This window comes from Streptosporangium sp. NBC_01469 (assembly GCF_036227305.1).
GTDB lineage: Bacteria > Actinomycetota > Actinomycetes > Streptosporangiales > Streptosporangiaceae > Streptosporangium.
Window position 1 is genome coordinate 9019380 of the sequence record NZ_CP109465.1, and the last position, 57041, is coordinate 9076420.

A 57041-nucleotide genomic window follows, 5' to 3' on the forward strand; every position below is an offset into this window, starting at 1 on the left:
AGCTCGCGGACGGCCGAGGGCAGATCGGCGACGGCCCCGGCGGGCCCGCCGTCCACGCGCAGAACGCCCCCGCCCCCGGGAGCCGCCGCGACCGACACGTGCATACGCCAACACTGCCACGCCGGTACGACATTCTCGATCAGACGAGCGGTATGGCGATCTCGTCCTCGATCGGGGGTTCGATCTCCTGCTGCAGGCAGCCGGTGGCGGCGAAGCAGCGGATCGTCAGGACCTCGGCGGTCACCGAGACGTGCAGGAAGCTCTTGAAGAACGGCGGGGTGTCCCAGTCCGACAGCTCCGACAGGTAGCGGTGGAAGGTCCTGCCCACGGGCAGCCGCAGCGGCATCGGCCAGCCGCCGAGGATCCGGGCCGCCCACCTCATCCGCCGGGTGATCGGCACGGCCGGGGTGTCCCGTACCGGGGTGTTGCCGATCTGGCGGGACATCAGCGCCGCGCTCTCGTCGGGCGTGAGGTAGAGCCAGCGCATGCGCAGCCGGTCGCTGTAGAGCCTGCTGTAGAACGACAGCGAGTCGCCGCGCAGCGGGTAGCAGCGGTAGTCGTCCTCGTCCACGCCGCCCACGGTGACCCTCGGGGTGGTGTGGGTGGCGTGCATGAAGGCCCCGGAGCCGCCCGCCACGAGGTACTGGATGGTCCGTTCCCCGACCTTGACCGGGAAGCGCTGGTAGTTGTGCACGTCGCCGCCTATCGCCGCGACGTAGTTGTGCGCGGGGTCGGTGACGATGTCGTCGATGGTGCCGCCGCCGACCAGCTTCGACGGCTTGTGGTCGTTGCGGGTGTAGATGGGCTTCCCGGTGATCAGCACCTTGGGCCGGGGGTCGCGGGAGACCGTGCGCAGCCAGTCGGCCTGCTCCCTGTCGATGTCGCCGCGGATGCCGGTGTCCACGCCGACGATGAGCAGCCCCGGGGTCTCCATCGCCCAGTAGGGGGCGGGCTGCACGACCCGCTGCTCCGGCCTCGCCCGCCGCTCGCGCGCCCTGGCCAGCCGGGCCTCGTCGATCTTCTCCGGCCTGCGCCAGAGCAGGCCGCGCAGCCCCGAGGGCGACAGCTTGAACCCCTCGCTCTCGGCCGCCAGCGCCGGGGCGTCACAGAAGACGCGCATGAAGCCGCCGAGCCCGTCGTACCAGTCGTGGTTGCCGGGGATCGCGTAGATCGGCGCCCGGTAGTCCTGGTACGGGCGGAAGAACTTGTCCTCGTACTCGTTGCCCGAGCCGGTGGGGTAGATCACGTCACTGGCGACGACCGCGAACGCGGTGTCCTCGCCGACCTTGAGCATGCCCGGCACCACGGCGTACTGCGAGGCGTCGCCCTCCCCCGTGTCGCCGAGGACCAGGAAGGAGAACTCGGGGCCGACGTCCATCGGAATGCGGAAGGAGGGGTCGACGCCACGGTCCCGCTGGGAGCCCACCCAGCGCGCCCGCACCTGCCCCGAGGGGTCTCCGAACAGGATCGCGAGGACCTCGTTGCGCGACCGCCATATGGTGCGCGGGTTCAGCCAGGAGAAGGTCTCCTGGCTGGGAAGCAGGTCCTTGAAGGTGCCGGTCTGGGCGCAGGACCAGCCCGCGCCCTCCTTCGACACCCGGGAGGAGGCCTCACGCCCGTGCTCCGCCGCCTGTCCTATGTCAGCCATGACCATATCTTGGCAATGATCTTAAGGAGGCGCACCCGGATCCCCAGGACGCGCGCCGTGACCGCGATTCCGGCCGGCTCCCCGGTTGGGCCCCGTACCCGTCACCTCCCCGGCGGGACGAGGACGCCGGGGTTGAGGATGCCCTCGGGGTCGAGCCGGTCCTTGATCCCGCGCAGGATCTCCACGCCCAGGTCGCCGATCTCGGTCGCGTAGGCCTCCCGGTGGTCGCGGCCGACGCCGTGGTGGTGCGAGACGGTGCCTCCGGCCGCGACGATCGCCTCGTTGACCGACCGCTTGGCCGCCTCCCACCGCCCGACGGGGTCGTCGCCCTGCGCCGTGACGACCGTGAAGTACAGGGAGGCGCCGGTGCCGTACACGTGGGAGATGTGGCACATGACCAGCGGCGAGCCGAGCGAGGCGTGCAGCGAGAGCCGTACGGCGTCGTAGAGGCGGGGCAGGTTGGACCAGAACCCGGCCGTCTCCAGCGTCTCGACGGTCGCCCCGGCGGCGAGCAGCGAGTCGCGCAGGTAGGGCGCGGAGTAGCGCCCGCGGACCCATGACTCCCCCGGATCCGTACCGAGGTGGACGCCACCGAGCCCGGACAGCACGGCGGCGGCCCGCTCGCGCAGGGCGGGCACCTCGGAGAAGCCCTCGTACCCGGCGATCGCCAGGCAGCCCGCGCCGGTCGGCGAGGCGCCGATCTCGCCGGGGCGGGCCAGGCCGACCATCGTCTCGGTCTCGTCGGACAGGCGCAGCACGGTGGGCACGACGCCCTCCTGGACGAGGTGTCGCAGCGCGGCCGACCCCTCCGTGAACGACGCGAACCGCCACCCCTCGTAGACCCGTTCGGCGGGCGCGCGCCGGACGCGGAGCCTCAGGGAGGTGATCACGCCGAAGGCCCCCTCGGAGCCGAGGATCACCTGGCGCAGGTCGGGCCCGGCCGCCGACTTGGGCGCCCGGCCCAGCTCGAGGGTGCCGCGCGGGGTGGCCACGGTCATGCCGACCACCATGTCGTCGAAGCGCCCGTACCCGGCCGAGGCCTGCCCGCTGGAGCGGGCGGCGGCGAAACCCCCCAGCGTGGCGTACTCGAACGACTGCGGAAAGTGACCTAGGGTGAACCCGTGCCCGGCCAGAAGCCGCTCGGCCCCCGGTGCCCGGAGCCCCGGTTCCATCTCCGCGACCATCGACTCGGCGTCGACGGCGATCAGCCGGTCCAGGCGGGCCAGGTCCAGCGCGACGACACCGGCGAACCCGCCCCGGGTCGCGACCAGGCCACCGACCACGGAGGTTCCGCCGCCGAACGGGACCACCGCGACCCGGTGGGCGGCACAGGCGGCCAGCACCTCCAGCACCTCGCGGTGCGAGCCGGGCAGCACCACGGCGTCGGGCGCGTCGGAGCCGTCCCCGGCGCGCATGCGCATCAGGTCAGTGGTGGACTTGCCCCGGGTGTGCCGGACGCGGGCCTCGTCGCCGGAGCACACGTGATCGGCGCCGACGACGCCGCACAGCTCCGCCAGCACGAGCGGGGAGAGGGCCACGGCGGGCAGCCGCACCTCACCGAGCTTCGCGGCCCGATCCTGCCCCGGGCGTACGCCCAGCACGTCGTGGAGCAGCTTTCTGACCGGTTCCGGCAGGTCTACGGCCTTGCCGGGGTCACCCCAGCCGGACCAGAGCATGGGGTCGGCGGTACTCGTCGGATTTTCCACCTTTACACTGTGACACATGACGTCTATTCGTCACAATGTGGACATAGAAAGCGGAGGTCATGTGCTGGACGCCGCCCGCGAGGTGATCCTCGCGGTGGGGGTGCGGCGCACCACCCTCAGCGACGTGGCGCGCCGGGCCGGGCTCTCCCGCATGACGATCTACCGCCACTGGCCCGACGTACGCACCCTCGTCGCCGACCTGATGACCCGCGAGTGGGTGCGCGTCGCGGACCGGTTCGCGACCGGGGACCCGGTCACCTCGACGGTGGCGGTGGTACGGGCGCTGCGCGACCAACCGCTCTGGCGGAAGATCGTCGAGGTGGACCCGGAGCTGCTCCTGCCCTACCTGCTGGACCGCAGGGGGGCCAGCCACGAGGCCATGCTCACGATCGTCGAGGCGGCGATCACCCGGGGGCAGGAGGGGGGCACCGTGCGGCCCGGTGACCCGACGAGGATGGCCAGGGCCGTGCTGCTGACCGCCCAGTCGTTCCTGCTCTCCGGCCCGACCATGCTCGACCCCGTCGGTCTGGACGACCTGGACGCCGAGCTCGCCACGCTCCTGGAAAGGTACCTGCGACCGTGAACTCCTCTCTCAACGCCGCCCGCCGGGCACGCGAACTGGCCGAGGTTCGCGACCTCGTGGTGGACGTGCTGGTGGTGGGGTTGGGTGCCACCGGCGCCGGGGCGGCACTCGACGCGGCCTCCCGAGGCCTCTCCGTCGCCGCGATCGACGCCCACGACCTCGCCTTCGGAACCTCCAGGTGGAGTTCCAAGATGATCCACGGCGGGCTTCGCTACCTGGCCAAGGGGCAGGTCGGGGTGGCGTACGAGAGCGCGGTGGAGCGCGGTCACCTGCTCGGGCGCACCGCGCCGCACCTGGTCAGGGCCCACCCCTACCTGCTGCCGCTGGTCCCGGAGATCTCCCGCCGCCACGCGGCGCTGCTGATGACCGGATACCGCCTCGGTGAGGGGCTGCGGGTCGCGGCGCGCACGCCCCGTCACCTCCTGCCAGGTCCCTCGCGGATCTCCGCCGCGCAGGCCCTCGCCCTCGCCTCGCCACTGAGCTCGCGCGGGCTGCGCGGCGCCCTGCTGTCGTGGGACGGGCGCCTGACCGACGACGCCCGCCTGGTGGTCGCCGTGGCCAGGACGGCCGCGGCCCACGGGGCGAGGATACTGACGCGCTGCCGGGCGCTGGAGCTGTCCGGCGACGGCGCGCTGGTCCGCGACGAGCTCGACGGGGACACCTTCACGATCCGGGCCAGGACGGTGGTCAACGCCACCGGCGTCTGGGCCGCCGGGCTGCACCCGGGCATCCGGCTGCGCCCCTCGCGCGGCACCCACCTGGTGCTGCGGTCCGAGACGCTGCCCGGCCTGGCCGCGGGACTGCACGTGCCGATTCCCGGGGAGAGCAATCGCTTCGCCCTGATCCTCCCCCAGCCCGACGGGCGGGTCCACGTCGGCCTCACCGACGAACCGGTGGACGGCCCCGTCCCGGACGTCCCGAGGGTGCCGGAGAAGGACGTGACCTTCCTGCTGTCCATCCTGAACTCCGTACTGGAGGAACCGGTCCGGCGCGAGGACGTCGCCGGGACCTACGCGGGGCTGCGGCCACTGCTCGCCGCCGACGGCCGCCCGGCCGACCTGTCCAGGAGGCACGCGCTGCTGAGCAGGCCGGACGGACTGGTGACGATCGTGGGCGGCAAGCTGACCACATACCGGCGGATGGCCGAGGACGCGGTCGACCGGGCCGTGTCACTGGGCCGGCTCGGCGCGGGACGGAGCCGCACGGCGGAGCTTCCCCTCGTCGGGGCCGTCCCCGACGGCGCGAACGGCGCCGGCCCGGGGAGGGGCGCGGACGGCCGCAAGAGCGGGGAGGGCGGGGAGGTCCGGGGGGCGGACCGGCTGCTGGAGCGGTACGGGAACGAGGCGGGCGCCGTACGGGCCCTGATGGCGGAGGCCTCCTGGCTGGCCGAGCCCGGACCGGCCGGGGTCACCGGGGCCGAGCTCGTCTGGGCGGTCAGGCACGAGGGCGCCCTGGACGTGGACGACCTCCTCGACCGGCGGACCAGGGTCGGCCTCGTCCCTCGAGACCGCGACGCGGCCCTGCCCCTGGCGCGCGCCGCACTGGCCTACTGACGCCCGCCCCCGTGCCGGCCCACTGACGCCCGCGCCCGTCCGCCGGAGCCGGAAAGACCGCCGTGGCCGGAAGACCGTCAGGGCCGGGAAGTCCGCCGTGGCCGGGAAGGCCGCCCGGCCGCTCGCGCATCGCCTTCACACGCCTATGATCGTTTTACCCGTCACCACCTCGATCCTCCTGTTAGGTTAGTCTTACCTAAGTTCGAGCAAGGAGAGAGCGTGAGCACGGGGAGCGTCGTGGGCAGGGCGGATATGGCGGGTAAAGGGTGCACGCACCCGCCGGGCTGTCACACCGGCGAACTGCCGGTCCACGCCAGCGCGACCGTCGGAGCCCGTTTCTGGCTACTCATCGAGCACCCCGGCCCCTGGGCCTCCCATCTGGAGGACTGCAGCCTTCCCGCGGATGTGCACACCCTTATCAAACGGGCCACGCGGCTCGGCATCCGCCCCCAGCTGATCCGCCGACCAGGGCGCAGAAACCTCGTGGAAACCGGCATTCACGTCATGGTCGCCGACTCCGGGGCAGCCGAACCATGGATCGCCGAAGGCGTCATCGCAGGTCCAGACGATCTTAACCTTGACAGCGTGGTGGCCGGAGTGGTCCCGGAGTCCTGCATACTTGTGAGTGAGCCGGTTTTTCTGGTCTGCACGCATGCCAAGCGCAACGCGTGCTGCGCCCGCATTGGACTACCCCTAGCTCGGTCCTTGGCAAAAACATTGCCGGACACAGTATGGGAAACATCACATGTTGGCGGCGATCGATACGCCGCCAACCTCGTGTGCTTGCCACACGGGCTTTACTACGGCAGCATGTCTCAGGCTGCTGCGATCGCGGCAGCCAACGCGTACCGGTCCGGCGAGGTCATCCTCGACCGTTTCCGGGGACGCGCAGGCATCCCTGAGCCACTGCAGGCCGCCGAGCATTTCATCCGCATTCATACGGGTGATCTCTCGGTTGGCGGAGTGGCCGTGGAATCCTCCAGGTTGGACGGCGCCGTCACCGAGGCATTTGTGCGCGGTAGTGGCGCTCGTTTTCGGGTAGTGGTTGAACCCATGACGCTGACAACGCCATGCGGTACGGCTTGCGCCGATACGATCACTACCTACCGGCTGGTCACGCTGGACAGGGTAACCCCTGTGCGGTATGCCACGTCCGCGCTGACCTGACCTGAGGGAACATCACGGCCAATCCAGGCGTTGGACCCAGGGACGTCACAAGCGTCCAATGCGGCATCAACCAGAAATACCTCTCACTATAAGGTGGTTTTCTCATGTCTCAGGTACGTCGGCAGACCGCCCGGCCTCGGCCCAGCTGGGGCTGGCAGGATGACGCCGCGTGCCGGGGCGAGGACCTCGTGCTCTTCTTCGGTCCCGACGGCGAGCGTCAGCCCGAGCGTGACATCCGCGAGCGTAAGGCCAAGGCGATCTGTGCCCAGTGCCCCGTTCGCGCCGAGTGCCTGGACTACGCGCTGTCCCGTCCGGAGAAGTACGGCACCTGGGGCGGTCTGAACGAGGACGAGCGCGCCTCCGAGCGTCGCCGTCGTATGCGCCGCGCCGCCAGCGCCGGCATCAGTGCCGTCGCCTGAGCAGTACCTCCACCCGGCTTCCCCCGCACGTGTGATCTCGCGAACCCCCTGCGAGATCACACGTCGTCGTGTCGGGCCCCGCTCGTGCGGCCCCCGGGACGGGCGACCGCACGGCGGGTTTCCCCCACGGGTCAGGGCCTGCTGCGGCCCGGCTTCCGCATCTCCTTGGTGATGCTCTTCCACTTGCCCTGAAGCTCCTTGCGGAGCCGCGCGTCACTCCTGGACGCCATCCACGCAGCCTCCCTCTGGAGCTTGTTCCAGCTTTCCAGCCGCCGCTCCGGAAGTGTGCCGTCCTCGATCGCGGCGATCACCGCGCAGCCCGGCTCGCTGTCGTGGCGGCAGTCGCCGAACCGGCACCGCGCGGCGAGCTCCTCCAGGTCCGAGAAGACCATGTCCACGCCCTCGCCCATGTCGTACAGGCCGACGCGGCGGATACCGGGCGTGTCGATGATGAGCCCGCCCCCCGGGAGCGGGATGAGCTCACGGTGCACGGTGGTGTGACGGCCCCGGCCGTCACCGGCCCTGACCTGCTGGGTCTCCATGACCCCCTCCCCCGCCAGGGCGTTGACGAGCGTCGACTTGCCCGCGCCCGAGGCGCCGAGCACCACCGCGGTGCGCGTGCCCTCGAGGTAGCCGCGGACGATGTCGACGCCCTCGCCCGTGACGGAGCAGACCGGGTGCACGTCCACCCCCGGTGCCGCCGAGGCGACCTCGTCCATCAGGAAGCCGAGGCTCTCGCCGATCAGGTCGGACTTGGTGACGAGCACCACGGGACGGCCCCCGCTCTCCCAGGCGAGCGCGAGCAGCCGCTCGATCCTGCCCAGGTCGGCGGTGTCGGTGGCGTGCAGGGCGGGTTCGGCGACGAAGACGACGTCGACGTTGGCGGCGAGCACCTGGCCCTGGGAGTCGCCGGAGAGCCCGCCCCTGGAGACCCTGCCGACGCCGCCGCGTACGAACGCGGTGCGCCGGGGCAGGAGCGCCTCCAGCTCGAAGCGGCCCTCGGCCAGGCGGCGGAGCCCGGCCCAGTCACCGACGCAGGGCAGGTCCACGGGGTCGGCGGCGGCGGCGCGCCGCACCCTGGCGGCGTAGCCGGCCCGGAGATGACCGGAGGCCGTCAGCACCTCGGCGGCACCGCGGTCGACGCGGGACACGCGGGCGGGTATCAGGCCCGCGGGGAGCTCGGCGGCGAGGGAGTCGTTCCAGCCGAGCGCGGTGAGAACAGATGAAGAGGAGACGATTGGCGAAGACAACGTAAGCACCCTTGTGGAAGGCCGGGTGCCCTGTCGCGAATCGGCTAGGCGGGCACCCGGAGGTTGACGGACGGCAGGCTCACCAGAACAACCCGCATGCCCCCACCTCCTGTCACCTCGTGGCCGCACGTCTCTCGAACGGCGTCTTGGGGAGGACTTTAGCGCACCGTCTCCCGTCCGGCGCAAACACATTTACGGTGTTTCCCACGGCCGAAGCCGGGGATTCCAGCCGGCCCCGGGCGCCGCCGCCGCCCGGCGCCCCCGGTCCGCGCGGGAGGTCCCGGTTCCGAGGTGAATCTCCCGCGCGGCACGAGAACGCCCGGCCGGGGTGTCCCGGCCGGGCGTCTCGTCCTGCCCTGTACGTGGTCGATCGGTCGCCGATCAGCGTGTCGCGGCGCCCCGGAGACCTCGCGGACCGGCGCGCCGCGAACCCGAGGAGATCACCCGGACGGCGGCCAAATCTCGAGGGGCACGGTCACAGACCGGGCGCCGGGAAGTGGGAGGTGAGCTCCCTGACCTCGCCGTGGACGCGGGTGATGACGTGCTTGGCCTCGTCCTCGTCCTTGGCCAGGGCGGTGACGACCTGGTCGATCCAGGCGCCGATCTGCCGCATCTCGGCGACCCCCATGCCCCGGCTGGTCACGCCCGCGGTGCCGATGCGGATGCCCGAGGGGTCGAACGGCTTGCGCGTGTCGAAGGGCACGCTGTTGTAGTTGGTCTCCAGCCCGGCCCTGTCGAGGGCCTGGGCGGCGGGCTTGCCACCGATGCCCTTGGGGGTCAGGTCGAACAGGATGAGGTGGTTGTCGGTGCCGCCGGAGACCAGGTCGAAGCCCCTGCCCAGCAGCTCCTCGGCCAGCGCCTGCGCGTTCAGGACGACCTGTCGGGCGTAGTCCCTGAACTCGTCGGTCGACGCCTCCTTGAGCGCCACCGCGATGGCCGCGGTGGTGTGGTTGTGCGGCCCGCCCTGCAGGCCGGGGAAGACGGCCTTGTTGAGGGCGGTGGCGTGCTCGTCGGAGGTGGCCATGAGCATGGCGCCCCGAGGACCGCGCAGGGTCTTGTGGGTGGTGGTGGAGATGACGTCCGCGTGGCCGACCGGCGACGGATGGGCGCCACCGGCCACCAGGCCCGCGATGTGCGCGATGTCGGCGGCGAGCACGGCCCCGACCTCGCGGGCGATCTCGGCGAAGGCCGGGAAGTCGATCGTCCGCGGGACCGCGGTGCCACCGCAGAAGATCAGCTTGGGGCGCTCGCGGAGGGCGATCTCGCGCACCTCGTCCATGTCGACGCGGCCGGTGTCCTGCCGCACGCCGTAGCGGACCGGGTTGAACCACTTGCCGGTGGCCGAGACCGACCAGCCGTGGGTCAGGTGGCCGCCGAACGGCAGGCCCATGCCCATGACCGTCTCGCCCGGCTTCAGGAAGGCCAGGTAGATGGCGAGGTTGGCGGGTGAGCCCGAGTAGGGCTGCACGTTGGCGTGGTTCACGCCGAACAGGGCCTTGGCCCTGTCGATGGCGAGGGTCTCGACCTGGTCGATGATCTGCTGGCCCTCGTAGTAACGCTTGCCGGCGTAGCCCTCGGAATACTTGTTGGTCAGGACGCTGCCGGTGGCCTCGAGGACGGCCTTGGAGACGTAGTTCTCCGAGGCGATCAGCTTGACGGTGTCGGACTGCCGCCGCTCCTCGGCTTTGACGAGCTCGGCGATCTGCGGATCCACGCTGGAAAGAGCGCTCATGCGCCTTCACTCCCCTGTCATCGTCGACATCGCGCGAAGACCCAGGCGCTCGGCCTTCTCGCCCTTCCGCTCCCCGGTGGTCTCTCCCACCTTATGCGCCAGTCGCGGCTTAGACGATAGCGGACTAAGCCGCGCGCCCGGCGCGACCTGCGCCCTCGACAGGCCAGAGCCGGTCGACCTCGGCGTTGAGCGTGGCGCCGATGAGCACGGCCAGCGCGGTGATGTAGAGCCACAGCAGCACGGCGATGGGCGCGGCGAGCGAGCCGTAGATGGAGACCGGCGAGAACCAGGCGGCGAGGACCGCGCGCAGCACGGCGGCGCAGACGATCCAGATGACGAGCGCGAGCAACGCCCCCGGCAGCTCGCGCCACCAGCGCGTGCGTACGGGCACGCTCACGTGGTAGAGCAGGGTGAGGAAGATCACCGAACCGATGATCACCACCGGCCAGTAGAGGATGTCGACCAGCACGGTGTAGTCGGCCGGCAGGGCCCCGCGCAGCGCGCCCGGACCGAGGACGAGCACCGGCATCACCACCAGCCCGATCAGCAGGCCCGCGAGATAGAACCCGAAGGACATCAGGCGGGTGCGGATGATGCCGCGCTCCTCGCCGAGGCCGTAGGAGACCGAGATCAGGTCGACGTAGACGAACAGCGCCCGCGAGCCCGACCAGAGCGCGAGCAGGAAGCCCAGGGAGATCAGCGAGACCTGGTTCTCGGGCTTCAGCACGTCCTGGAGAAGGGGGGTGACTACGGTGTCCACGGCGCTGTCGGTGAACAGCAGGTGAGCCTGCTGGTCGATCCAGACGCTGACGTTCTTGACCGTCTCGGGGCCGAACACCCAGGTCAGCTGGCCGAGCACGCCGATCAGGCCGAGCATGAACGGCGGCAGCGACAGCAGCGCGAAGAAGGCCGCCTCGCCCGCCAGGCCGGTGACGCGGTAGGTGACGCCCGCGTTCGTGGTGGCGACGATCAGGGTCCACGCGTCGGTGCCGCGGATCCACGAGAGCAGCGCCCGCAGCCTGGCCCAGACGTCCGTATCGCGGATCCACGAGAGACCGGCGCGCAACCGCACCCCGGGCCCGCGCGGAGGGCGCCGCTCGGGCCCGGGCCGATGGGCCGGAGCATCAGTGGACGTCATGCCACACAACGGTATTCCTAGCCGCGCTTGATCACGAGTCGGGCGGGCAACGATCGAATCTCACCCAGCTACCCGGACCACCTGCGGCAAAACCTACCTGCGGTAGAACGCCTCGGCGTCATCGGCGTCGACGATGCGCGCGCCCAGCGGCAGCAGGGAGATCGGGATCAGCTTGAGGTTGGCCAGGCCCAGCGGGATGCCGATGATCGACAGGAAGAGCGGAATCGAGGTCAGCAGGTGCCCGATCGCCAGCCAGATCCCGGCCACGACGAACCAGATCACGTTGCCGATGGTCGACAGCGCGCCCGCCTCGGGGTCGCGCACCACCGTCCGTCCGAAGGGCCACAGCGCGTAGGCGGCGATCCGGAACGACGCGATGCCGAACGGGATCGTGATGATCAGGACACAGCACACGATTCCCGCGAGGACATAGCCGATCGCCAGCCAGATTCCCGCGAAGACCAGCCAGATGACGTTCAACAGCGTCCGCATATTTACGAGCATGTCAGGCCAGATAAGGCCGGTTCCATCCGGCGTCCCCCTGGAACACCCCTGATCCGGACCCCGGCCCGAGCGGGGCCCACCCCTTACCCCGGCCCGAGCGGGACCCGTTCCCTGCCCGGCCGTCTCCGGCCCGAGCGGGGCAGGTCCCCTACCCCTGCCCGAGCGGAGCCCGTTCCCTGCCCGGCGGTCCGGCGAAGGCCTGGGCGATCGCGGTCCACGTCCGGGCGGTCTCGCCGCGCACCAGCAGGGACGTGTCGGCGAGGTGGCGGCGCCGGACCACCAGGAGACAGAAGTCGAGCATGGTGCCGCGGACCACGTCGGCGGCGTCCGGGGGTCCGGCCTCCCACGGCGACCCGCCGGGCATGGTCAGCTCCACCCGCACCGGGCGCGCCGGCGGCTCCAGGCCGCGCACCGCGAAGCCGTAGGGCATGGCGCGCACCCCGAGCGTCGCCACGTGCCTGAGCCTGGCGGTCGGCACGCGCGCGACGCCGAGCGCGTCCGCCACGTCCTGCCCGTGGGCCCAGGTCTCCATCAGGCGCGCGGTGACGAAGGACGCGGCCGACATCTCCGGCCCGTACCAGGGCAGCCTGGCACCGGCGTCCAGCCGGGCGAAGGCCTCCAGGGCGCGGGTCCTCGCCTCGCGGAACCACTCGTGGAGCTGGGCGGCGGTCAGCCCCCGCGAGGCGGCGGCGAGCTCGTCCACGGCGGAGTCCCCGCGGGCGAGGAACGCGGGCAGGGCGGCGCGGAACGCCCCGGGGTCGGCGGCGGAGACGGTGGCGGCGTCGTCGAACCAGGCGAGGTGGCCGACCTGGTCCCGTACCGCCCAGCCCTCGGCCGGGGTGGACAGTTCCCACTCGTCCGGGCCGAGCCCTCCGATCATGGCGTCGAACTCGGCCGTCTCGGCGCGCAGGTCCGCCAGCAGCTCGTCCATCAGGCTCATGGCGCCTCCCTGTCGCAGCCCAGACAAGGGTAACCGAGTAATATTCTAGAAGGAACAGCGCAGAATGGACCCATGATTTGCGAGGAGTGCAAGGAGCGGCGGCACGAGAAGTGCCGGGGAGGCTCGTGGTGCGACTGCCAGCATCAGCCCGCCCCCGAGCCCCGGGAGTCGGCACTGGACTGGCCCCGCCAGGGCTGACCGAAATCCCGCCGCCCCGGCCTCTCCGGCGTCCCGGCGCGGGCCCGGATACCACGTCCGCGTCCAGATGGTGGACCCGGCATTGGACATCCACGAAGCCCGAGGTATCGTCGTAGACATGCCAGCGGACCCATTGCTCGTCGTGCGACGCCACGTCGACCTTCTGCGTGTCCGCAGTGCCATCTGTTGTGACGTCCGTTAACCGTCGCCCCCTGCTGATTTCACCCAGCTCGGCCGCGTAACAGGCGTCCTCTTCTGAGTAATCGACCCCCGCACTCGACGATGAGGCGGGAGGTGCCCCCTGTGCGCGTCCGGAAATCATTCCATCGAGCCACAATAAGGACGCGCACATGACGACCCCTGCCCGGTCGGCGAACCGCCATCACAAGCGCCCGCGCGGCGAAGGTCAGTGGGCTCTCGGTTACCGTGAGCCACTGAACAAGAACGAGGAGAACAAGAAGAACGACGACGGGCTCAACGTCCGTCAGCGGATCATCGACGTCTACTCCAAGCGCGGCTTCGACTCCATCGACCCCGCCGACCTGCGCGGCCGGATGCGCTGGTTCGGGCTCTACACCCAGCGCAAGCCCGGGATCGACGGCGGCAAGACCGCGATCCTGGAGCCGGAGGAGCTCGACGACCGCTACTTCATGCTCCGCGTCAGGATCGACGGCGGCCGGCTCAACCTGGCCCAGCTGCGCGTCATCGCCGACATCTCCAACCTCTACGGCCGGGGCACCGCCGACGTCACCGACCGGCAGAACATCCAGCTGCACTGGATCGAGATCGAGGCCGTTCCCGACATCTGGGAGCGCCTGGAGTCGGTGGGCCTGTCCACCACCGAGGCCTGTGGCGACACCCCGCGCGTCATCCTGGGCTGCCCGCTGGCCGGGATCGACACCGACGAGGTCCTCGACGGCTCCGCGCAGATCCAGGAGATCTACGACACCTACATCGGCGACCCGGCCTTCTCCAACCTGCCGCGCAAGTTCAAGTCCGCGGTGAGCGGGTGCCCGGCGCACTGCACCGTGCACGAGATCAACGACGTGGCGTTCGTGGGCGTCGTGAACGAGAACGGCGAGCGCGGCTTCGACCTGTGGGTGGGCGGCGGCCTGTCCACCAACCCGATGCTGGGCAAGCGGCTGGGCGTCTTCCTCACCCCCGACCAGGTCGCCCCCGCCTACGGCGGCGTGATCGGCGTCTTCCGCGACTACGGCTACCGTCGCCTGCGCCACCGGGCCAGGATCAAGTTCCTGATCAACGACTGGGGTCCCGAGAAGTTCCGCGACGTCCTGGAGAAGGAATACCTGGGCTACACCCTGCCCGACGGCCCCGCGCCCGAGCAGCCGCGCGGCGGCCGCAGGGACCACGTGGGCGTCTTCCCGCAGAAGGACGGCAACTTCTACGTCGGCTTCGCCCCGAAGGTCGGCCGCCTCGACGGCGACAAGCTGCACCTGATCGCCGACATCGCCGAGCGGCACGGCTCCGACCGGGTGCACACCACGGTCGAGCAGAAGATGGTCATCCTCGACGTGGCGCCCGACAGGGTCGACAGCCTCGTCGCCGAGCTGGAGGCGGCCGACCTGCGGGTCAAGCCCTCCACCTTCCGCCGCCAGACCATGGCGTGCACCGGGATCGAGTTCTGCAAGCTGGCCATCGTCGAGACCAAGGTCACCGCGGCCAACCTGATCGACGAGCTGGAGCAGCGGCTGCCCGACTTCAAGAGCCCGCTGACCATCAACGTCAACGGCTGCCCCAACTCCTGCGCCCGCATCCAGGTCGCCGACATCGGCCTCAAGGGCCAGCTCGTCGTCAACGACAAGGGCGAGCAGGTCGAGGGCTTCCAGATCCACCTGGGCGGCTCGCTGGGCGTCAACCCCGGCTTCGGCCGCAAGGTCCGCGGCCTGAAGGCCACCTCCGAGGAGCTTCCCGACTACGTGGAGCGCGTGCTCCGCAACTTCGAGAAGCTGAAGAACGAGGACGAGACCTTCTCCGACTGGGTGCAGCGCGCCGACGACGCGGACCTGAAGTGAACGGCCGGTACACCGGTCCTTCGCACACGGGCCGGACGAGCGGGACGAGGAGGGGCGGATGAGCGAGCGAGCCGTTCCCTTCCACTGCCCGTACTGCGGCGAGGAAGACCTGGAGCCCTACGAGGGCGACGGCGGCTGGTACTGCCGGTCGTGCGTGCGCGCCTTCAAGCTGAAGTTTCTCGGAATCGGGGTGCGCTCGTGACGCGCGGCGAATCCGACGCGGCGAACGAAACGGCCGCGGCGACCGGCGAGGTCACCGCGGCCCGAACGGCCCGCACGGTGAATTCCGGCACGACGACGAGCGCAGATGTCCGCGAGGCACGACCTGCCCGCGCGGCGAATCAGGATTGGGTGAACGAGCGATGACACTGGTGGACATCGAAGTCGGATTACGTCAGCAGCGGGGGACGCTCGACCTTCAGGAGATCGTCGAGTCGGCCGCGCGCTTCCTTGAGGACGCCTCGGCCCTTGAGATCATCCGCTGGGCGGCGGCGACCTTCGGCGACCGGCTCTGCCTGACCGCCTCCATGAGCGACGCCCTGCTGATCGACCTGGTCAGCAGGGTCAAGCCCGGCGTGGACGTGCTTTTCATCGACACCGGATACCACTTCGCCGAGACGATCGGCACCCGTGACGCCGTCCAGCAGGTCTACGACGTGAACGTGATCGACGTGAAGCCGTCCCGCACGGTGGCCGAGCAGGAGCGCGACCTCGGCCCGCGCCTGTTCGGCCGCAACCCCGACCTGTGCTGCTACCTGCGCAAGGTCGAGCCGCTCAACCGTGCCCTCGAGCCGTACCTCGCCTGGGTCTCCGGCATCCGCCGCGACGAGGCCGTCACCCGCGCCGGCGTCAAGGTCGTCGAGTGGGACGCCAAGCGCCAGATGGTCAAGATCAACCCGATCGCCCGGTGGACGCAGGAGGACGTCGACAACTACATGGCCGACAACGGGGTGCTGATCAACCCGCTGCACTACGACAACTACCCCTCGATCGGCTGCGCCCCCTGCACCCGCCAGGTCGCCCCGGGAGAGGACCCGCGCAGCGGTCGCTGGGCGGGCATGGGCAAGACCGAGTGCGGGCTCCATATATGACGTGGCGTTCCCCCGGTACCGCCCCCGGGACACCGCTGGTCGCCGTGGCGCACGGGTCCCGTGACCCGCGCGCCGCCGCGACGGTGGAGGACCTGCTCGACCTGGTACGCGACGCGCGGCCCGAGCTCCTCGTACGCACCGCCTATCTCGACCACGCCTCCCCGACGCTTCCCATGGCGCTGTCGGGGCTGGCCGAGGCGGCGGTGCTGCCGCTGCTGCTCACCGAGGCCTACCACAGCCGGGTCGACATCCCCGGCGCGCTGGCCGAGGCGACGGCCCGCAGGCCCCTGCTGCGCGTGCACGCGGGCGCCACGCTGGGCCCGCACCCGCTGCTGGTCACCGCGCTGGAGCGGCGCCTGGCCGAGGCGGGCGTGCGGCCCGGCGAGCCCGGCACCGCCGTGGTGCTGGTCTCGGCCGGTTCCAGCGACCCGCGGGCCAACGCGACGGTCGCCGGGATCGCCGGGGACTGGGCGAGGCTGCGCGGCTGGCGGTCGGTGACCGCCGCCTACGCCTCGGCCGCCGGCCCCACCCCCGAGGAGGCCGTGCTGCGCCTGCGGCGCTCGGGAGCCTCCCGGATCGTGGTCGCCCCCTACCTGCTCGCCCCCGGCCACTTCGCCGACAGGATCCGCCGCGAGACCCTGGCCGCGGGCGCCGACGCCGTCGCCGACGTGCTGGGCGCCGCCCCCGAGGTCGCGGCGGTGCTGCTCGAACGCTACGAGCGGGCCGCGCACCGGTGGGAGGCTCTGGCCACCGCCTGAACCCTCGTGGGCACGGAGCCGCCCAGGGCGTTCAGGGGCGGTTCAGGGGGTCGAGGGGCGTGGCCACATCGTTGACCGCGCAGTCCAGCTCGACCACCTTCCCGGTGTGCCGGTCCACCTGGCGCAGGCCGTCCCGGCAGGGCGGAGGGAGCATCTGCCGCACGGTCACCGACCAGTCGAGGGGGAACGATTCGGCTTTGGCGAGCCGCTCCTCCCAGCCGTCGAAGAGATCGTCCACGTTCAGGAGGAGCTCGTCGATATCCCTGCCGCCCGCGTCGAGCTCACCGGGCAGTATGGCCGCGAACACCGTCTCCTTCCCCTTCCCGCTCGCCGGGATGCTCCACTCCGACATGAACATGTCCATCTGGTATCCCCTGGGACCGGCTCCGCAGAACCGCTTCTGCGGAGCCTCTCCGTCGATCCAGACGATCACCCGCCGCATCGGCCCCGAGCAGGAGACGCCCACCGCGTACGAGCCGCTCACCGGCCCGAACCTGAGCTCCTCGCGTGTCCCGCCCGCGTCGTAGTCACGGCCCGCGATCTTGCTCCCGGCAAATGGGGCTCCCTGGGGTTGCGACGTGATCGGCATGGTGGGGGATGGCCTGGCCATCACGCCGGTCCAGACGTCCAGGTCGTCGGTGACGCCGCCCGCGGGCGTGTTGAGGGCCACCGCGACGGTGAGGGCCGCCGCGACCGCGCCGCCCACCGTCCAGCGGCGGCGGCGCCTGATCGCGCGGACGCGCCGATGGACACCGGCGATGGCCACGCCCCTGCTGTGGCCTTCGTCCTCGTCCCCGTTCAGGATCTCGCGCAACTCGGATTCGGTGATCGTCATCTCAGCTCCCCATGGTGATCGCGGCGACGGCCGCCGAATCGACGCGCAGCTTGCGCAGTGCCCGGCTGGCCTGGCTGCGTACGGTCGCCACCGAGCAGTCGAGGATCTCGGCGATCTGCTGGTCGGGCAGGTCCGCGAAATAGCGCAGGACGATCACGGCCCGCTGCCTGCCGGGAAGCCCGGACAGGGCCTGCCGGACCGCCTCCCGCGTGGCCACCGCGTCCATCGCGTCGCCGTCCGGCGCCTCGGGGAGGACCTCGCTCGGCACCTCTCCGCGCCACCTGCGCCGCCACCAGGTGGCGTGGGTGTTGACCAGGATGCGGTAGACGTACGGGTCCGGATCGTCGCCCACCCTCCGCCAGGCGAGCCACGCCTTGGCCAGGGCCGTCTGCAACAGGTCCTCCGCCGTGCCCCAGTCGCGACACAGCAGGTAGGCGGCCCGTAACAGTCGGGCCGAGCGCTGCTCCACGTAGTGCTCGAAGTCAGCCCGATCGCGCATCGGGGGATCCTCACTGTTCGGTGTATGTCACCGATCACTACGCCCCGGAGATCCCGGAATGTTGCACGTGCCCGGAAGCTCACCCGCCGGGGGGCGGGAGGTGGAAGGCGCCCACCGCGCGGGCAGCGGCGCGTCGCCGGAGCGGGGCGGGGCTGGGTGGGAGGGGGATGAGGCGGAGCGACCGCGCGTCCGGGGCTGTGAAGAGAACGGCCCTCGGTAGCGGGGCGGGAGCCGGGAGGGGATGAGGCCGGGGCGACCGCGCGGCCTGCTCAGCGGGGAACAGCCCTCCCTCAGTGGCGGGGGGAGCCGAGAGGGAGACGGGGTGACCGCGACCGGCTCAGGTGATGAACGACAGCGGGCGCGGGTGTGCGGCGTGCCGGTGTCCGGGGGCGACGGCCGACCGTCAGTAGCGGGGTGGCTGGGGCGGCTGAGGAGGGTGGGGAGGCTGGGGCGGCGCCGGGGGCCACGGGTGCGGGTGCTCCTGGTGGGAGGGGTGGATCCGGTGGGGACCCGGCCCGGCCTGGTAGTGGCCGTACTCGCCGGTGAGCTCGCCGCGCAGCTCGTCCCACTGCTTCCGCCAGGCGGCGATGGCCTTCTTGAGGGGCTTGGTCCTGGAGTCCCCGACCACCTTGACGTCTCCCATGAGGACGTAGGCGGTGACCCGGACGAGCGGCGCGTTCGTGCCCGGCGGCGCCTCGATGACCTGGACCTTCTTGTCCCCCATGACGGCGATGCCGTCGAGTTCGACTTCCACCCCGTCCGGAACGATGATCTTCACGTTCCCCATGACCGCGGTGGCCATGATGTCGACCACTCCCCCGGTGCGGACCTCGGCCTGGCGCAGGTCCAGCAGGACGTCGCCCATCACGGCGACGGCGCCGAGCGGCTTGTCGATCCGCCAGCTGCCGCGTCGCTTGGAGCTGCTCATCACCGCCACGAACCAGCGCCGCACCTGGCCGCCCGGCGCCGCCGGGGGTGGGGAGTAGGCGGGTGCGGGCACCGGGCGACCGCCGGGCAGGTCGAAGGTGACCACCGCCAGCTCGGCCTGGGTGATCGCGGTGTAGGCCGCCTCGGTGCGCTCGGTCAGCTCCCCGAGGGTCAGACGGCCCTCGACGGAGGCGACCCGCAACCACTCGACGGCGGCTTCCCGCTCTGCGTCCGAGACCCGCATTTCCCCGGGATCATTCATAACTCACAACATATCGCGAGTTGTTCGAATAGAGGATCCCTCAGAGGGAGGAAGCCTGATAAACAAATCGGATGACGCCTCCTCGCCGGGGCACGGGGCCGCGTACGGCCGAGCCGGGGAGGCACGCCATATGATCCGGAGGCATGTACCAAGAACTCCTGGACGCGGTGGCGGCCAACGACGCCGAGCGGGCCGAGCGGCTGCTACAGAGCGGCACGAGCGCCGACCCCGACGGCGCGGAAGAGCCCACCGCCCTTTACCTGGCATCGACCCGGGGCCGCGTGACCGTCGTGCGCGCGCTGCTGGCCCACGGAGCCGACCCCAACCGGATCAGCGGCGGCGAGGACGAGGGCCTGCCCCTGTCCGCGGCCTCCGCCTGGGACCGCGTCGAGGCCCTGGAGGCGCTGCTGGCCGCCGGTGCCGACGTGTCCGGGCGGGAGGCCGGCGGGTGGACCGCACTGCTCTGGGCCGCCGCCAACGGGCGGGCGGGCGCGGTCCACACGCTGCTCGCCGCAGGGGCGAACGCCGAGGACGCCAACGAGAGCGGCGACACCGCGCTCACCCTGGCCACCCGGCGCGGCGCCCTGGGCGTCGTGCAGGCGCTGCTGCAGGAGGGCGTCGAGGCCGGCCGGCCCGACGGTGACGGCGACACGCCGCTGTCCATCGCCTACGACTGGCTGGGCACCCAGCTGGAGAGCGCGCTCCTGGAGCAGCTCACCGAGCAGGCCCCCGAGGACTCGCAGTTCGTCGTGGGCCGCAGCAGGGCGAAGGACGGCACCGACCTGGTGACCGTCGCGGCGGTGGGCCCCGACGGGACCCGCGTGGCCGAGCTCACCTGCCAGCGCGGGCACGCGGCCGTCGCCACCCTGCTGGAGGACGCCACGGGCGAGCGGCTGCCCTTCGACGACCTGGTCGAGCGGGCGATGCCGTACCGGGACGTCGACGAGGAAGCCGAGACCTGGTGGACCGTGGTGAGCTCGCTGAGCAAACGCGGCGACGGTGAGACCTTCGACGCGGCGGCGCGGCTGTGCGCGAACGAGGATCCGCGCAAGCGCGAGTTCGCCGTCGACGTGATCGCCCAGTTCGGTTTCACCGAGGACGAGAAGCCGTACCTGGAGGAGGCGCTGCCGATCCTGCGCCGGATGGCGGCCACCGAGGGCGACGAGCGGGTGCTGCGCTCGGTGCTCGGCGCGCTCGGCCACCACGCCGACCCGCGCGCCCTGCCCGAGGTGCTGGAGATCATCACCGCCGACGGCTGGACCCGCACCCAGGCCGACCCCGCCGCGCTCGCCGCCGTCCTGCCCCCGGGCCACGCCGAGGGGCTCGCGCTGCTCATCTCCATGACCGAGGACCCCGACGCGGAGGTGCGCGACTGGGCCACCATGGGCCTGGCGGGCCTGGCGGAGAACCCGGAGGACGGCGAGCGGATCCGCGACGCGCTGGCCGCCAGGCTCGACGACGAGGACCTGAACACGGTCGCCGAGGCCACCCGCGGCCTGGCCACCCGGGGCGACGCGCGGGCCCAGCGGGGCGCCGACCGCGTGCTCGCCGAGAGCGACGAGGACGACGACTACATCCGCGATCTGGTCAAGAACCCGTGATCTGCGGGGCCGGGCACCCCGCCCGGCCGTCCGCTTCTCGTCCCGGCCCCCGCCCCCGCCCCCGCCCCCGCTCCCGCCTCGGCGTCGTCGAGGCGAGTGCGGGCCGGCTCGGCGTCGTCGAGGCCGACGCGGATCGCTCAGCGCGGTCGAGAGCTCGGATCGCTCGGCGCGGTCGAGAGCTCGGATCGCTCGGCGTCGTCGAGGACGACGCGGGCCTCTCGGCGCGGTCGAGGCTGGACCGCCGTACGCGTACCTGACCGGCCGGTGCCGGACGCGTACGGCGGGGTGAACTTCCGGAGGCCGATGTCCACCTGTGGACGAAAATCGGATATAGCACCTAATAAAGGGCAGCACCCCTCCGGGGGATGTTGAGATAGGCGCAGAAACCGGCGACGAGCCGGATGAGTTACCGGAGGCCGCACGTGACCCATGATGTCTTCAACCAGGCTCACCCGCTCACCGGGCACGACGTGTCCGCCGACGCCGCCCTGATGGACGGCGTGGAGCGCGAGGGTGCGGGCTGGGCCACCGGGGAACTTCACCGGCTCGGCCTCCTCGCCGGTTCCGAGCAGGCCCAGGACTGGGGACGGCTGGCGAACGAGCACCCGCCCGTCCTGCGTACCCATGACCGGTACGGGCGGCGGATCGACGAGGTGGAGTTCCACCCCGCCTGGCACGAGTTGATGGCCGTCGCCGTCGACAACGGCATGCACGCCACCCCGTGGTCGAGCGCCAGGCCGGGCGCGCACGTGGCCCGCGCCGCCAAGTTCTATGTCTGGAGCCAGGTCGAGGCCGGGCACGGCTGCCCGATCTCGATGACCTACGCCTCGATCGCCGCGCTGCGTCACAGCCCGGCGCTCGCCGCCGACTGGGAGCCCCTGCTGGCCTCCCGGAGCTACGACTTCGGGCTGCGCCCGCCGCTCGGCAAGCGCGGCGTGCTCGCCGGGATGGCGATGACCGAGAAGCAGGGCGGCTCCGACGTGCGCGCGGGCACCACCCGCGCCGAACCGCTGGGCGACGGGAGCTACGCCCTGACCGGCCACAAGTGGTTCAACTCCGCCCCGATGTGCGACGTGTTCCTGGTCCTCGCCCAGGCCCCCGGCGGGCTGTCGTGCTTCCTGCTCCCCCGCGTCCTTCCCGATGGCACCCGCAACGCGGTCCACCTGATGCGGCTGAAGGACAAGCTGGGCAACAAGTCCAACGCCAGCGCCGAGGTGGAGTACCACGGCGCGACGGCCTGGCTGGTGGGCGAGGAGGGCCGGGGAGTGCGGACCATCCTGGAGATGGTCAACATGACCCGGCTGGACTGCGTGATCGGCTCCGCGGCCGGCATGCGGCACGGCGTCACGCAGGCCGTCCACCACGCCCGGCACCGCGGCGCGTTCGGCAGGAAGCTGGCCGACCAGCCGCTGATGCGCAACGTCCTGGCCGACCTCGCCCTGGAGTCGGAGGCCGCGACCGTCCTGATGACGCGGCTGGCCGGGGCCACCGACCGGGCCATCGCCGGTGACCAGGCCGAGGCCGCGCTGCGCCGTACCGCGCTGGCCGTGAGCAAGTACTGGGTCTGCAAGCGCGCGCCGGTCCACGCGGCGGAGGCGCTGGAGTGCCTGGGAGGAAACGGCTACGTCGAGGAGTCGCAGATGCCCCGCCTGTTCCGCGAATCACCGCTGAACGGCATCTGGGAGGGGTCGGGGAACGTCGCGGCGCTGGACGTGCTGCGCGCCCTGGGCCGCGAGCCCGAGGCGCGGGAGGCGTTCTTCGCCGAGGTAGCGCTCGCCTCCGGAGCCGACCGGCACCTGGACGCCGCCACCGACCGCCTGCGCAAGTCCCTGGACGACACCACCGACTTCGAGGTCCGCGCCCGGCGCGTCGCCGAGGACATGGCGCTGGTGCTGCAGGGCTCCCTGCTCGTGCGGCTGGCTCCCGCGGCCGTGGCCGACGCCTTCTGTGTCTCCCGCCTGGCCGGCGACGCGGGCCGCGCCTTCGGCACCCTGCCCGCCGGCCTGGATCTGGACGTCCTCGTCGACCGCGCCTCCTTCTGACGTGCGGCTTCCGTCTTCCGACGTGCGGTTTCCGTGGCGCGCCCGGGGTAACGGGCGCTCCGGGACACGGCCGGGTGACGGCGCCGAGTAGGGTCGGTCATGGCCAACGGTTCATGATCGAAAGGACAATCGCCATGGCGACGACACGTACCGCGACGACTCAGTGGAAGGGCGCGCTGCTCGACGGTTCGGGCAGCGTCTCCCTCGACTCCTCCGGGGTGGGCACGTTCGACGTGTCCTGGCCCTCGCGCGCCGAGCAGGCCAACGGCAAGACCTCCCCGGAGGAGCTCATCGCGGCCGCCCACTCCTCGTGCTTCTCGATGGCCCTCTCCCACGGGCTGGCCCAGGCCGGCACCCCGCCCCAGACCGTGGAGACGAAGGCCGACGTGACCTTCCAGCCGGGTGAGGGCATCACCGGGATCGTCATCTCGGTCCGCGCCCAGGTTCCCGGCCTGACGGCCGAGCAGTTCCAGGAGGCGGCCGAGACCGCCAAGGCCAACTGCCCGGTGAGCAAGGCCCTCTCGGGCACGACGATCAGCCTCAACGCCGAGCTGCTGAGCTGATCGCGGCCGTACGCGCACGATCGGGCTGACCGGGATCGACCCGCTCCGCCGGGCACCCGCCCGGGTGGGCGGTCGCCTCGAACCGGTCACCCTGGGTGGCCGGCGGCGGCCCGGTCACGACATCTTCGCGGCCACGCGTGTCCCGCCGGGCACGCGTGGTCACGTGGCGTGTACGGAAACGGTAGGTACGGAAAGCACGCCATACCCCGGATACGAAACTCCTCACTACCACCTTAAAGTGACAGGGGCGAGAACACCCTGCACAAAGGGAGCCTTACCAGAGGAGAATAGGGTTACATGCGCGCAGTCTGGCCGGGAGAGTCTTATCCGCTCGGCGCCACCTGGGATGGCGTGGGTACCAACTTCTCATTGTTCTCCGAGGTAGCGGAGCGTGTCGAACTCTGCCTTTTCGGAGACGACGGCCGCGAGGAGCGCGTCGAGCTGACCGAGGTCGACGGGTTCGTCTGGCACGGCTACCTCCCGGGCATCATGCCCGGACAGCGGTACGGCTACCGGGTCCACGGCCCCTACCACCCCTCCCAGGGGCACCGGTGCAACCCCTCCAAGCTGCTCCTCGATCCCTACGCGAAGGCCGTCGAGGGTGACGTGAAGTGGAACGAGGCGATGTTCTCGTACCGGTTCACCGATCCGGGCAACCGCAACGACGAGGACACCGCCCCCTTCATGCCGAAGAACGTGGTGATCAACCCGTTCTTCGAGTGGGGCAACGACAGGTCGCCGCGGACCCCGTACCACCAGACCGTGATCTACGAGGCGCACGTGCGCGGGCTCACGATGCGCCACCCCGCGGTGCCCGAGGAGCAGCGCGGCACCTACGCGGGGCTGGGCCACCCGGCGGTCATCGAGCACCTGCTGAGCCTGGGCGTCACCGCGGTGGAGCTGATGCCGGTGCACCAGTACGTGCCCGAGCACGCGATGGTCGCCCGGGGGCTGACCAACTACTGGGGCTACAACACGATCGCCTACCTGGCCCCGCACGCCGCCTACTCCGGCGCGGGCCAGCGCGGCGAGCAGGTGCCGGAGTTCAAGGCGATGGTGCGGGCGCTGCACGAGGCGGGGATCGAGGTCATCCTCGACGTGGTCTACAACCACACCGCCGAAGGTGATCACATGGGGCCCACGCTGGGCTTCCGCGGCATCGACAACCAGGCGTACTACCGCCTGCACGACGGCGACCGTCGCTACTACCTCGACTACACCGGCTGCGGGAACTCCCTCAACGTCCGCTCGCCGCACGCCCTCCAGCTGATCATGGACTCGCTGCGCTACTGGGTGCTGGAGATGCACGTGGACGGCTTCAGGTTCGACCTGGCCTCCGCCCTCGCCCGCGAGCTGCACGACGTCGACCGGCTGAGCGCCTTCTTCGACCTGATCCAGCAGGACCCGGTGATCTCCCAGGTGAAGCTGATCGCCGAACCGTGGGACGTGGGACCCGGCGGCTACCAGGTCGGCAACTTCCCGCCGCTGTGGATGGAGTGGAACGGCAAGTACCGCGACAGCGTGCGCGACTTCTGGCGCGGGAGCGGGTCCGCGCTGCCCGAGTTCGCCTCCCGGCTGACCGGGTCCGCCGACCTCTACGCCATCTCGGGGCGCCGCCCGGTGGCCTCCATCAACTTCGTCACCTGCCACGACGGGTTCACCCTGACCGACCTGGTCTCCTACGACCGCAAGCACAACGAGGCCAACAAGGAGAACAACCGCGACGGCACCGACGACAACCGGTCGTGGAACTGCGGGGCCGAGGGTCCGGTGGAGGACCCGGAGATCGTGAACCTGCGCCGGCGCCAGCGCCGTAACCTCCTGGTCACCCTGTTCATCTCCCAGGGCGTGCCGATGCTGCTGGCCGGCGACGAGATCGGCCGGACCCAGCACGGCAACAACAACGCCTACTGCCAGGACAACGAGACCTCCTGGGTCGACTGGTCGCTGGTCAAGAGCGAGGCGGACCTCCTCGACTTCGTCAGAAGCCTGTCCAAGCTGCGGCGCGAGCACCCCGTGTTCCAGCGGCGCCGCTTCTTCCACGGCCACAAGGCCGACGACGGGACCCGCGACATCGTCTGGCTCACCCCGGCCGGGGAGGAGATGTCGGCCGGTGACTGGCACACCGGCTACGCCAAGTCGCTGACCGTCTTCCTGAACGGCGACGCCATCACCGAACCGGGCACGCGCGGCGAGCGGATCGTGGACGACTCGTTCCTGCTCCTGATCAACGCCCATCACGAGGACATGTCCTTCAGCCTTCCCGAGGCGAGGTACGGCAAGCGATGGCAGCGCGTGCTGGACACCGCGGACGAGGGGCCGGGCGAGTCCCCGCTCCCCGAGGAGTCCTGGCCGGCCGAGGCCTCGGTGGAGGTGACCGCGCGCTCGGTGCGGATCCTGCGCTGCGCGCGCCTGTAGGGATCTTCCGTGTCCCTCAGACGCCGGACGCGATCGCGGCGGTGAGCAGGACGAGCACGAACGTCACCACGCCCACGGCGCCGTGCAGCAGGACGGCGACCATGGGAAAGCGCTGCTCGGCGCCGCGGGCGTGGCGGCCACCGCCCAGCCAGCGGGTGAACATCGTGAAGCCCAGCAGCGCGGAGGCCGAGAGCACGCCGAACGACAGCCAGGCGAAGAGCGGATCCAGGGTGAGCACGTAGACGACCCAGCAGACCAGGGCGGAGACCGCCAGAGCCGGATGAGCGAAGATCAGCAAAGTCGGGAAGCGAGTGACCTTGGTCGCCTGCTGGCGCAGTCCTCCCCCGGAGAGCCAGACGTACAGCAGGTAGATCCCGACCATCGCGGTGATCAACCATGTCACGATCGCGACAAACCCCACACAGCCCTCCCGTGTCTCCAGGGATGAATCATGTATCGGGAGTTGTCCGAAGTCACTACAAGCCATCACAACCGTTATCGACCATGCCGAGAAAGTTCACAAGTCACCTTCGTGCGAAGGTAGGGCAACCTACGCGCGAAGGCGGAGCGGCCTCCGTGCGAAGGTAGGGCAATGCGCCTCATCCATCCTGAAACCTCCGCCGAGGTCGACCTCGCGCTGGCCTACGCCTACCCGGACGGCCCGTGCCTCAGGATCAACATGGTCGCCAGCGCCGACGGCGGGACCTGGCTGAAGGGACTGTCGGGCGAGCTGTCGGGCAGGGGCGACCGCCAGGTCTTCTGGGTGCTGCGCGGGCTGGCCGACGTCGTCGTGGCCGGGGCGGCGACCGTACGGGCCGAGGGATACGGCCCGGCACGGCCCAGGCCGTCGTGGCGAGGGCTGCGCGAGGGCCGCCCGGCCGCCCCGCCGGTGGCGGTGATCACCCGCGGGCTCGACCTCGACCTGTCGGGCCCGCTGTTCGCCGAGGCGGAGCCGTACGCGCGGACGATCGTCATCACCTGCGAGGCCGCACCCAGGGAGCGCCGCGAGGAGGCCGCCAGGCACGCCGACGTGATCGTGGCCGGGGGCGAGCGGGTGGATCCGGCGCTGGCGGTGCGGGAGCTCACCGAACGCGGCCTGGGCCGGATGCTGTGCGAGGGCGGCCCGAAGGTCAACGCCCTGCTGGCCGCCGCGGACCTGGTCGACGAGCTCTGCCTCACGGTGAGTCCGATACTGATCGGTGGGGACGCCGCCAGGGTCCTCGACGGCCCGCCCTCGCTCGCGCGCCTGCGCCTGGCCCACGTCCTGGAGGACGAGGGGTTCCTCTTCACCCGGTACGTCCGGCACCGCGAGGAGGCCGGGACCGTCTGACACCGGGGCTCCGAGGACTCCGAGGACTCCAGGGACTCCCCGGCTCCGGAGCCCCCGAGAGACCGAGACACCCTGACAACCGGGGCTCGGTGACACCGGGGACTCGTGACGCCGCGGCGGAGTTCGGCGGGTTCCAGCGGTCTGCGAGGCCGGACCGGTCTCCGTATGGACATCCCATCGAAGAAACGATATATCTCGAATATGCCACGAACCTCCTCCTCCGATGACGACCTGCGAGCCTCGCTCGAGGCCCGCCGCCACCTCGGGCCGGAATACGAAGACTCCCTCGTCGAGGGTTTTCTGGAGAAGATGGACCAGGAGATCGACAAGCGGGTGGACGACCGGCTCGCCGCCCGCGCCCGCAAGGAGAGCCCGGCGGTCCGCCCCTCCGTGGACGCCGGGCAGCGGCTGGCCCTGGCGATCATCTCGCTCGCGCTCGGGGTGCCGGGGACGATCGCGGTGTCCTACTCCGGCCTGGGCGACTCGCTCCTCGGGTTCGTCCTGGTGCTCATGTGGGTCGGGGTCATCGGCGTGAACGTGACGTTCACCGCCGGGCGGCGCCAGGGCTGACTCCGCCCTCGCCTCGCCCCCGTTCCCGTCCACGCTCCCGCGCCAGGCGGACACGCCCCGGGAGGTTCCCCGTTCAGGCGTGCGCGGCCGACCAGCCGATGTGGGGTGCCGCGCGGGTGAGCAGGCCCGGCAGCGCGGGGTGCAGGGCGGCCGGCAGCTCGCCCTCGCCGAACCAGGTCAGGCTCCCGATGCGATCCGGCTCCGACGGCGTGACCTCCCCCGGGTCGACCAGCACCGCGAACTGGACGGACACCCAGTGCGTCAGCAGGTCTCCCGAGGTCCGCCTCACGTTGGCCACCCCCACCTGGACCAGGTCCAGAACGGTGGCGCCGAACTCCTCCCCCACCTCGCGCCGGACGCACTCCTCGAAGTCCTCGCCGAACCCGAGCTCGCCCGCGCCGGAGTCCCACACCTCGCGGCTGTCCCTCGCCCCGGGACCGCGCAGGTGGAGGAGGACGCGGCCCCTGCCGTCGTGGCAGACGAAGCTGCAGCTGACCCCGATGTGGGAGCGACCCGCCGGACGGGGGTCGACGGGGGCCGGATCGTCGTCGCGGTCGCTCAAGGGAGTCCGTCCTGGGTGAGGGGAGGCGCGGGCACCCGCCCGCCGGTCGGGAACAACCGTAGGCCACCCGGAAGCAGGGCCGCACGGCGGGATCGGGGACCGCCGCGCCCGTCCCTGGATCGCGCACAGGGGCCGTCGATCAGGAACGACGGACGGAACGGGTGGGTCCGCCCCGGAGCCGCCACGGCGGCGGGACCGGGCACTCAACGGGACGGACCGCATGATCACCTGTCGTACCCACCGGTGTCCAGGTGCTGGCGCGCCACCCGGACGGTGGCCTCGTGGCCGGCCCGCAGAGCGCGGAACGGCCGACAGGTGATTTCACCCCTCAGCGGGAAGGTGGAACACCCCCCATACCTCTAAAGACGCCAAAACGGTCATCATAGGATGCTTCACCCTTAAAGATTTTTCCGGCCGCAAGCCGGAGTACTGGCCGGCACCCGGAAGCGTCCGCGCTCAGGGACCGGGCGCGCCACGCGTACGCGGTGGTGGCCGTGCGCAACGCCCCTCCAGGGACGCTAATTGACCCACAAATCTTGCCATCGAATGAACCATTTCATGGGTCTTTACGCGCCGTAGATTCGTCGGTGTCAGCAAGCAGGGCCTGGTGAGAAGTCGGGCCGGACATCCGGGAGAATCCATGAACGCCGTCACGAACCAACCGACCACCCCCGTTCTGGTCCACGCGGCGAACGCCGAGTCCCTGCAGGACGGCGCCACCAGCCTGATCACGCTGCTCGCCGACGCGGGCGCGACCGGCGGCGCGCTCACCGCCAACAAGGCGTCCTTCCGCAAGGGCTCGCCGGGCGCTCCCGCGCACTTCCACACCAAGGCCACCGAGATGTTCTTCGTCCTGGACGGCACGATGCGCATCCTCGTGGACGACGAGATCCTGACCCTGGGCAAGGGCGACTTCCTGACCGTCCCGCCGACCGTGCCGCACGCGTTCGCGCCCGCCCCTGGCAGTGAGGCCGAGATGCTGGTGGTCTTCACCCCCGGCCTGCACCGCTTCGACTACTACCGGCTGCTGGAGCGCGTCTATCGCGGCGAGGCCACGGTGCAGGACATCCGCGACAGCTCACAGAAGTACGACAACCACTACTTCGACAGCCCTGTCTGGTCGAAGGCACTCACCGAACGCTGAGCACTCGGCTGGGCCACGCCCCCGTGGCCCAGCCTGGCACCACTCCCCGTACCTTCTCAGGAAAGCAGCCTCCGTCATGCCCTCGACCATGCCCAAGGCACCGCGGCGCCGCCCGGGAGCGACCCTGGCGCTGCTGGCGTTCGCCCAGCTGATCATCTCGATCGACTACAACATCGTGTACGTCGCCCTGCCCGAGATCGGCTCTGGCCTCGGCTTCTCCGCGCAGAACCTGCAGTGGGTGATCAGCGCCTACGCCGTCGCGTTCGGCGGCTTCCTGCTGCTCGGCGGACGGGCGAGTGATCTGCTCGGACCTCGGCGGATGTTCGCCGTCGGGCTCGGGCTGTACGCGGCCTCCTCGCTGCTCGGCGGCCTGGCCGAATCGGCCACCGTGCTGGTCGCGGCCCGGGCCGTACAGGGGATCGGCGGCGCGTTCCTGTTCCCCGCGACACTCACCCTGGTCTCCACGTGCTTCGCCGAAGGACGCGAGCGCAACAGGGCGTTCGCGGTGTGGGGCACGGCAGGCGGCAGCGGGATGATTCTCGGCTCCCTGCTCGGGGGCGTGCTGACGGACGCGTTCGGCTGGGAGTCGGTGTTCTTCGTCAACGTGCCCCTCGCCGGTGCCGCCGCCCTGCTCACCTTCGTGCTGATCTCACCGGACGCGCGGCGCATCGCCGGCCGCTCCATGGATGTCGCGGGGGCGCTCACCTCGACGATCGGTGTCACGGCCGTGGTGTTCGCTCTGGTGCAGGGGCCGGAGTCCGGATGGCTCTCGCCCGCCGTGCTGGCCGCCGCCGTCGCGGGCGCCGTCCTGCTCACCGTGTTCGTCGCGATCGAACGGCGCTGCGCCGACCCGCTGATGCCGCTGCGCCTGTTCGCCAACCGCAACCTGAGCGTGGGGACGGTCGTCACGTTCTTGTACATGGGCACCTTTGGCACCCTGCTGTACTTCTTGAGCGTGTACTTCCAGGGCGTGCACGGCTACGACGCGCTGACCACCGGACTGGCGTTCCTGGTGCCGATGGCCGCCATCACCGTCGGCTCGCAGACCGCGGGCAGGCTGGCCACCCGGTACGGGATCCGGCCGGTGCTGGTCGCCGCGCTGGTGGTGGGCGGCGTCGGCGCTGTGATCGTCGGCGCGACCATGGCCACCGGCGCCTCGTACGCCGCGCTGATCCCCGGACTCCTCGTGCTCGGGATCGGCCAGGGCGCCGGCTACACCCTGATGTTCGGCGCCGCCGCCCTCGGGGTGGCCGCCGAGGACCAGGGCATCGCCTCGGGCGTCGCGTCCACCGGCCAGCAGATCGGCGGCGCGGTCGGCCTGGCGCTGCTGGTGGCGGCCGCCAACACGGGCCTGGACGGACTCGCCGGCCAGGCGCTGCGCACCGCGACGAACGACGGGCTGCGCACCGCGGTGTTGATCGCGGCGGCGGGCATCGCGGTGACCGCGCTGGTCGCACTCGGCCTGCGCAGGCAGAACACCGAGCAGGTCACCGAGCGCGAAGCGCAGCCTGACAGCCGCCCGGTCGTGCATGTCTGACCGACACCCGGCTCAAAACAGTCCGCAGCGTGGTGCCGCCCCTTTCCCCGGGCGGCACCACGCTTCGGCATTCCGGGCCCCCTCCGGCGAGCGCGGGGCACGGCTCAGGCGTCAGGCAGGGGTGGCAGGGCCCGGCACAGCGCCTCCAGCGCCGGTCGATAGCGGTGTTCGGGGGGTGTGGCATATCCGACGACCAGACCGTCTCGGTGGGGTTCGGGGCTGCCGGAGTGGCGGAACATCGCCAGGCCGTCGAGCGCCACGCCCATCCAGGTGGCCGCCTTGACGGTGGCCGCCTCGGTGCCCGGCGGCAGACGCAGGACCGCGTGCAGCCCGGCCGCGATGCCCGTCACCCTGATATGCGGGGCGTGCTCGGCCAGCGCCATGACGAGCAGGTTGCGGCGGGCGCGATAACGCTGCCGCATGCGACGGATGTGCTTGTCGTACTGCCCGGAGGCGATGAACTCCGCGAGCGCGAGCTGGTCGGTCACACCCGTCCACGCCTCGCGCAATCCCTTGGCCGCGAGCACGGCGCCGACCAGGTGCGGCGGCAGGACCAACCAGCCGAGCCGGATCGCCGGGGACAGGCTCTTGCTGACCGAGCCGATGTAGACGACGTGGTCGGGATCGAGCCCCTGAACGGCGCCCACGGGTTCACGGTCGTAGCGGAACTCGCCGTCGTAGTCGTCCTCCAGCACCACCCCGTCACGGCCTCGCGCCCAGTCGACGGCCGCGGCACGACGCGTCGGATGTAACGGGCCGCCGGTCGGGAACTGGTGTGCCGGAGTGAGCAGGACGGCACGTGCGCCGCGCCGCGAGGAGGTGCCGGGGTGCGACGCCAGTTCGTCGGTGCGCGCGCCGCGGGCGTCCAGCCCCAGCGGGATCGTGCGCACTCCGGCATCGGCCAGGATGCCGCGATGGAAGGGCAGGCCGTACGGCTCGACGGCGAGCGATCCGGACAGCACGCCGCCACCGAAGAGCAGCCGCAGCCCGTGCGCGAACCCGGCGCAGACAACGATCTGTTCCGGTGAAGCCGACACGCCGCGCGCCCGGGCGAGGTACTCGGCGAGCGCGCGGCGTAGTTCGGGACGTCCCTGGGGGTTCGCGGGGGCGAAGGCGTCGTGCGGTGCGGCGGTCACCGCGCGACGGGCGGCCGTGGCCCAGGCGGCGCGGGGAAAGGATGTCGCATCGGGCTGCCCCTGCCGGAGGTCATGGGCGGCGGCCTCGCGGCCGGGCCCCTTCCTGGGGACACGCTGTGGCTTGGCCGCGACCCGCTCGGCCACTCGGGTGCCCGAGCCCTGCCGGGCGGTCAACCAGCCTTCGGCGACCAGCTCGGCGTACGCATCCGCGACCGTGTTGCGCGCGACCCCCAGGTCGACGGCGAGCGACCGGTACGGTGGCAGCCGGGTCCCCGCCGCGAGCCGCCCGCTGCGCACCGCCTCGCGCAGGGCCGCCGCCACCGCCGCACGTCGAGACCCCGTCGGCGACAGCTCAAGATGTAGGTCAGAGCCCGCCTCACGGGCAGAATTGACCCGATGATCCGGCACCTGACTGCACCCTTCGATCGGTCTCTGGAGTGCCTAGGCTAGCCCCATGACCCACGCCCCCGCAGACCCCCACCCCTCACGCGTCAACTTCGCCGCAGCCGCGCCGCGCGCGTTCAAAGCCCTCATCGGCTTCGACGCCGCCGCACGTGAGGGCCTGGACGAGCGCCGAGCCCGGCGCCACCCGCGCGAGGTGGAAAAGAACGCCCCCGCCCGGGCCCCGGATCTCGCCCCTCCGCCCGCTTCGGCGACCGCATAGGCTGGTGGAATGGACAAGGTGGTAAAGAGCGACGCCGAATGGCGCGTCCAGCTCTCTCCCGAGGAGTTCCGCGTGCTCCGCCAGGCGGGGACCGAGCGCCCCTTCACCGGAGAGTACGTCGACACCAAGACCGTGGGCGTCTACAGCTGCCGGGCCTGCGGCACCGAACTGTTCCGGTCCGACACCAAATTCGACAGCCACTGCGGCTGGCCCAGCTTCTACGAGCCGTCGGAGTCCGAGGCGGTGACACTGATCGAGGACCGCTCGATGGGCATGACCCGCGTCGAGGTCAGATGCGCGACCTGCGACTCGCACCTCGGCCACGTGTTCCACGGCGAGGGCTACGGTACGCCCACTGACGACCGCTACTGCATCAACTCCGTCTCGCTGAAACTGGAGCCCGTCGAGTAAGCTACCGGCCGACATGCGGAGGCCCCGCCGGACCACACCTCCGGCGGGGCCTTCACGCGCTCGGACAGCCATGTCACACCGTCCGGCAGGTTAGCGGGCCGCCAGGAGGGGCAGGGCGATATGACGCACAGTATTCGGAGATCTCCGTAGCGTGATCGTCTAAGGAGCCCCCGTGCATCTCCGCCACAAATGGGAGATCATCGAGACCATCGGCCGGGTGGTCACCCAGCGCTGCTCCGTCTGCGGCAGGACCAGGGTCCGGGTGATCTCGGTGATACGCCGTGCCGACTATCGCGGCCTCGGATAGGTGACGCGGCAGTCGGAGTCGTCGGGGCCGAGCACGTTGGCCAGGACCGGGTTGCCGTTCTCCCCGAACTCGGCCTGGACGAAGACCACGGGGCTGGGCACGCCGAGCTCTCCGACGAGATAGTCGACGCCCGCCTCGCAGAGCTTGATCGCCTGCTTCGAGTTGTCCGCCGTCTCCGGCAGGTCCGTATATATCCGCAGATAGCCGCCAACCATGCGGATGTCCTTGACCCGCTTGGTCACCTTGCGGCTCTCGAAGTAGGCCACCGCCTTCTTGTCGGTGTGCTTGGACGGCCCCGACGCCTCGGCCTCCCTGTCCTTTTTGCGCTTCTTCTCGGTCTTGGACCGTTTCACGGCCGCCTCCTCGCTCTTCGCGTCCTTCCCGTCCACCTCCGCGGCCACCACCGCGCCGCCCGCAGGGGCCCCTGGCGGCGCCATCGCGGCCACGCCGCCGGGAACCGGCGCCTGGACCGTCCCGCCCGCGGGGGCCTGCCCACCGGAGAACCACCCGCTCACCGCGAGAGCCCCCACCGCGAAGGCGGTGACGGCCACCGAGACCTCGAGAACGCGTGAGCGAGACTTCTTCTTTCTCCGGCGCCCCCGAGCACGCCTCCTGGACCGTGCCAGATCCTCGCCCCTTTTCACCCTTGGCCTCACATAGACGGGGGATTTTCCCCGAGTATGGCAAAGCCAAGGGAAGGTAAAGAGACCTTCACCGGATTATTTTTCGCCGGGCCGTCACAGGAGACACGTCCTTCACCTCGCGAAACTCCCGGAACTCCCGGAACCCACGGAGCTCGCGGGCTCCCGGAGTTCACGGAGCGGCGCCTCCGAGGCCGCCGGGCCGGAGCCCCGCGGCGACGGAAGCTCGCGGCGGCTACGGCAGCGCCGCGATCAGCTCGCTCGGGGGCTTACGAACCCCGGTGTAGAAGGGGATCTCCACACGGGTGTGCCGCCGGGCCTCGGCGCCGCGCAGGACGCGCATCAGGTCGACGATGCGGTGCAGCTCGTCGGCCTCGAACGCCAGCATCCACTCGTAGTCGTTCAGCGAGAAGCAGGCGACGGTGTTGGCCCGCACGTCGGGGTAGTCGCGGGCCATCCGCCCGTGCTCGGCGAGCATCCGGCGGCGGTCGGCGTCGTCCAGCAGGTACCACTCCAGGGAGCGCACGAACGGGTAGACGCTCACGTACGCCCGCGGCTCCTCCTCGGCCAGGAAGGCCGGGATGTGTGACTTGTTGAACTCGGCCGGGCGGTGCAGCGCCATCGCCGACCAGACCGGCTCGGTCAGCTGTCCCAGGCCGGTGCGGCGGAAGCGCGAGTAGGTCTCCTGGAGGTCCTCGGCCGTCGGGGCGTGCCACCAGAACATGAAGTCGGCGTCGGCGCGGAAGCCCGCCACGTCGTACAGGCCGCGGGTGACCACGTCCTTGCGCTCCATCTGGGCCATGAGCTCCTCGACCTCGGCGGCCATGCCCTCGCGGTGGCCCGGGCAGCGCTCCTTCATCCTGAAGACCGACCACATCGTGTAGCGGATCACCTGGTTCAGGTCGCGCGCCTTGGGCCGCGGGTTCGCGTTCGTCATCGTCACCCCTTTGTCAACGAATCGGTGCTGTTCTGCCATTCTCTCGCGGGATCCAGGTGGTCGAGAATCCGGGCCGCCGCGGTACGGGCGGTGGCGACGCAGGCGGGAACGCCGAGGCCGTCGTAGGCGGCACCGCACAGGGCCAGGCCCGGCTGCTCGGCGGCGGCCGCCCGGATGCGGGCCACCCGGTCGAGGTGGCCCACCTCGTACTGCGGCAGGGAGCCTCCCCAACGGGTCACCCGCGAGTCGCGGGGCAGTCCGCGCACGCCCATGACCTCCACCATCTCGGCCATCGCCAGCGCGACCAGCTCCGCGTCGTCGCGCTGGAGCACGGCCTCCTCGCCGATCCTGCCGATCGAGCAGCGCAGCAGGACCAGGCCGGGGTCGCCCTCGGTCAGGTGCGGCCACTTGACCGAGCTGAACGTGGCGGCCTTGATCGGCCGCCCGTCGACGGCCGGGACCAGGTAGCCACTGCCGGTCGGCGGCCTGGAGAACGCCGCGCGCGGGTAGGCGAGGGTGACGATGGCCATGCTGGCGTACTCGATCCTGGCCAGCTCCGCGGCGGCCCGGGGCACCTCCCGGGCGAGCAGGCGGCTCGCCGCGGGGGCGGGAACGGCGATGATCACCGCGTCGGCCTCGACGATCTCCGGCGCGGGGACGGGACCGGTGACCAGCAGCCAGCCGTCCTCGGTCCGCCGCAGCTCCCTGACCGTGACGCCGGTTCTGATCTCGGCCCCGGAGGCGGCGGCGACGGCTCCGGGCAGGCTGCCCATCCCCCGGCGCAGCGTGGTGAAGACGGGCCCGGCGTCCTTGGGGGCGTCGGCGGCGATCTCCCTGGCCGCCGCGAGCAGCGACCGCTCGGACCTGGCCGCGACGGCGATCCTCGGCATGGTCGCGTCCAGCGAGAGCCACTCGGCCCTGCCCGCGTAGACGCCGCCGAGCAGCGGCTCGACGAGCCGGTCGACCACCTCCCCGCCCATCCTGGCCCGGATGTACGCCGCCACCGACACGTCGGTGGTGACGCGCGTGGCCGGGAGGACGTGGTCCAGCGGCACCCGGGCGAGACCCCCCGGGCTCAGGACGCCCGACCTGGCCAGTGCGAGGACGTCGGAGGGGACGCCCATGACGTGCCCCTCCGGCATGGGCCGCAGCGCGCCCCTGGTCAGGATGCCCGCCCGGGTGGTGCCGGGCGGCCTCAGCTCGTCGCCCAGGCCGACCAACTCGGCCAGCTCCCTGCCCTCGGGCCGCCGGGCGAGCATCGCCTCGGCCCCCGCGTCCATCGTGACCCCCGCCACCTCGGTGGCGTGGAGCTTGCCGCCGACCCGCGGGGCGCCGTCGAGGACGGTCACCCTGAGGTGCTCGCCGCGCTGCCGCAGGTGCCACGCGGCGGCCAGGCCGGCGATCCCGCCGCCGACGACCACCACATGCCTCCGCTTGCCTTCCATGACTCCCGACCGTATCGCCCCCTCCTTCCGCCCGCGTATCCCGCCTTGCGCCTCTGGCGCCCCGTGACCCGGCGGCGCGGAGAACGTGACGCCATCGTGACTGCCTCCCGCCGAACCTCTTCGCCGTGCCCGGCGTCATGAGGTTCATGAGCAGATTCCGGTACGGTCCGCGCCTGGCGGCTCCCCTGGTGGGCCTGGCGCTGTTGGTGTCCGCCTGCGGGGGCGGCGCCGACACGCAGAGCGCGTCCTACGGCGGCGCGGCAACCGCCGCGAGCGCACGGGCGGCCCTGCCCGAGACGGCCCCGCAGGACGCCTCGGGCAGGGACGCCGTTTCCGAGAGCAAGTCCCAGCGGACCGCCCAGGTGAAGGTGGCCCCCCAGGGCGACTCCCAGAAGACCGCCCAGGTGAAGGTGGTCCCCCAGGACCGGGCCATCATCTACACGGCGGAGATGACGGTGAGGGCCAAGGACGTCACCGCCGCGGCCGACAGGGCCCGGCAGATCGTCACCACCGCGGGCGGCTACCTGGCCATGGAGAGGTCGAACGCCCGCTCCGGCGGCAAGGGCTCCGCGACGCTGGTCTTCAAGATCCCGCCGGGGAACTATCCCGGCACGCTCGACCTCCTGGGCAGGGACCTGGGCACCCGCGAGTCGCTGCAGCAGAACACCGAGGACGTCACCGAGCAGGTGGCCGACGTGGAGAGCCGGCTGAAGTCGGCCAAGGCCGCGCTCGACTCGCTGCGCACGCTGCTGAAGCGGGCCAACACCATCGGCGAGGTGCTCGACGTGGAGCGGGAGGTCTCCAACCGCGAGAGCGAGCTGGAGTCCCTGCAGGCCAGGCAGAAGACCCTCGCCTCGCAGACGAGCGTGGCGACGCTGACGCTGAACCTGATCGGCCCGACGAGGGTGATCCAGGAGGAGGACGACGAACCGTCCGGCTTCCTCGGCGGCCTGCGGACGGGGTGGAAGGCCTTCGTCACCGCCGTCAAGATCGGCCTGACGCTCCTGGGCGTGCTGCTCCCCTGGCTGGTCCTGATCGGCCTGCTCTGGCTCGCGGTGGCCTTCGTACTCCGCCTGCGCCGCGGAGGGCGGGGCGACAGGCCGCTCGCCCCCGCTCCCGCGGACCCCGAGCCGGACGACGACGAGGATGACGACACGGACGACGACGCGGGCGAGGGGCCCGCCCCCATGAGCTCGGGGAGGAGCGGCGCCCCCGGGTGAACGCCCCGGGTGCGCGGGCCGGTCAGTGAGCCGAGGCCTCGTGGACGAAGTCGGTGAGGCGGGCCAGCTGGTCGGGATCGGTGCCGGGCAGCACTCCGTGACCCAGGTTGAACACGTGCCCCTCGGTCCCGGCCGCGCGGGCGAGGATCTCGCCCGCGCGGCGCTCGACGACCTCCCACGGGGCGAGCAGGATCGCCGGATCCAGGTTGCCCTGCAGCGCCTTGCCCGGACCGACCCGCGAGGCGGCCTCGTCGAGCGGGACCCGCCAGTCGACGCCCACGACGTCGGCCCCCGCCTGGCCGAGCAGGCCGAGCAGCTCGCCGGTGCCGACACCGAAGTGGATGCGCGGGGCGTCCAGACCGGCCAGGCCCTCGAAGATCCGGCTGGTGTAGGGGAGGACGAACTCGCGGTAGTCGTCGCGCGACACCGCACCGACCCAGGAGTCGAAGAGCTGGACGGCGGAGGCCCCGGCGGCGAGCTGCACGCGCAGGAAGCCCAGGGTGATCTCGGTCAGCCGGTCCATGAGGGCGTGCCACAGCTCGGGCTCGCCGTACATCATGGCCTTGGTGTGGTCGTGGTTCTTGGAGGGGCCGCCCTCGATGAGGTAGGACGCCAGCGTGAACGGCGCTCCCGCGAAACCGATGAGGGGGGTCGCGCCCAGCTCCTTCGTCAGCGCCTGGACGGCCTCGGTGACGTAGGAGACGTCGTCCGGCTCGATCGGGCGCAGCGTCCTGACCGCCTCGGCGTCCCTGATCGGCGTGGCCACCACCGGTCCGACGCCGGGTTTGATGTCGAGGTCGACGCCGATCGCCTTGAGCGGGACGACGATGTCGCTGAAGAGGATGGCCGCGTCCACGCCGTAGCGGCGGACCGGCTGCATCGTGACCTCCACGACCAGCTCGGGGGTGGCGCAGGCCGTGAGCATCGGCACCCCCTCGCGGAGCGCCCGGTATTCGGGCAGCGAGCGACCGGCCTGGCGCATGAACCACACCGGCGTGTGGGAGACGGGCCGGCGGCGGCAGGCGCGCAGGAAAGCGGAGTCGGCGAGCTCGGAAGTCACCCCACCAGGGTGCCATGTCGGCGGACCGGTCGGTTCACCACGGCCGACGGCCGAGAAGATCGATACGAAATCACCAGCTATTCAATGAGATGACACGTCACACCACCCAGACACTTCCAAGTGATGATAATGATCGTGTCTTACCGGTTTTGAGAGCTTCGTCCGCTGAAATCCGATGTTGGCACGCGGCAGGTGACATCACGCGGAGCGAAGCGATCATGTTTCCGGGTACAGTTCCTCCCATCGGCGATCCTGGCCCGGCCCCCGGCTGGTCCAAATGTTCGCCAAGTCACCGCGCGGCATCGATTCCCGCACCACTTTGGGGACACGCCGAGCACGCTGCGCGGAAATGTCGGCGCGACGTGCCAACGTCGGACCACGACCCGACGAAAGGCCCGTGCGATGTCCACCATGTGGAGTTCACCCGAACGTCGCGGTGAGCACCGTGCCTCCTGCGCCCGCGGGCGGGTCCCCGAACGACGATCCCACCCCGGCGGTCACGGCCGGGGCGAGCACCCGGAACGGGCCGGTGCCGGACGGGTCCGCGCCGGGCACGGTCACGCGCCCCTCCTGGGAGTGCCCATCGGCGGGGTCGCCTCCGCCCTCCGCAGGCCGCCGGCAGCGGCTTGATCGGTTCCAATGGCTCCTACACACACCCCAGTGGTCCCCATGCGATCAGTTTCGACCTACGCTTCCGATATGACCGTCGGTGACGCGCCGCCCGCTCCCGCCGCCTTCAGGCGCGCGGTGGCGAGCATGCACCCCGCGGAGGTCAGGCCCGAGATCGAGCTGGAGGACATCCCGGCCCCGCAGCGCCTGGCCCCCTACTCGGCCGCGATCGGCGCGTCGGTGTACCGCGACGACGACGAGCTCGCGGTCGGCCGCCTCATCGTGCTCTTCGATCCCGACGGCCAGCGCGGCTGGGACGGCCAGTTCCGGCTCGTCGCCTACGTGCGGGCCGACATGGAGCCGGAGATCACCGAAGACCCGCTGCTCGGCCCCGTCGCGTGGAGCTGGCTCACCGAGTCGCTCGACGCGCACGACGCCGGCTACGCCGCCGCCGGAGGCACCGTCACCCGGGCGGTCTCCGAGGGTTTCGGCAACAAGGCCGAGGATCCGGTGACCACCGAGCTGGAGCTGCGCGCGTCCTGGTCGCCGCTGCAGGAGGACCTCTCCGGCCATGTCGCCGCCTGGTGCGACCTGATGTGCCTCGCCGCGGGCATACCACCCCTGCCACCCGACGTGGCGGCGCTGCCGCCGCGCCGTCGCGAAGATCCGGAGCCCTTCAGAACGTGACCGATGAGACGACCGTAGTCCCGTTGCTGGAACCTCGCGAGGGAATCCCACCCGTCGTCGAGGACCCGGCCGCTCTCGCGCGCGTGGTGCGCGCCTTCGCCGAGGGCACCGGCCCCGTCGCCGTCGACGCCGAGCGCGCCTCCGGCTACCGCTACAGCGGCCGCGCCTACCTGGTCCAGCTGCGCCGCGCCGGCGCGGGCAGCGCCCTGATCGACCCCATACGCTGCCCCGACCTGTCGGAGCTCGACGCGGCACTGGCCGGCGCGGAGGTGGTGCTGCACGCGGCCTCCCAGGACCTGCCGTGCCTGGCGGAGGTGGGCTTCCACCCGCGTGAGCTGTTCGACACCGAGCTGGCCGGCCGGCTTCTCGGCTACGAGCGGGTCGGGCTCGGCCTGATGGTGGAGAACGTCCTCGGATTCAGGCTGGAGAAGGGCCACTCGGCCGCCGACTGGTCCACCCGCCCCCTGCCGGAGGACTGGCTGCGCTACGCCGCGCTCGACGTCGAGGTCCTGATCGAGCTCCGCGACATCCTGTACGAGGAGCTGGCCTCCAGCGGCAAGCTGGCGTGGGCGCGGGAGGAGTTCGCCGCCGTACTCGCGCACAAGACCCCCGCCCCGCGCTCCGACCCGTGGCGGCGCACCTCGGGAATCCACAAGGTCCGCTCGCTGCGCGGGCTGGCGGTGGTACGGGAGCTGTGGACGCTCCGCGACGGGCTCGCCCGCGAGTCCGACGTCGCCCCCGGCCGGGTCCTGCCCGACTCGGCGATCGTCACGGCCGCCCTGGAGCTGCCCCGCACCACCAAGGCGCTCACCGACATCCCCCCGTTCACCGGCCGCAGCGCGCGGCGGCACCTGCGCGACTGGCTGGCCGCGATCGGCAACGCCCGCTCGCTGCCCGACTCTGAGCTGCCGCAGCCCAGCACCCCCGGCGACGGGCCGCCACCGGCCAACCGGTGGATGGACCGCGACCCGGTGGCCGCCCGCCGGCTCGCCGCAGCCAGGGCCGCGGTGGCCGCGCTCGCCGACGAGCACCACATGCCCGCGGAGAACCTGATCCAGCCCGACGCGGTACGCCGCCTGACCTGGGAGCCACCCCCGGTCATCGACGACGAGACCGTGATCGCCCGGCTGCGCGAGCTGGGCGCCAGGGAGTGGCAGATCGGGCTGACCGCCCACCCGATCGCCAAGGCCCTGCTCCGCCTGGAGATCAAGGGCCAGGTGTGAGGCCCTCGCCCTTTACAAAGTAGATCATTGCTCGTTCCACCCCGAGGCCAGGCTGGGCGCGTCCGCCCGGCCTGGGCCTCCGGATTCCGGAACGTTCCAGATCGCCTCAGTTCCGGCAGGTCGCCGAGAGTGCCCGGGGCAGGGATCGCTCCGCCTCGTCGTCCTCGTCCCCGGCATACTCCGGCCGCACGTAGGGGATGGCGCACCACACCGTCCGGCCCAGTCCACGGCCGTGCTCGCGGGTCCCCCAGCGCCCGCCGGAGAGCCGGTCGACGATGAGCAGGCCGCGACCGCGCCTGGCTCCGGGAGGCTGGTCCAGCGGGATGTGCGGCGCACGGGAGGCGGAGCCGGGATCGGATACCTCGACGTGGACGGAGTCGAGGGTGGCGGTCAGGGTCAGGCCGATCAGGTCGCCCACCAGGCCGCGGTCGGCGTGCTCCACGGCGTTCGCCAGCAGCTCCGAGACCGCCTGGACGACATCCGGCAGGAGGACGTGGTCCAGGCCGAGGGCCTCGCGCGTCTCTCGGCGCGCCCGCCCGACCGATTCGTAGGCACTGTCCAGAAATACCTCCGTGAGCTTTCCCGTCTCCATACCCGAAGCCCTCCACCTGGATTTCACGAATCGCCGTCTTCACGTCCGTCCCCGCGGGGAATCCCTCCGAAGGACGACTACCCTTCGTGTCCGGCTCGACACGCGCCGGGCGCGCGCTTCCGGGCGCTTTCCGCGCGACCGCGAAAGGACCCGTGACATTCGCCCGTACCGTCTCGGTACCGGCCCTTTCGCGGGGAACGCAATTCGGTGTGGAGTTCGGCGGGCATGCGGTGTCGCCGAATGTCATGAAACCAATGCGATCACCCCCTGACGGCGTCGCGCCTCCCGAGGGCGGACACCCGGCGCCACCGCCCCCGGACGGCACGTGATGACGGCGGGCAGCGGGCAGCGGGCAGCGGGCAGCGGGCAGCGGGCAGCGGGCAGCGGGCAGCGGGCAGCGGGCAGCGGGCAGCGGGCAGCGGGCAGCGGGCAGCGGGCAGCGGGGATGATAGGCGGGGCGGGGCCGGAGCCGTCACGCTCCGGGGGGCGACTCCCCCGAACCCCGGGCGATGAGCTCCACCGGCACCGTCACGCGGCGGACCGGACGACCGGGGTCGGCGATGCGGGCCAGGAGCATGTCGATCGCGGTGCCGCCGATCGTCGCGGCGTCCTGGGCGACCACGGTCAGGTCGGGGCGCAGGCTGGTGGCGAGCTCGGAGTCGTCGAACCCGACGACGGCGACGCGCTCGGAGCCGCCCCGGAGGCAGCGCAGCACCTCGACGCTGGTGGTGGCGTTCCCCGTGACGACGGCGGTCGCCGGGGACGGCCCCGACAGGACCGCGTGGACCGCCGCGGCGATCCGGCCCGGCTCGATCCTGCCGGGGTGGACCATCCCCTCGGCGGGGGCGCCGTGCGCCGCGAGGCAGCCACGGAAGGCGGCGGCCCGCTCGTGGCCGGTGAAGATGCGCTCGTCGTCGCCGATGTAGGCGACGCGCTCGTGGCCGTGGCGGACGAGGTGCTCGAAGGCGAGCTCGATGCCCGCGACGTTGTCGGAGATCACGCAGTCGACGTCGAGACCGTGGACGGGCCGGTCGACGGCGACGAGCGACAGGCCCGCGTCCAGCTCGGGGATCAGGTAGTCGTGCCCGCTCCCTATGGGTTCGAGGATGATCCCGTCGAAGCGGCGCCGGCACATCGACATCACGACGTCGCGCTCCAGCTGCTCGTCGTCCTCGGTCGAGGCGGCGAGCACCATGAGCTTGGCCGCGCGCGCCGCGCGCTCCAGCGCCTGGAGCACGGGGTTGACGTGCGAGAGCTGCCTGACGGCCGCCCCCAGGGTGCCGGTGACCCCCAGGCGCAGCTGGCGGGCCCGCTCGTCCGGCTGGTACTCCAGGCTCGCGATGGCGGCGTGGACCCTGGTGGCCAGATCGGGCCCCACCGTGGGGTCCTGGTTGACGACGCGGGAGACGGTGCGCAGCGCCACCCCCGCCTCTCGCGCCACATCGACCATCGTCGGCCGGCGACCGCGGCGCTTGCCGTTCACAGTGACCTCCATCCCCTCCGTGCCATCAGTGCCATCGGCGCCCCCGGCAGTCCCTTCACGGACTCTTCCGCGCCCCGACGAGCCTGCCACGAGTCTCCACCGGCTCCCATCATCGGGAGGATCGGCCCGATCGGCCACCCTCGCGTTCATCCGCCCGACGTGACTAACTCGTTGCGAAGTCACCTCTTGAAACCTGGCGGTAACACCCTACCCTTCGAGATAACGTTATCTCGCCTCCGCTTCATAGACTCGAAGCCGGAGCAAGGAGGGCTGCGCTTTGCGTAGATCAATAGCAGTTGGCCTGGTCACACTACTCACTGTGAGCGGGTGTGGCATGGGTGCCGAGGCGGAGAAGCCCGCCGCCGGTGGTGGAAACGTCACGCTGAGTTTCCTGGTGTTCGAGACGCCGAACCTCGACGCGGCGTTCTGGGACGCGGCGATCGCGCGGGCGTCCGCGAAGGTCCCCGGCGTGACCATCAAGAAGCTCGTGACGCCGAACGTGGACCGGACCGGCTACGCCAAGCAGCTGGACGCCTCGGGGAACCTCCCGGACATCCTCCAGTCGGTCAACCCGGCCGGGTTCGCGCAGGCGGGCAAGTTCGCGGCCTTCACCGCCGACGAGCTCAAGAACTTCGTCGCGCCGACCGCGGGCGCCGTCGCGGGCAAGATCTACCAGTTGCCGTACAACACGCAGGTCATCCCGGTGGTCTACTACAACAAGACCCAGTTCGCCGAGGCGGGCATCACCGAGACGCCGACGACGTACCAGCAGCTGCTGGACATCTCCGCCAAGCTGAAGGCCAAGAAGATCACCCCGTTCGTGGTCGGCGGCGGCGGCGCGGACACCTGGGCGGACATGTACCCGCTGACCGGCACCGTCGCCACGGACGTCTACAAGAAGACCCCCGACTGGCTGACGCAGCGGGCCGCCGGCTCGGTGAAGTTCACCGACCCCACCTTCACCTCGGCCGCCCAGAAGATCGCCGACCTGGCGAAGAAGGGCTACATCGACCCGGCGGGCCTGAGCCGCTCGTACGCCGACACCGAGCAGGCCTTCCGCGACGGCAAGGGCGCCATGTACCCCATGGGCTCCTGGTTCGCGACCTCGGCCGACAACAAGAAGCCCGACTTCGAGATCGGCGCCTTCCCTTGGCCCTCCGACGACGGTTCCCTGGTCGTGCCGACCTTCACCGGCGGCGGCACCTCCGTCAGCGCCACCGCGGCCAACGTCGACCTGGCCAAGAAGTGGGCGCTCGCCTTCGACGAGGACCAGCAGAACAACGACGCGTTCGTCAAGGCCGACGGCTCGATCCCGGCGATCAAGGGCTACAAGCCCCCGGCGGACATGGGCCCGGTCTACAAGGCGACCGTCGAGATCTACGAGCGGGGCATGGCGGAGAACGCCATCGTCAACGCCTTCTCCCAGGAGACCGGCGACGGCTCGCTGCCCCCCGGCCTGGCCGACAAGACCGCCGTCGCGGTCCAGGACCTGATCACCGGCAAGAAGCCGACCTCCGAGTTCACGGCCTACCTGGACGACCAGTGGGCGAAGGCGACGCAGTAGCGCCATGGCAGACACGCGACACGGGGTGCGCGGCGGGGATCCTCCCGCGGCGCACCGCCCGCCCTCCCCGAACGGCCTGACCCTCGCGGCCGCCCCCGCCCGCCGCCGGCCGCCGCGCGGCCGACGGCTGGTGAGCGGCCGGATCACCACCTTCGCCCTGTTCGCCCTTCCCGGGCTGCTGGCGTACCTGCTGTTCGTCCTGGTGCCGATCGGCATGACGGCGTACTACAGCCTGACCAACCGCAACCCGTTCAACCCGCCGACCAAGTGGGTGGGGCTGCGCAACTACACCGAGCTGCTGGGCGACGCCGAGTTCCTCAAGGCGCTGGCGAACACCGTCGTGGTGACCGTCATCGTGATGGTGCTGGCCAACGTGGGCGGCCTGCTGATCGCGCAGCTGCTCGACCGGCCCACCCGGCTCTACGTCGCGCTGCGCGGGGTGTTCTTCACCCCCGTGGTGCTGAGCTCGGTGGTGGTCAGCGTCATCTGGCAGGTCGTTCTCACCGACGACGGCCTGCTCAACTCCGCGCTGCGCGGCCTGGGCGTCGAGGATCCGCCCGGCTGGCTGTCCGACCCGGGCATCGCGCTCTACACGATCGCGTGGGTCATCACCTGGCAGATGCTCGGCTTCTGCGTGGTGGTCTACCTCGCCGGCCTGCAGGGCGTGCCGCGCGAGCTGCAGGAGGCGGCGGCCATCGACGGGTGCGGTCCGCTGGCCCGGTTCCGCAACGTCACCTGGCCGATGCTCGCCCCGGCGCTCACCATCAACACGGTGATGCTGCTGATCACCGGGTTCAAGGCGTACGACCAGATCCAGGTCATCACCAACGGCGGGCCGGGAACGGGGACCACGACCACCATGGCCTTCCAGGTGGTGCAGACCTCCTTCAACGGCAACCGCGTCGGCTACGGCTCGGCGATGGCCGCGGTGATGCTCGTGCTGGTCGCGTGCGTCTCGGTGCTCGTGCTCCGCGTGCTGCAACGACGTGAGGTGACCCAGTGAACGACGGCCGTGTCCCCTGGCTGCGCCCGGTGGTCGCCCTGTTCGTCAGCGCGGTGTTCTTCATGCCGCTCTACCTGGTGCTGGTCAACGTCTTCAAGCACGGCGCGGACATCGTGCCCGACCCGGCGGGCCTGCCGTCGCCGCCGACCATGGACAACATCGCCGCCGTCCTGTCGCGCTCGGACAACCTGTTCGTGTACGGCCTGGTCAACAGCGTCGCGGTGACGGCGATCTCGATCACCATCCTGACGGTGCTGTCGGCGATGCTCGGCCACTACATCGCCCGCTCCAGGAACCTGCTGGCCAAGGTGGTGATGGTCACGCTGCTGTGCGGCCTGCTCATCCCCTCGCCGGTCATCCTCGCCCCGATCACCATGGTGCTGCGGACGCTGGGCCTGATGAGCACGGCGCCGGGGCTGATCCTGGTCAACCTCGGCTACTACGTGCCATTCGGGGTGCTGCTCTTCATGGGGTTCGTCAAGTCGGTCCCCCTGGAGCTGGAGGAGGCCGCCAGGCTCGACGGCGCGAGCACCTTCCGCACCTTCTGGCAGGTGGTCTTCCCGCTGCTGCGCCCGGCCTCGGCCAGTGTCCTGATCTTCCTCGGCGTGTGGATCTGGAACGACTTCCTCACCCCGCTGATCGTCCTGGGACCGGACAGCGGCACCACCGTCACGGTCGGCGTCTACCGGGCGATCGGCGAGCATCAGTCGGACTTCGGTTCGGTCTTCGCCTTCATGTTCCTCGCCACGCTGCCGATCCTCGTCTTCTACCTGGCCCTGCAGAGCAGCTTCGTCAAGGGCCTCACCGGCGGGGCGATCAAGGGCTGAGGGACCACTCCCCCGGCACCGCCGCCCCTCCTCACACCTCGTACCCGCACACCGGAAACCTCCCGGCCCTCCCCCTCCCGACCATGCAAAGGCTCTGAATGTTGACGATCGGCTCCGTGGAGTCCACCGAGCTCTTCACCGGCCCGGAAGACGATCCGTGCCAGATCCTGCGTGTCCACACGGCCGGGGCCGACCCGTCCGAGCGGCTGGAGGTGACGGTCACCGGAGGGGCGCGCGGCACGCTGACAACGCTGAAAACGCTGAAAACGCTGCCGACGCCGCCCTCGGCGGCGGGTTCCGGGGGCGCGGAGGTCCTGGAGGTGCCGGTGCGCACGGACGCGCCGGCCGGCACGCGGGTCGAGGTCACGGTGGAGGTGGCGGCGGGAGGCGAGAGGGCGGTGGCGTCCGGCGCGCTGACCGTGGCGGAGCCCGGCTGGACCGTGTACATGGTGTCGCACTTCCACTACGACCCGGTGTGGTGGAACACCCAGGCCGGATACACCAGCGAGTGGGACGCCCTGCCCGGCGCCCAGACCGAGCGGATGAGCTTCCAGTTCACCGGCTTCCACCTGATCGACGCGCACCTGGAGCTGGCCCGGCGCGACCCGGACTACCGTTTCGTGCTCGCCGAGGTCGACTACCTCAAGCCGTACTGGGACACCTTCCCGGAGAACCGCCAGGTCGTCCGGAACCTGATCGCCGAGGGCCGCCTGGAGATCATGGGCGGCACCTACAACGAGCCGAACACCAACCTGACCGGCGCGGAGACCACGATCCGCAACGCCGTCTACGGCATGGGCTTCCAGCGCGACATCCTCGGCGGCGACCCCGCCACCGCCTGGCAGCTCGACGCGTTCGGGCACGACCCGCAGTTCCCCGGCCTGATGGCCGACGCCGGGCTGACGTCGAGCTCCTGGGCGCGCGGCCCCTTCCACCAGTGGGGGCCCAGCCTGACCATGGGCACGTACGACACCCCGCAGGCGGAGCCCGCGGGCATGCAGTTCCGCAGCGAGTTCGAGTGGATCTCGCCGAGCGGCCGTGGCCTGCTCACCAGCTACATGGCCTCCCACTACAGCGCCGGATGGTCGATGGACTCCGCGGAGACCCTCCCGGACGCCGAGGAGTCGGTCTACCGGCTGTTCCTGCGGATGAAGACGGTGGCCGCCACGCGCAACGTCCTGCTGCCCGTCGGCACCGACTACAGCCCGCCGAACAAGTGGGTCACCGCGATCCACCGCGACTGGAACGCCCGCTACACCTGGCCCAGGTTCGTGAGCGCGCTGCCCCGCGACTTCTTCTCCGCGGTCACCGCGGAGCTGGCGGCCACCGGCAGGCGGCTGTCGCCGCAGACGCGCGACATGAACCCGATCTATACCGGCAAGGACGTCTCCTACATCGACACCAAGCTCGCGCAGCGGGCCGCGGAGAACCTGCTGCTCGACGCGGAGAAGTTCGCGACGCTGGCCTGCCTGGCGGGGGACGCCGCCTACCCCGAGGCCGCGCTGGACAAGGCCTGGCGCCAGCTCGTCTACGGCGCGCACCACGACGCGATCACCGGGACCGAGTCCGACCAGGTCTACCTCGACCTGCTGGCCGGCTGGCGCGAGGCGTTCGACCTGTCGCTGACCGTCCACGACGCCGCGCTGCGGCACCTGTCGGCCCGCGTCGACACCCGGGGCGAGGGCCGCGCCGTCACGGTGTTCAACGCCCTGGCCTGGACGCGTACCGACGTGGTCCGCGTCACCGTGCCCGCGCCGTTCCACGGCGTCGTCGACGACGCGGGCGAGGCCGTGCCCTCGGTCGTCGAGCACCTCGGGGAGGGCACCGCCGAGGTGGCGTTCGTCGCCGCCGGGGTGCCCTCGGTCGGCTACCGCACCTACCGGCTGGTCACCGGGCCCGCCGGGATCACCGACGCCGACGAGCCCCGGGGGTGGCGACCGGTCGACACGCTCACCATCGCCAACGAGTACCACCGGCTCACCGTCGACCCGGAGCGCGGCGGTGCCGTACGGAGCCTGGTCGACCTGGCCGCCGGGCGCGAGCTGCTCACCCCGGGCGGGCTGGGCAACGAGATCGTGGTGTACGACGAGTACTCCGAGCACCCGACCTTCCGCGAAGGCCCCTGGCACCTGCTGCCCAACGGCACGTCCGTCGGCTCCGCCTCGGCCCCCGCGCACGCGGTCGTCGCCGAGGAGTCACCGGCCGGGCGGCGCGTCACGGTCACCGGGGCGGTCGGGCCGCTCACCTACACCCAGGTCGTCACGCTGTGGCACGGGATCGACCGGGTGGACTGCGTGACCCACGTCGACACCTTCGACGGCGACGACAAGCTGGTGCGGCTGCGCTGGCCGTGCGCCGTCGCCGGGGCGCTCCCCGTCTCCGAGGTGGGGCACGCCGTCGTCGGCCGCCCGTTCGCCCACCCCGACGTCGACACCGCCCGGCACCCGTGGACCCTCGACAACCCGGCCTACCAGTGGTTCGGGCTGAGCTCGGCGGCCAGGGTCGCGCTGCGCGACGTCGACGGGGTCTCCGCGGGGCTGCGCGCCATCGGGATCGCCGAGATCGTGGTCCCCGAGGAGGACGACACCGCCGGGCTCGGGCGGGCCCTGGCCGTCGGTCTCGCACAGTCGGGGGTGACCTCGACCTGCTCGTACGCGGACGGGAACCGGTACGGCCTGCTGGCGTTCGACTCGAACCTGCCGGACGTGCGGATAGCCGTCGGCGGCCCGGAGGAGAACGCGTTCACCGCGGCCGTCCTGGAGGCCGCCGGCGACCGCTACCGCGAGGAGTTCGACCGGCAGCTCGCGACCGGCGGGCGGGCGCTGCTGTGGATCCCGGCGGGCCGCGGCCCTGCCGAGCTGTTCCGGCCCGACGCCGACCTGCGGGCCCCCGCGGACCTGCCGGTGCTCGTCATCGCGGCGCACGACGTCGAGGAGGCGCTGGCCGGGGTCGTCGCGGATCTGGCCGACTCCCAGATCGAGGTGACGCAGCCGCGCGAGCTGTCGGGAGAGGGCTTCCTCGACAACCACACCGTGGCCGTGCTGAACCGGGGGGTGCCCGGCTTCGCCGTCGACACCGAGGGGCGGATGCACCTGTCGCTCATGCGCTCGTGCACCGGCTGGCCCTCCGGGGTCTGGATCGACCCGCCGAGGCGCACGGCGCCCGACGGCAGCGGGTTCCAGCTCCAGCACTGGAGCCACTCCTTCGACTACGCGCTGGCCGGCGGCCGGGGCGACTGGCGCGACACGGGCCTGGTGGCCAGGGCGCACGACTTCAACCACCCGCTCCGGGCCGTCGTCGAGGACGCGCACCCCGGCACCCTGCCCGCCTCCGCGTCGCTGCTCTCGGTCGAGCCCCAGGGCGCGGCCGTCCTCGCCGCGTTCAAGGCGGGCGGCAACCCGACCGCGCACGGCAGCGGGCGCGCCGCCGACCCCCGCCGGGGCGTCAGCGCGCGGCTGTACGAGCCGCACGGCCGCCACACCGCCCTGCGCCTGAGATCGCACGTCCCGTTCGTCCAGGCGGCCGTCGCCGACATGCTGGAGGTCGAGAGCAGCGCGGCCAAGACGCTGGACGGCGTCCTGCACGGGGAACTCGGTCCCAGCGGCGTCACGACGTACGCCCTGCAGCCGCAGGTCCCCGATCCGGCCTCCGCGTCACACCTGGTCTCTCCGGGGGTCTCCACGGAGGCTTCCGCGGACCTGGCCTCCGCGCTCCGGACACGGGCCGCGGACCTGGGCGCGCCCGGCGGGGCGCTGGGCCCCTCGGCCGAGGCCGCGCAGCCGGTCTTCTCCCGCTACTGGCTGCACAACAGGGGGTCGGCGCCGCTGGGCTACCAGCCGATGAGCGTCAGCCTGCGGCCGTCCGGCGACCCGGGGGCCGGTTCCCGGCTGCGCGTGACCCTCGCCTCCGACCTCGTCGACGCCGACGCCGAGGGCCACCTCAGGATCGCGGCCCCACCCGGCTGGGACGCCGACCCCGGCGACCGGCCGGTGCTGCTGGGTCCCGGCGGCTGGACCTCCTTCGAGGTGGACGTCACCCCCGCCCCGGACGCCGGTGAGGGGCCGCACGTGATCGCCGCGCAGCTCACCCACGGCGGCCAGGTCCACGAGGACGTCCTCTTCGTGGACGGCCACGGCCGACCGGCGCCGGGCGGGCAGGCCGGGCTGCTGGAGGTCGAGCCGGCCGGGGAGGGACTGACCCTCGCGCCGGGACAGAGCGGGCGGCTCACCGCCGTGCTGCGCAACCACGCCGGTTTCGACATCAGGGGCGAGGTCCAGGTGATCAGCCCGTGGGGGACGTGGGACGCGGTGCGAACGGCGGCCCATCCCCTCGCGGTCGCGGCGGGCGGCGGCGCGGAACTCCACATCGACGTGGCCGTGCCGCCGGGCGCCAGGCCGGGGTCGTGGTGGGTGCTGCTCAAGTGCATGTGGTTCGGCAGGCTCTCGTACTCCCCGGCGGTGCCACTGCTCGTACGGGAGGACGGATGACCGCCGCGCACGTCCACCGGACGCCCGTGACCGCCCACGCCGGAGATAGGCCCGTGACCGCCGCGCACGCCCACGAGACGCACGAGACCGGCGCCCGCACCGGAGAGACGTCCACGACCGGCGCGCACACCCACCAGGCGCACGAGACGCCCGTGACCGCCCACGCCGGAGATAGGCCCGTGACCGCCGCGCACGCCCACGAGACGCCCGCGGTCGCCGCCTGGGTCGGGGAGACGCCCGTGACGGTGGCGCGGGTCGAGGAGCGCGTCCGGCTGCTGCGGGCGGGGCCGCGCGGCCCCCTGCTGCCCGCCGACGGCACGACCGAGGGCCGCCAGCTGCGCCGCTGGGCCGTCCAGCTGCTCGTCACCGAGCAGGTCGTCGCCGACGAGGCGGCGCGGCGCGGCCTGACGGCGACCTGCGATCCCCCGGAGCCCCCGCTGGAGCTGGACGCCACCGCGCGGCTGGAGCTCGGAAGCGTGCTGGCCGCCGTCCTGGCGGCCAGTCCGCTCGCGCAGGCCCTCTACCGGGAGATGACCGCCGGCGTCACCGTCGGCGACCACGAGGTGGCCGCCTACTACGCCGCCAACCAGGACAGGTACCGGGGCCGTCCCGCCCGCATGGTGACCCACCACTACGACGACCGGCCGGTCAACGGCGGCCGCCGCTACCTGGTGCGCCAGGGTGAGTTCGCCGAGGCGATCGACAGGGCGCTGTTCGCGGCGCCCGAGGACGCCGTCGTGGGCCCGATCGAGCGCCACACCTTCGTCACGGGCCCGCTCCAGGCGGGGACCGTCACGCTCCAGCGGGCCGCCCCGCGGATCAGGGCCGACCTGCTGGAGGCCGGGCGCCGCCGGAGCTTCGCGCTGTGGGCGGACGCGCGGTGCGCGAGGGCCGTCCTCCTGCCGGGCTTCGAGCATCCCGGCGACATCCGGCAACCCGACCACACCCACCGGCACTGACCCCCCCCCAAGCCCCCGAAGTCCCCCGAACCCCGGACAGGAGCCGCCACAGCCCCGTACACACCGCCACCGGCCCGGCGGCGATGAACCCCGGGAAACCCCAGAAATACCAAGAAAGCCCCCGCACTCCCACGAAAGGGACACCCCCCGTGAGCGGAACAAGGCAACCCCGTCTCAGACACCTCCTCGCCGCCGCGCTGGCCGCCGCGCTCGCGGCCACGCTCGTGACGGCCACCCCGGCCCAGGCCGCGACCCCCTCCCCCGCCCAGCAGTGGACCGAGGTCCAGCAGCTGCTCGCCGGCATCAAGGGCAGATGGACCAACCAGGCGTACACCGGCGCCGTGTCGAACACCGTGCCGAGCACCGCCCTGCTCGGCAACGGCGACGTCGGCGTCACCTCCGCCGGAGGTGACGGTTTCAAGACCTTCCACATCACCAAGGGGAACTTCTGGGCGGGCAACCCCAACCCCTCCCTGGTCTCCCTCGGCTCGGTCTCCATCTCCCCCAACGGCGGCACGGGCTCCTCGGGCAACCTCGCGCTGGGCGCCTCGGCGACGGCGTCGAGCTCCCACCCGAGCTTCCCGCCGAGCCGGGCCGTCAACGGCGGGTGGGGCTCCGGGTACGAGGGCTGGGTCTCCGAGGTCGGCAAGCCCCAGACGATCACCCTCGACCTGGGATCCGCCAAGACCTTCACCCGCTACGTCGTCAGGCACGACTCCGCCGCCCGGCCCGCCGAGACAGCCAACAACACCAGGAACTTCACCGTCTCGGTCAGCTCCGACAACAGCACCTGGTCCACCGTGGACACGGTGACCGGCAACACCGGCGGGGTGAGCGACCGGACGATCGCCTCGGTCAGCGCCCGCTACGTGCGGCTGAACATCACCGAGCCGACCCAGGGCACGACACCGGACTCCACCGCCAACCCCCGCGCCCGCATCGGCCAGATCGAGCTCTACGGGGCCGGAGGGCCCACCCAGCCGTCCGGGCCGTTCCTCGAGGAGCAGAACATCCTCAAGGGCGAGGTCGACACCACGATGACCATCGACGGCGTGCCGGTGGCCATGAAGACCTGGACCGGCGCCAACGACAACCTCGTGGTCACCCAGATCCAGTCGCTCGGCTCCTCCACGGTGCGGCTGAAGGCGCAGACCTCCGCCGGATCGCCCGCCCCCAGGACGGGCTTCACCAACACGGCGGGCGTCTCGGGCAGCACGACGTGGGCGACGCGCCAGACCCCCTCGGGGTCGAAGTGGGTCTCCCGGGCCTCCCTCGCCACCCGGCTGATCGGCGCGAACCCGGTGGGCAGCCCCACCGCCTCGGGCGCGGCGGCGACGACGGTCTTCGACCTGGCCCCCGGCCAGACCGTCCGCGTCGTGACGGCCGTCGCCGGCGGCGGCCAGAACCCGGCGGACCCGGCACCGGCCGCCCGCGCGCTGGTGGACGGCCAGAGCGGCGGAACGCTCGACACGCTCTACAACGCGCACGTCGAGTGGTGGAAGCAGTACTGGCTCAAGTCGTACGTCGACCTCAACGACGACGTGCTGGAGAGGTTCTACTACGGGTCGCTGTACCTGATCGGCTCCTCCAGCCGGGCGGGCAAGACGGCCCCCGGCCTCTACGGCGTCTGGGCCACCACCGACTCGCCCCAGTTCAGCGGTGACATGCACCTGAACTACAACTGGATGGCCAACTTCTACGGCGTCTACTCCAGCAACAGGACCGACCTCGCCCTGCCGTACTACGACCTGGTGCAGGCCTACCTGCCCGAGGCCAGGCGGCGGGCCCAGCAGGACCTGAGGCGGGTCAAGCCGGACTACATAGGCGCCCGCTTCCCCAGCGGCGGCGTGCCCAGCGGCGTGCTCTTCCCCGTCGGCATCGCGCCCTTCGGCGCCACCGCCGACGACAACTACCACCAGCAGGTGGTCAACTCGCTGTTCACCGTCTCGCAGTACATCGCCTACTACGACTACACCAGGGACCGGACCTTCCTGACGTCGAAGGCGTACCCCTTCATGAAGGAGGTCGCCGCCTTCTTCCAGCACTACCTGGAGTACGACGCCGGAGCGCAGCGCTACAACCTCTACGGCGGGCCGCACGAGGGCACCTGGGGACGCAACTCCAGCGCCGACCTCGGGCTGCTGCGGAACCTGCTGTCGACGCTGATCGAGGCGAGCACGGAGCTCAACGTCGACGCGGGCGACCGGGCCACCTGGACGAACATCCTGCAGCGCCTGGCGCCGATCCCGACCACGACCCACAACGGCAAGAAGGTCTACGCGCTGGCCGACCCGGGCACGCTCAGCGACGGCCGTGCCATCCGGCCGGGCGACAACACCGTCAACCTGGAGTTCGTCCACCCCGGCGAGGCCCTCGGGATCAACTCCCCGGCGGCCGACCGGCAGACCGCGATCGACACGCTCGACGCGATGAACTCCTGGGGCCAGGACAACAGCTTCCCCAAGGTGTTCACCCAGGCCGCGCGGGTGGGCTACCCGGCCCAGAGCCTGATCGACAGGCTGAAGAACCAGATCAGCACCAAGATGGACGCCAACCTGCTCATCCGGGACCCCAACCACGGGACCGAGAAGGGCGGGGCGATCGAGGCGGTCAACAACCTGATGCTGCAGAGTGACGGCGGCGTCATGCGGGTGTTCCCCGTCTGGCCGACGAACAGGAACGCGAGCTTCGTCAAGCTGCGGGAGAAGGACGCCCTGGTCGTCTCCAGCGCGTTCTCCGGCGGGCGCGTGACCTACGTCGACATCACCAGCGAGGCGGGCCGCCAGGTGCGCCTGCAGCACCCCTGGCCCGGCCAGACGATCGTGGTCAACCGGGTCGGCGGCGGCACGGTGGCCCACACCGTCAGCGGCAACGTGATCACCTTCCCGACCCAGGCGGGCGCGACGTACACCATCGCGGCCCCGTGACCCGCGCTTTCCCGGACCGTACGGCCTGACCGGTGTCACCGGCGGCCGGGGCGTGACGGGAGGTCGCGGAGGTTTCGCCCCCACCCCTGAGCCGGGGCGCGGAACCTGAGCCGGGATCGCTCCGTCACGCGCGCGGCGAACGTCCCGCCCCCTTTCCGAGGGGGCGGGACGTTCGGCGTCAGCAGCTCGCGAGCATGCCCTGCAGGGCGCTCTTCTCCGAGCTCTGCAGGGTCAGCTTCCAGTAGTACTTCACCTGGATCCACGCCCTGGCGTAGGTGCAGTCGAAGCTCGCCAGCGGCGGCTGCCACGTCGAGGGGTCCTGGTCGCCCTTGGTCTGGTTGACGTTGTCGGTCACCGCCCACAGCTCGGGGCCGCCCAGGTCGTTGGCGTAGGACTGGCGCTGCGCGCTGGTCCACGCGTAGGCGCCGGAACGCCACGCCTCGGCCAGCGGCACCATGTGGTCGATGTCGACGTCGCTCGCGGCGGTCCAGGTGGCGCCGTCGAACGGGGAGTACCAGCGGCCGGAGGTGGCCGCGCAGCTGGAGTCGACGACCACTCCCGTACCGTCCCTCTTGAGCACCGTCTCCCGGGTGTTGCAGGCGCCGCTGATGGTGATCCAGTGGTTGAACAGCGACCGGTTGTAGGAGGACTGGTTGGTCTCGGCCGCGACGGTGAGCGTCGCGAGCCTGCTCGCGGCGGTGGCCGCGGAGGGAATGTTGGGCGGGGTCGCCGACGCCGTCCCTGCTGTCAGGGAAACGGTGAGGAGAATTGCCGTGAGGGCAGCGGAGATCCCGGTGACGACTCGTTTCACGAGTGGCCCCTTCTGTCGCTCCACCTCGGCCAGTCGGGGGGTCTGGGCACGGCGAGAGGAGGACAGACGGAACGTCTCAACTCATGACAAACGCCGAAATGTCATGCTTTGACGACGAGTCAGGACACGCTTGGTCGGATACTGCCTTGATCCATGATCAAATTCGTTTGATCTGCGATGACGTGGCGCGCGGGTCTTCCTTTCCCCCGCGAACGCGCCGTGAAGATCCCGTAAACACCCGAATATCTCCGTGAGGCGCCGGAATCCCGCGGAGGCTCAGCCGGCCGACAGGGCCGCCTCGATGTCGTCGGCGCCGGCCAGCGCCTCGGCCAGCCGCTCCCGCTCCGCGGCCTCCAGGGGGATCGCGCGGACGCGGGCCAGCAGCTCGCCCGCCCGATCGCGGTCGGAGAGCGTCAGGGCTATCTCGGCGCGGTAGAGGAGCGCTTCGACGAGCTCCGCGTTCGGCGCGTCCCCCGCTCGCGCCAGCGCGCCGTCGAGGATCTTGGCGGCCTGCCGGTGATCGCCTTTGGAGTCGCCGATGACGACGGCGTTCTGCAGCGCCGTGGCGAGCCGGCCGGCCGGGGGTTCCTCCCGGCTCGCGTCGTTGGACGAGGGGAAGATCCGGATCCAGTTCCCTCCCGGATCGACGATCGTGAACCCGGCGAGGTTGTCGGCGTTCTTCCGTTTCCTGGGCCTGGTCATCCGGGGGATCCCGGAGATCAGGAGCTTGCCGTACGCGGATCGCATGCCCTCGGCGAAGGCGCCGAAGAGAGCTCCGGTATCGGGGACGGTGATGATGCAGGTGCCGTAGGAGTCTTCCGGGTTGAAGCCCGGGATGGTGAAGAAGTGCAGATGGATGTCCTCCCGCCGTAGGGCGAGGTACGGGTTCGGGCGAACCTGGTGATAGGTCCTGGTGAAACCCAGCGCGGTGTAGAACTCCTCGATCTCGTCGATCGATCGGCAGGGCAGTGCCGGCACGGTCGTCTCGTTGGCCATCTGGCTCCTCCGGCTGCGCAGTAGTCAAATTTTACTAGCCGG

53 protein-coding genes and 1 riboswitch (1 of these 54 only partly in view) are annotated in these 57041 nt (G+C 71.4%); of the genes, 30 read left to right on the forward strand and 23 right to left on the reverse strand.

The genetic code is table 11. The features are described from left to right. From OG587_RS39245 to OG587_RS39255, 3 genes are all read right to left on the reverse strand, one after another. Positions 1 to 104, reverse strand: the beginning of a protein-coding gene (locus tag OG587_RS39245; RefSeq protein WP_329083895.1) for a bifunctional 3'-5' exonuclease/DNA polymerase. It extends 1501 nt beyond the left edge of the window; 104 of the gene's 1605 nt are visible here — the first part of the coding sequence; its start codon is at positions 102 to 104; the stop codon falls past the left edge of the window. Between the two features lie 35 nt (positions 105 to 139). Continuing rightward, on the reverse strand, positions 140 to 1648 hold the full coding sequence (locus OG587_RS39250; RefSeq protein ID WP_329083896.1) for a metallophosphoesterase family protein: 1509 nt from the start codon (positions 1646 to 1648) through the stop codon (positions 140 to 142). A gap of 101 nt (positions 1649 to 1749) precedes the next feature. After that, positions 1750 to 3324: an FAD-binding oxidoreductase gene (locus tag OG587_RS39255; RefSeq protein WP_329094138.1), complete on the reverse strand. Its 1575-nt coding sequence runs from the start codon at positions 3322 to 3324 to the stop codon at positions 1750 to 1752. A 46-nt stretch (positions 3325 to 3370) separates the two neighbouring features. Here OG587_RS39255 and OG587_RS39260 point away from each other — a divergent pair, with 46 nt between their 5' ends. The 4 genes from OG587_RS39260 (at position 3371) to OG587_RS39275 (ending at position 7076) form a co-directional block, all read left to right on the forward strand. Then, entirely contained in the window at positions 3371 to 3937 is a 567-nt protein-coding gene (locus OG587_RS39260) for a TetR/AcrR family transcriptional regulator (RefSeq protein ID WP_329083897.1), read from the forward strand. Next, complete coding sequence (locus tag OG587_RS39265; RefSeq protein WP_329083899.1) at positions 3934 to 5490, forward strand: glycerol-3-phosphate dehydrogenase/oxidase; 1557 nt, start codon at positions 3934 to 3936, stop codon at positions 5488 to 5490. The genes OG587_RS39260 and OG587_RS39265 overlap by 4 nt, the downstream gene beginning before the upstream one ends. 219 nt (positions 5491 to 5709) lie before the next feature. Further along, positions 5710 to 6657, forward strand: a complete 948-nt coding sequence (locus OG587_RS39270) for a sucrase ferredoxin (protein ID WP_329083900.1) — start codon at positions 5710 to 5712, stop codon at positions 6655 to 6657. A 104-nt stretch (positions 6658 to 6761) separates the two neighbouring features. Continuing rightward, a complete protein-coding gene (locus OG587_RS39275) occupies positions 6762 to 7076 on the forward strand; it encodes a WhiB family transcriptional regulator (protein ID WP_012893126.1) in 315 nt (104 codons plus the stop codon). A 131-nt stretch (positions 7077 to 7207) separates the two neighbouring features. Here the strand turns inward: OG587_RS39275 and rsgA are convergent, their stop codons facing one another. The 5 genes from rsgA to OG587_RS39300 all read right to left on the reverse strand — a co-directional run bounded on the left by rsgA (position 7208) and on the right by OG587_RS39300 (position 12640). Continuing rightward, on the reverse strand, positions 7208 to 8326 hold the full coding sequence (rsgA, locus tag OG587_RS39280; protein WP_329083903.1) for a ribosome small subunit-dependent GTPase A: 1119 nt from the start codon (positions 8324 to 8326) through the stop codon (positions 7208 to 7210). A 475-nt stretch (positions 8327 to 8801) separates the two neighbouring features. After that, positions 8802 to 10058, reverse strand: coding sequence for a serine hydroxymethyltransferase (gene glyA, locus OG587_RS39285; RefSeq protein WP_329083904.1), 1257 nt, complete (start codon positions 10056 to 10058; stop codon positions 8802 to 8804). A gap of 32 nt (positions 10059 to 10090) precedes the next feature. Next, a riboswitch (ZMP/ZTP riboswitch) is annotated at positions 10091 to 10174 on the reverse strand. Between the two features lie 8 nt (positions 10175 to 10182). After that, positions 10183 to 11196, reverse strand: a complete 1014-nt coding sequence (locus tag OG587_RS39290) for a YihY/virulence factor BrkB family protein (protein ID WP_329083905.1) — start codon at positions 11194 to 11196, stop codon at positions 10183 to 10185. A 93-nt stretch (positions 11197 to 11289) separates the two neighbouring features. Then, positions 11290 to 11688: a YccF domain-containing protein gene (locus tag OG587_RS39295; protein ID WP_329083906.1), complete on the reverse strand. Its 399-nt coding sequence runs from the start codon at positions 11686 to 11688 to the stop codon at positions 11290 to 11292. Between the two features lie 160 nt (positions 11689 to 11848). After that, positions 11849 to 12640: a TIGR03084 family metal-binding protein gene (locus tag OG587_RS39300; protein ID WP_329083907.1), complete on the reverse strand. Its 792-nt coding sequence runs from the start codon at positions 12638 to 12640 to the stop codon at positions 11849 to 11851. Between the two features lie 72 nt (positions 12641 to 12712). Between OG587_RS39300 and OG587_RS39305 the strand changes: the two genes are divergently transcribed. The 6 genes from OG587_RS39305 to OG587_RS39330 all read left to right on the forward strand — a co-directional run bounded on the left by OG587_RS39305 (position 12713) and on the right by OG587_RS39330 (position 16720). Continuing rightward, complete coding sequence (locus OG587_RS39305; protein WP_329083908.1) at positions 12713 to 12838, forward strand: hypothetical protein; 126 nt, start codon at positions 12713 to 12715, stop codon at positions 12836 to 12838. 350 nt (positions 12839 to 13188) lie between these two features. Next, the gene (locus tag OG587_RS39310; protein ID WP_329083910.1) at positions 13189 to 14871 is read left to right on the forward strand and encodes a nitrite/sulfite reductase; all 1683 of its coding nucleotides are present in this window, start codon (positions 13189 to 13191) and stop codon (positions 14869 to 14871) included. 58 nt (positions 14872 to 14929) lie between these two features. After that, positions 14930 to 15073 (forward strand): hypothetical protein, encoded by a 144-nt coding sequence (locus OG587_RS39315; protein ID WP_012893136.1) that lies wholly within the window; start codon positions 14930 to 14932, stop codon positions 15071 to 15073. Then, a complete protein-coding gene (locus tag OG587_RS39320; RefSeq protein WP_329083911.1) occupies positions 15070 to 15237 on the forward strand; it encodes a hypothetical protein in 168 nt (55 codons plus the stop codon). The genes OG587_RS39315 and OG587_RS39320 overlap by 4 nt, the downstream gene beginning before the upstream one ends. Then, a complete protein-coding gene (locus OG587_RS39325) occupies positions 15234 to 15962 on the forward strand; it encodes a phosphoadenylyl-sulfate reductase (RefSeq protein WP_329083912.1) in 729 nt (242 codons plus the stop codon). Before OG587_RS39320 ends, OG587_RS39325 begins: the two co-directional genes overlap by 4 nt. Further along, entirely contained in the window at positions 15959 to 16720 is a 762-nt protein-coding gene (locus OG587_RS39330; RefSeq protein WP_329083913.1) for a sirohydrochlorin chelatase, read from the forward strand. The genes OG587_RS39325 and OG587_RS39330 overlap by 4 nt, the downstream gene beginning before the upstream one ends. A 31-nt stretch (positions 16721 to 16751) precedes the next feature. Here the strand turns inward: OG587_RS39330 and OG587_RS39335 are convergent, their stop codons facing one another. The 3 genes from OG587_RS39335 to OG587_RS39345 all read right to left on the reverse strand — a co-directional run bounded on the left by OG587_RS39335 (position 16752) and on the right by OG587_RS39345 (position 19243). Beyond that, positions 16752 to 17555 (reverse strand): hypothetical protein, encoded by an 804-nt coding sequence (locus tag OG587_RS39335; protein ID WP_329083914.1) that lies wholly within the window; start codon positions 17553 to 17555, stop codon positions 16752 to 16754. Position 17556: 1 nt separating this feature from the next. Continuing rightward, positions 17557 to 18054, reverse strand: coding sequence for a SigE family RNA polymerase sigma factor (locus tag OG587_RS39340; protein WP_329083915.1), 498 nt, complete (start codon positions 18052 to 18054; stop codon positions 17557 to 17559). A gap of 403 nt (positions 18055 to 18457) precedes the next feature. Beyond that, positions 18458 to 19243 (reverse strand): DUF1707 SHOCT-like domain-containing protein, encoded by a 786-nt coding sequence (locus OG587_RS39345; protein ID WP_329083916.1) that lies wholly within the window; start codon positions 19241 to 19243, stop codon positions 18458 to 18460. 143 nt (positions 19244 to 19386) lie between these two features. On the opposite strand from OG587_RS39345, the gene OG587_RS39350 reads away from it, so the two are divergent. From OG587_RS39350 to glgX, 4 genes are all read left to right on the forward strand, one after another. Next, positions 19387 to 20844, forward strand: coding sequence for an ankyrin repeat domain-containing protein (locus OG587_RS39350; protein WP_329083917.1), 1458 nt, complete (start codon positions 19387 to 19389; stop codon positions 20842 to 20844). A gap of 401 nt (positions 20845 to 21245) precedes the next feature. Next, positions 21246 to 22886 (forward strand): isovaleryl-CoA dehydrogenase, encoded by a 1641-nt coding sequence (locus OG587_RS39355; protein WP_443075327.1) that lies wholly within the window; start codon positions 21246 to 21248, stop codon positions 22884 to 22886. A 134-nt stretch (positions 22887 to 23020) separates the two neighbouring features. Then, positions 23021 to 23449 carry an OsmC family protein gene (locus OG587_RS39360; protein ID WP_329083919.1) on the forward strand — a complete coding sequence of 143 codons (429 nt, stop codon included), beginning with the start codon at positions 23021 to 23023 and terminating at the stop codon, positions 23447 to 23449. A 297-nt stretch (positions 23450 to 23746) separates the two neighbouring features. Then, positions 23747 to 25867, forward strand: a complete 2121-nt coding sequence (gene glgX / locus OG587_RS39365) for a glycogen debranching protein GlgX (RefSeq protein ID WP_329083920.1) — start codon at positions 23747 to 23749, stop codon at positions 25865 to 25867. Between the two features lie 16 nt (positions 25868 to 25883). On the opposite strand, the gene OG587_RS39370 is transcribed toward glgX, so the two are convergent. Further along, entirely contained in the window at positions 25884 to 26288 is a 405-nt protein-coding gene (locus OG587_RS39370) for a hypothetical protein (RefSeq protein WP_329083921.1), read from the reverse strand. A 171-nt stretch (positions 26289 to 26459) separates the two neighbouring features. Between OG587_RS39370 and OG587_RS39375 the strand changes: the two genes are divergently transcribed. Both OG587_RS39375 and OG587_RS39380 read left to right on the forward strand, forming a co-directional pair. Next, positions 26460 to 27197 carry a pyrimidine reductase family protein gene (locus tag OG587_RS39375; RefSeq protein ID WP_329083922.1) on the forward strand — a complete coding sequence of 246 codons (738 nt, stop codon included), beginning with the start codon at positions 26460 to 26462 and terminating at the stop codon, positions 27195 to 27197. 201 nt (positions 27198 to 27398) lie between these two features. Further along, positions 27399 to 27767 (forward strand): hypothetical protein, encoded by a 369-nt coding sequence (locus tag OG587_RS39380; protein WP_329083923.1) that lies wholly within the window; start codon positions 27399 to 27401, stop codon positions 27765 to 27767. 73 nt (positions 27768 to 27840) lie between these two features. Here the strand turns inward: OG587_RS39380 and OG587_RS39385 are convergent, their stop codons facing one another. Beyond that, positions 27841 to 28329 (reverse strand): NUDIX hydrolase, encoded by a 489-nt coding sequence (locus OG587_RS39385; RefSeq protein WP_329083924.1) that lies wholly within the window; start codon positions 28327 to 28329, stop codon positions 27841 to 27843. Between the two features lie 640 nt (positions 28330 to 28969). Here OG587_RS39385 and OG587_RS39390 point away from each other — a divergent pair. Both OG587_RS39390 and OG587_RS39395 read left to right on the forward strand, forming a co-directional pair. Beyond that, positions 28970 to 29473, forward strand: coding sequence for a cupin domain-containing protein (locus tag OG587_RS39390; protein WP_329083925.1), 504 nt, complete (start codon positions 28970 to 28972; stop codon positions 29471 to 29473). A 76-nt stretch (positions 29474 to 29549) separates the two neighbouring features. Next, positions 29550 to 31010: an MFS transporter gene (locus tag OG587_RS39395; protein WP_329083926.1), complete on the forward strand. Its 1461-nt coding sequence runs from the start codon at positions 29550 to 29552 to the stop codon at positions 31008 to 31010. A 104-nt stretch (positions 31011 to 31114) separates the two neighbouring features. On the opposite strand, the gene pdxR is transcribed toward OG587_RS39395, so the two are convergent. Further along, a complete protein-coding gene (gene pdxR, locus OG587_RS39400) occupies positions 31115 to 32467 on the reverse strand; it encodes a MocR-like pyridoxine biosynthesis transcription factor PdxR (RefSeq protein WP_329083927.1) in 1353 nt (450 codons plus the stop codon). 133 nt (positions 32468 to 32600) lie between these two features. On the opposite strand from pdxR, the gene OG587_RS39405 reads away from it, so the two are divergent. The 3 genes from OG587_RS39405 to OG587_RS39415 all read left to right on the forward strand — a co-directional run bounded on the left by OG587_RS39405 (position 32601) and on the right by OG587_RS39415 (position 33528). Beyond that, positions 32601 to 32810, forward strand: a complete 210-nt coding sequence (locus OG587_RS39405) for a hypothetical protein (RefSeq protein ID WP_329083928.1) — start codon at positions 32601 to 32603, stop codon at positions 32808 to 32810. Positions 32811 to 32819: 9 nt separating this feature from the next. Then, the gene (gene msrB, locus OG587_RS39410; RefSeq protein ID WP_329083929.1) at positions 32820 to 33221 is read left to right on the forward strand and encodes a peptide-methionine (R)-S-oxide reductase MsrB; all 402 of its coding nucleotides are present in this window, start codon (positions 32820 to 32822) and stop codon (positions 33219 to 33221) included. A gap of 172 nt (positions 33222 to 33393) precedes the next feature. Next, the gene (locus OG587_RS39415) at positions 33394 to 33528 is read left to right on the forward strand and encodes a hypothetical protein (protein WP_329083930.1); all 135 of its coding nucleotides are present in this window, start codon (positions 33394 to 33396) and stop codon (positions 33526 to 33528) included. Here OG587_RS39415 and OG587_RS39420 read toward each other — a convergent pair. The 3 genes from OG587_RS39420 to hemG form a co-directional block, all read right to left on the reverse strand. Beyond that, positions 33510 to 34079, reverse strand: coding sequence for a hypothetical protein (locus tag OG587_RS39420; protein ID WP_329083932.1), 570 nt, complete (start codon positions 34077 to 34079; stop codon positions 33510 to 33512). The two genes, OG587_RS39415 and OG587_RS39420, sit on opposite strands and share 19 nt — an antisense overlap. A gap of 325 nt (positions 34080 to 34404) precedes the next feature. Beyond that, a complete protein-coding gene (hemQ, locus tag OG587_RS39425) occupies positions 34405 to 35106 on the reverse strand; it encodes a hydrogen peroxide-dependent heme synthase (RefSeq protein ID WP_329083933.1) in 702 nt (233 codons plus the stop codon). 2 nt (positions 35107 to 35108) lie between these two features. Next, on the reverse strand, positions 35109 to 36551 hold the full coding sequence (gene hemG / locus OG587_RS39430) for a protoporphyrinogen oxidase (protein WP_329083934.1): 1443 nt from the start codon (positions 36549 to 36551) through the stop codon (positions 35109 to 35111). Between the two features lie 146 nt (positions 36552 to 36697). Between hemG and OG587_RS39435 the strand changes: the two genes are divergently transcribed. Continuing rightward, positions 36698 to 37771: a DUF4349 domain-containing protein gene (locus OG587_RS39435; RefSeq protein ID WP_329083935.1), complete on the forward strand. Its 1074-nt coding sequence runs from the start codon at positions 36698 to 36700 to the stop codon at positions 37769 to 37771. A 22-nt stretch (positions 37772 to 37793) separates the two neighbouring features. Here the strand turns inward: OG587_RS39435 and hemE are convergent, their stop codons facing one another. Together hemE and OG587_RS39445 are read right to left on the reverse strand one after the other, a co-directional pair. Then, the gene (gene hemE / locus OG587_RS39440) at positions 37794 to 38831 is read right to left on the reverse strand and encodes a uroporphyrinogen decarboxylase (RefSeq protein ID WP_329083936.1); all 1038 of its coding nucleotides are present in this window, start codon (positions 38829 to 38831) and stop codon (positions 37794 to 37796) included. A 420-nt stretch (positions 38832 to 39251) separates the two neighbouring features. Further along, positions 39252 to 39392, reverse strand: coding sequence for a hypothetical protein (locus OG587_RS39445; RefSeq protein ID WP_329083937.1), 141 nt, complete (start codon positions 39390 to 39392; stop codon positions 39252 to 39254). Between the two features lie 138 nt (positions 39393 to 39530). Between OG587_RS39445 and OG587_RS39450 the strand changes: the two genes are divergently transcribed. Together OG587_RS39450 and OG587_RS39455 are read left to right on the forward strand one after the other, a co-directional pair. Beyond that, positions 39531 to 40127, forward strand: a complete 597-nt coding sequence (locus OG587_RS39450; protein ID WP_329083938.1) for a DUF3000 domain-containing protein — start codon at positions 39531 to 39533, stop codon at positions 40125 to 40127. Then, a complete protein-coding gene (locus OG587_RS39455; RefSeq protein WP_329083939.1) occupies positions 40124 to 41350 on the forward strand; it encodes a ribonuclease D in 1227 nt (408 codons plus the stop codon). The genes OG587_RS39450 and OG587_RS39455 overlap by 4 nt, the downstream gene beginning before the upstream one ends. 106 nt (positions 41351 to 41456) lie before the next feature. Here OG587_RS39455 and OG587_RS39460 read toward each other — a convergent pair whose 3' ends face one another. Together OG587_RS39460 and OG587_RS39465 are read right to left on the reverse strand one after the other, a co-directional pair. Beyond that, positions 41457 to 41942: an ATP-binding protein gene (locus OG587_RS39460; protein WP_329083940.1), complete on the reverse strand. Its 486-nt coding sequence runs from the start codon at positions 41940 to 41942 to the stop codon at positions 41457 to 41459. Positions 41943 to 42414: 472 nt separating this feature from the next. Next, entirely contained in the window at positions 42415 to 43425 is a 1011-nt protein-coding gene (locus tag OG587_RS39465; protein WP_329083941.1) for a LacI family DNA-binding transcriptional regulator, read from the reverse strand. Positions 43426 to 43744: 319 nt separating this feature from the next. Here OG587_RS39465 and OG587_RS39470 point away from each other — a divergent pair, with 319 nt between their 5' ends. From OG587_RS39470 to OG587_RS39495, 6 genes are all read left to right on the forward strand, one after another. Next, positions 43745 to 44989, forward strand: a complete 1245-nt coding sequence (locus OG587_RS39470; RefSeq protein WP_329083942.1) for an ABC transporter substrate-binding protein — start codon at positions 43745 to 43747, stop codon at positions 44987 to 44989. Between the two features lie 4 nt (positions 44990 to 44993). Further along, positions 44994 to 45992: a carbohydrate ABC transporter permease gene (locus OG587_RS39475; RefSeq protein WP_329083943.1), complete on the forward strand. Its 999-nt coding sequence runs from the start codon at positions 44994 to 44996 to the stop codon at positions 45990 to 45992. After that, positions 45989 to 46819 carry a carbohydrate ABC transporter permease gene (locus tag OG587_RS39480; protein ID WP_329083944.1) on the forward strand — a complete coding sequence of 277 codons (831 nt, stop codon included), beginning with the start codon at positions 45989 to 45991 and terminating at the stop codon, positions 46817 to 46819. Before OG587_RS39475 ends, OG587_RS39480 begins: the two co-directional genes overlap by 4 nt. Before the next feature lie 116 nt (positions 46820 to 46935). Beyond that, on the forward strand, positions 46936 to 51306 hold the full coding sequence (locus OG587_RS39485; RefSeq protein ID WP_329083945.1) for a glycoside hydrolase family 38 C-terminal domain-containing protein: 4371 nt from the start codon (positions 46936 to 46938) through the stop codon (positions 51304 to 51306). Beyond that, complete coding sequence (locus tag OG587_RS39490; RefSeq protein WP_329083946.1) at positions 51303 to 52265, forward strand: DUF7158 domain-containing protein; 963 nt, start codon at positions 51303 to 51305, stop codon at positions 52263 to 52265. Before OG587_RS39485 ends, OG587_RS39490 begins: the two co-directional genes overlap by 4 nt. 149 nt (positions 52266 to 52414) lie before the next feature. After that, a complete protein-coding gene (locus tag OG587_RS39495) occupies positions 52415 to 55192 on the forward strand; it encodes a discoidin domain-containing protein (protein WP_329083947.1) in 2778 nt (925 codons plus the stop codon). A gap of 178 nt (positions 55193 to 55370) precedes the next feature. Here OG587_RS39495 and OG587_RS39500 read toward each other — a convergent pair whose 3' ends face one another. Both OG587_RS39500 and OG587_RS39505 read right to left on the reverse strand, forming a co-directional pair. Then, complete coding sequence (locus tag OG587_RS39500) at positions 55371 to 56003, reverse strand: HNH endonuclease family protein (RefSeq protein WP_329083948.1); 633 nt, start codon at positions 56001 to 56003, stop codon at positions 55371 to 55373. A 276-nt stretch (positions 56004 to 56279) separates the two neighbouring features. Next, positions 56280 to 56999, reverse strand: a complete 720-nt coding sequence (locus OG587_RS39505) for a VOC family protein (RefSeq protein WP_329083949.1) — start codon at positions 56997 to 56999, stop codon at positions 56280 to 56282. Between the last annotated feature and the right edge of the window lie 42 nt (positions 57000 to 57041).

Bases quoted from the DNA above. Each gene is read 5' to 3' on its own strand.
- OG587_RS39475 (WP_329083943.1), top strand. From the start codon at position 44,994: ATGGCAGACACGCGACACGGGGTGCGCGGCGGGGATCCTCCCGCGGCG.
- OG587_RS39250 (WP_329083896.1), bottom strand. From the start codon at position 1,648: ATGGCTGACATAGGACAGGCGGCGGAGCACGGGCGTGAGGCCTCCTCC.
- OG587_RS39375 (WP_329083922.1), top strand. From the start codon at position 26,460: ATGCGCCTCATCCATCCTGAAACCTCCGCCGAGGTCGACCTCGCGCTG.
- OG587_RS39335 (WP_329083914.1), bottom strand. From the start codon at position 17,555: ATGACGATCACCGAATCCGAGTTGCGCGAGATCCTGAACGGGGACGAG.
- OG587_RS39330 (WP_329083913.1), top strand. From the start codon at position 15,959: ATGACGTGGCGTTCCCCCGGTACCGCCCCCGGGACACCGCTGGTCGCC.
- OG587_RS39295 (WP_329083906.1), bottom strand. From the start codon at position 11,688: ATGCGGACGCTGTTGAACGTCATCTGGCTGGTCTTCGCGGGAATCTGG.
- OG587_RS39290 (WP_329083905.1), bottom strand. From the start codon at position 11,196: ATGACGTCCACTGATGCTCCGGCCCATCGGCCCGGGCCCGAGCGGCGC.
- OG587_RS39255 (WP_329094138.1), bottom strand. From the start codon at position 3,324: ATGCTCTGGTCCGGCTGGGGTGACCCCGGCAAGGCCGTAGACCTGCCG.
- hemQ (WP_329083933.1), bottom strand. From the start codon at position 35,106: ATGACGAACGCGAACCCGCGGCCCAAGGCGCGCGACCTGAACCAGGTG.
- OG587_RS39315 (WP_012893136.1), top strand. From the start codon at position 14,930: ATGAGCGAGCGAGCCGTTCCCTTCCACTGCCCGTACTGCGGCGAGGAA.
- OG587_RS39345 (WP_329083916.1), bottom strand. From the start codon at position 19,243: ATGAATGATCCCGGGGAAATGCGGGTCTCGGACGCAGAGCGGGAAGCC.
- OG587_RS39340 (WP_329083915.1), bottom strand. From the start codon at position 18,054: ATGCGCGATCGGGCTGACTTCGAGCACTACGTGGAGCAGCGCTCGGCC.
- OG587_RS39460 (WP_329083940.1), bottom strand. From the start codon at position 41,942: ATGGAGACGGGAAAGCTCACGGAGGTATTTCTGGACAGTGCCTACGAA.
- OG587_RS39325 (WP_329083912.1), top strand. From the start codon at position 15,234: ATGACACTGGTGGACATCGAAGTCGGATTACGTCAGCAGCGGGGGACG.
- msrB (WP_329083929.1), top strand. From the start codon at position 32,820: ATGGACAAGGTGGTAAAGAGCGACGCCGAATGGCGCGTCCAGCTCTCT.
- OG587_RS39380 (WP_329083923.1), top strand. From the start codon at position 27,399: ATGCCACGAACCTCCTCCTCCGATGACGACCTGCGAGCCTCGCTCGAG.
- OG587_RS39350 (WP_329083917.1), top strand. From the start codon at position 19,387: ATGTACCAAGAACTCCTGGACGCGGTGGCGGCCAACGACGCCGAGCGG.
- OG587_RS39260 (WP_329083897.1), top strand. From the start codon at position 3,371: ATGACGTCTATTCGTCACAATGTGGACATAGAAAGCGGAGGTCATGTG.
- OG587_RS39505 (WP_329083949.1), bottom strand. From the start codon at position 56,999: ATGGCCAACGAGACGACCGTGCCGGCACTGCCCTGCCGATCGATCGAC.
- glgX (WP_329083920.1), top strand. From the start codon at position 23,747: ATGCGCGCAGTCTGGCCGGGAGAGTCTTATCCGCTCGGCGCCACCTGG.
- OG587_RS39355 (WP_443075327.1), top strand. From the start codon at position 21,246: ATGAGTTACCGGAGGCCGCACGTGACCCATGATGTCTTCAACCAGGCT.
- OG587_RS39275 (WP_012893126.1), top strand. From the start codon at position 6,762: ATGTCTCAGGTACGTCGGCAGACCGCCCGGCCTCGGCCCAGCTGGGGC.
- hemG (WP_329083934.1), bottom strand. From the start codon at position 36,551: ATGGAAGGCAAGCGGAGGCATGTGGTGGTCGTCGGCGGCGGGATCGCC.
- OG587_RS39435 (WP_329083935.1), top strand. From the start codon at position 36,698: ATGAGCAGATTCCGGTACGGTCCGCGCCTGGCGGCTCCCCTGGTGGGC.
- OG587_RS39490 (WP_329083946.1), top strand. From the start codon at position 51,303: ATGACCGCCGCGCACGTCCACCGGACGCCCGTGACCGCCCACGCCGGA.
- OG587_RS39300 (WP_329083907.1), bottom strand. From the start codon at position 12,640: ATGAGCCTGATGGACGAGCTGCTGGCGGACCTGCGCGCCGAGACGGCC.
- OG587_RS39405 (WP_329083928.1), top strand. From the start codon at position 32,601: ATGACCCACGCCCCCGCAGACCCCCACCCCTCACGCGTCAACTTCGCC.
- OG587_RS39450 (WP_329083938.1), top strand. From the start codon at position 39,531: ATGACCGTCGGTGACGCGCCGCCCGCTCCCGCCGCCTTCAGGCGCGCG.
- OG587_RS39360 (WP_329083919.1), top strand. From the start codon at position 23,021: ATGGCGACGACACGTACCGCGACGACTCAGTGGAAGGGCGCGCTGCTC.
- OG587_RS39305 (WP_329083908.1), top strand. From the start codon at position 12,713: ATGATTTGCGAGGAGTGCAAGGAGCGGCGGCACGAGAAGTGCCGGGGA.
- OG587_RS39310 (WP_329083910.1), top strand. From the start codon at position 13,189: ATGACGACCCCTGCCCGGTCGGCGAACCGCCATCACAAGCGCCCGCGC.
- OG587_RS39390 (WP_329083925.1), top strand. From the start codon at position 28,970: ATGAACGCCGTCACGAACCAACCGACCACCCCCGTTCTGGTCCACGCG.
- glyA (WP_329083904.1), bottom strand. From the start codon at position 10,058: ATGAGCGCTCTTTCCAGCGTGGATCCGCAGATCGCCGAGCTCGTCAAA.
- OG587_RS39395 (WP_329083926.1), top strand. From the start codon at position 29,550: ATGCCCTCGACCATGCCCAAGGCACCGCGGCGCCGCCCGGGAGCGACC.